Annotated in this window: 51 protein-coding genes (1 of these 51 running past the window's edge); 9 read left to right on the top strand and 42 right to left on the bottom strand. The window is 41.3% G+C overall.

The window, feature by feature from the left end; translation table 11 throughout:
- The 3 genes from J2T13_RS19115 to bcp all read right to left on the bottom strand — a co-directional run.
- On the bottom strand, window positions 1–927 hold the beginning of the coding sequence (locus J2T13_RS19115; protein ID WP_429373959.1) for a DUF1430 domain-containing protein. Its footprint begins 1053 nt before the window's first position; 927 of the gene's 1980 nt are visible here — the first part of the coding sequence; its start codon is at window positions 925–927; its stop codon lies off the left edge, out of view.
- 122 nt (window positions 928–1049) lie between these two features.
- Complete coding sequence (locus J2T13_RS19110; protein WP_429373958.1) at window positions 1050–1343, bottom strand: hypothetical protein; 294 nt, start codon at window positions 1341–1343, stop codon at window positions 1050–1052.
- A 464-nt stretch (window positions 1344–1807) separates the two neighbouring features.
- Window positions 1808–2284: a thioredoxin-dependent thiol peroxidase gene (gene bcp, locus J2T13_RS19105; protein ID WP_429373957.1), complete on the bottom strand. Its 477-nt coding sequence runs from the start codon at window positions 2282–2284 to the stop codon at window positions 1808–1810.
- Between the two features lie 140 nt (window positions 2285–2424).
- On the opposite strand from bcp, the gene J2T13_RS19100 reads away from it, so the two are divergent.
- Window positions 2425–3426 carry an LCP family protein gene (locus tag J2T13_RS19100; protein WP_429373956.1) on the top strand — a complete coding sequence of 334 codons (1002 nt, stop codon included), beginning with the start codon at window positions 2425–2427 and terminating at the stop codon, window positions 3424–3426.
- Between the two features lie 103 nt (window positions 3427–3529).
- Window positions 3530–4843 carry a glutamate-1-semialdehyde 2,1-aminomutase gene (locus J2T13_RS19095; protein WP_429373955.1) on the top strand — a complete coding sequence of 438 codons (1314 nt, stop codon included), beginning with the start codon at window positions 3530–3532 and terminating at the stop codon, window positions 4841–4843.
- 142 nt (window positions 4844–4985) lie between these two features.
- On the opposite strand, the gene J2T13_RS19090 is transcribed toward J2T13_RS19095, so the two are convergent.
- From J2T13_RS19090 to J2T13_RS18990, 21 genes are all read right to left on the bottom strand, one after another.
- Window positions 4986–5378, bottom strand: a complete 393-nt coding sequence (locus tag J2T13_RS19090) for a sensory rhodopsin transducer (RefSeq protein WP_429373954.1) — start codon at window positions 5376–5378, stop codon at window positions 4986–4988.
- A 17-nt stretch (window positions 5379–5395) separates the two neighbouring features.
- Window positions 5396–6430 (bottom strand): glycoside hydrolase family 88/105 protein, encoded by a 1035-nt coding sequence (locus tag J2T13_RS19085; RefSeq protein ID WP_429373977.1) that lies wholly within the window; start codon window positions 6428–6430, stop codon window positions 5396–5398.
- A gap of 39 nt (window positions 6431–6469) precedes the next feature.
- Window positions 6470–7618, bottom strand: coding sequence for a rhamnogalacturonan acetylesterase (locus J2T13_RS19080; RefSeq protein ID WP_429373953.1), 1149 nt, complete (start codon window positions 7616–7618; stop codon window positions 6470–6472).
- Window positions 7619–7639: 21 nt separating this feature from the next.
- Window positions 7640–8470, bottom strand: coding sequence for a carbohydrate ABC transporter permease (locus tag J2T13_RS19075; protein WP_429373952.1), 831 nt, complete (start codon window positions 8468–8470; stop codon window positions 7640–7642).
- 1 nt (window position 8471) lies between these two features.
- Window positions 8472–9374: a carbohydrate ABC transporter permease gene (locus tag J2T13_RS19070; protein WP_429373951.1), complete on the bottom strand. Its 903-nt coding sequence runs from the start codon at window positions 9372–9374 to the stop codon at window positions 8472–8474.
- A 435-nt stretch (window positions 9375–9809) separates the two neighbouring features.
- Window positions 9810–11105, bottom strand: a complete 1296-nt coding sequence (locus tag J2T13_RS19065) for an ABC transporter substrate-binding protein (RefSeq protein ID WP_429373976.1) — start codon at window positions 11103–11105, stop codon at window positions 9810–9812.
- A gap of 184 nt (window positions 11106–11289) precedes the next feature.
- The gene (locus J2T13_RS19060; RefSeq protein ID WP_429373950.1) at window positions 11290–12849 is read right to left on the bottom strand and encodes a response regulator transcription factor; all 1560 of its coding nucleotides are present in this window, start codon (window positions 12847–12849) and stop codon (window positions 11290–11292) included.
- Complete coding sequence (locus J2T13_RS19055) at window positions 12842–14578, bottom strand: sensor histidine kinase (protein ID WP_429373975.1); 1737 nt, start codon at window positions 14576–14578, stop codon at window positions 12842–12844. Before J2T13_RS19055 ends, J2T13_RS19060 begins: the two co-directional genes overlap by 8 nt.
- 174 nt (window positions 14579–14752) lie before the next feature.
- The gene (locus J2T13_RS19050) at window positions 14753–16009 is read right to left on the bottom strand and encodes a stalk domain-containing protein (protein ID WP_429373949.1); all 1257 of its coding nucleotides are present in this window, start codon (window positions 16007–16009) and stop codon (window positions 14753–14755) included.
- Window positions 16010–16108: 99 nt separating this feature from the next.
- Entirely contained in the window at window positions 16109–17701 is a 1593-nt protein-coding gene (locus J2T13_RS19045; RefSeq protein ID WP_429373948.1) for a response regulator, read from the bottom strand.
- A 23-nt stretch (window positions 17702–17724) separates the two neighbouring features.
- A complete protein-coding gene (locus J2T13_RS19040; protein ID WP_429373947.1) occupies window positions 17725–19077 on the bottom strand; it encodes an ABC transporter substrate-binding protein in 1353 nt (450 codons plus the stop codon).
- 45 nt (window positions 19078–19122) lie between these two features.
- Window positions 19123–20853, bottom strand: a complete 1731-nt coding sequence (locus J2T13_RS19035) for a sensor histidine kinase (protein ID WP_429373946.1) — start codon at window positions 20851–20853, stop codon at window positions 19123–19125.
- Between the two features lie 88 nt (window positions 20854–20941).
- Entirely contained in the window at window positions 20942–21802 is an 861-nt protein-coding gene (locus J2T13_RS19030; protein WP_429373945.1) for a carbohydrate ABC transporter permease, read from the bottom strand.
- Window positions 21799–22749: a carbohydrate ABC transporter permease gene (locus tag J2T13_RS19025; protein ID WP_429373944.1), complete on the bottom strand. Its 951-nt coding sequence runs from the start codon at window positions 22747–22749 to the stop codon at window positions 21799–21801. Before J2T13_RS19025 ends, J2T13_RS19030 begins: the two co-directional genes overlap by 4 nt.
- 104 nt (window positions 22750–22853) lie before the next feature.
- On the bottom strand, window positions 22854–24200 hold the full coding sequence (locus tag J2T13_RS19020; protein ID WP_429373943.1) for an ABC transporter substrate-binding protein: 1347 nt from the start codon (window positions 24198–24200) through the stop codon (window positions 22854–22856).
- 226 nt (window positions 24201–24426) lie between these two features.
- Window positions 24427–24687, bottom strand: a complete 261-nt coding sequence (locus J2T13_RS19015; protein WP_429373942.1) for a hypothetical protein — start codon at window positions 24685–24687, stop codon at window positions 24427–24429.
- Window positions 24688–24722: 35 nt separating this feature from the next.
- Complete coding sequence (locus tag J2T13_RS19010; protein WP_429373974.1) at window positions 24723–25592, bottom strand: inositol monophosphatase family protein; 870 nt, start codon at window positions 25590–25592, stop codon at window positions 24723–24725.
- Window positions 25593–25834: 242 nt separating this feature from the next.
- Window positions 25835–26836, bottom strand: coding sequence for a UV DNA damage repair endonuclease UvsE (gene uvsE, locus J2T13_RS19005; RefSeq protein WP_429373941.1), 1002 nt, complete (start codon window positions 26834–26836; stop codon window positions 25835–25837).
- The gene (locus J2T13_RS19000) at window positions 26833–27153 is read right to left on the bottom strand and encodes a hypothetical protein (protein WP_429373940.1); all 321 of its coding nucleotides are present in this window, start codon (window positions 27151–27153) and stop codon (window positions 26833–26835) included. The genes uvsE and J2T13_RS19000 overlap by 4 nt, the downstream gene beginning before the upstream one ends.
- An 81-nt stretch (window positions 27154–27234) precedes the next feature.
- Window positions 27235–28329, bottom strand: a complete 1095-nt coding sequence (locus tag J2T13_RS18995) for a D-alanine--D-alanine ligase (protein WP_429373939.1) — start codon at window positions 28327–28329, stop codon at window positions 27235–27237.
- A gap of 54 nt (window positions 28330–28383) precedes the next feature.
- Complete coding sequence (locus J2T13_RS18990; RefSeq protein ID WP_429373938.1) at window positions 28384–29382, bottom strand: amidase domain-containing protein; 999 nt, start codon at window positions 29380–29382, stop codon at window positions 28384–28386.
- A 292-nt stretch (window positions 29383–29674) separates the two neighbouring features.
- Between J2T13_RS18990 and acnA the strand changes: the two genes are divergently transcribed.
- Window positions 29675–32389 carry an aconitate hydratase AcnA gene (acnA, locus tag J2T13_RS18985; RefSeq protein ID WP_429373937.1) on the top strand — a complete coding sequence of 905 codons (2715 nt, stop codon included), beginning with the start codon at window positions 29675–29677 and terminating at the stop codon, window positions 32387–32389.
- 82 nt (window positions 32390–32471) lie between these two features.
- Here the strand turns inward: acnA and J2T13_RS18980 are convergent, their stop codons facing one another.
- Window positions 32472–32567, bottom strand: a complete 96-nt coding sequence (locus tag J2T13_RS18980; protein WP_429373973.1) for an IS3 family transposase — start codon at window positions 32565–32567, stop codon at window positions 32472–32474.
- A gap of 360 nt (window positions 32568–32927) precedes the next feature.
- A complete protein-coding gene (locus tag J2T13_RS18975) occupies window positions 32928–33422 on the bottom strand; it encodes a hypothetical protein (RefSeq protein ID WP_429373936.1) in 495 nt (164 codons plus the stop codon).
- Window positions 33423–34082: 660 nt separating this feature from the next.
- On the opposite strand from J2T13_RS18975, the gene J2T13_RS18970 reads away from it, so the two are divergent.
- The 3 genes from J2T13_RS18970 to J2T13_RS18960 are packed head-to-tail and all read left to right on the top strand — an operon-like array spanning window position 34083 to window position 37248.
- Complete coding sequence (locus J2T13_RS18970) at window positions 34083–34481, top strand: GntR family transcriptional regulator (RefSeq protein ID WP_429373935.1); 399 nt, start codon at window positions 34083–34085, stop codon at window positions 34479–34481.
- The gene (locus J2T13_RS18965; protein ID WP_429373934.1) at window positions 34482–35582 is read left to right on the top strand and encodes a DUF1648 domain-containing protein; all 1101 of its coding nucleotides are present in this window, start codon (window positions 34482–34484) and stop codon (window positions 35580–35582) included.
- A gap of 40 nt (window positions 35583–35622) precedes the next feature.
- Entirely contained in the window at window positions 35623–37248 is a 1626-nt protein-coding gene (locus tag J2T13_RS18960; protein ID WP_429373933.1) for an alpha/beta fold hydrolase, read from the top strand.
- A 290-nt stretch (window positions 37249–37538) separates the two neighbouring features.
- Here the strand turns inward: J2T13_RS18960 and J2T13_RS18955 are convergent, their stop codons facing one another.
- Window positions 37539–38282 carry an IclR family transcriptional regulator gene (locus tag J2T13_RS18955; RefSeq protein WP_429373972.1) on the bottom strand — a complete coding sequence of 248 codons (744 nt, stop codon included), beginning with the start codon at window positions 38280–38282 and terminating at the stop codon, window positions 37539–37541.
- A 177-nt stretch (window positions 38283–38459) separates the two neighbouring features.
- Here J2T13_RS18955 and J2T13_RS18950 point away from each other — a divergent pair, with 177 nt between their 5' ends.
- Window positions 38460–39464: an alpha/beta hydrolase gene (locus J2T13_RS18950; protein WP_429373932.1), complete on the top strand. Its 1005-nt coding sequence runs from the start codon at window positions 38460–38462 to the stop codon at window positions 39462–39464.
- 127 nt (window positions 39465–39591) lie between these two features.
- The gene (locus J2T13_RS18945) at window positions 39592–40776 is read left to right on the top strand and encodes a Fe-Mn family superoxide dismutase (protein ID WP_429373931.1); all 1185 of its coding nucleotides are present in this window, start codon (window positions 39592–39594) and stop codon (window positions 40774–40776) included.
- Between the two features lie 76 nt (window positions 40777–40852).
- Here J2T13_RS18945 and folE read toward each other — a convergent pair whose 3' ends face one another.
- From folE to J2T13_RS18915, 6 genes are all read right to left on the bottom strand, one after another.
- Complete coding sequence (folE, locus tag J2T13_RS18940; RefSeq protein ID WP_429373930.1) at window positions 40853–41446, bottom strand: GTP cyclohydrolase I FolE; 594 nt, start codon at window positions 41444–41446, stop codon at window positions 40853–40855.
- Window positions 41447–41490: 44 nt separating this feature from the next.
- Window positions 41491–41727, bottom strand: a complete 237-nt coding sequence (locus J2T13_RS18935) for a YneF family protein (protein ID WP_429373929.1) — start codon at window positions 41725–41727, stop codon at window positions 41491–41493.
- 77 nt (window positions 41728–41804) lie between these two features.
- Window positions 41805–42836, bottom strand: a complete 1032-nt coding sequence (locus J2T13_RS18930; protein ID WP_429373928.1) for an HD-GYP domain-containing protein — start codon at window positions 42834–42836, stop codon at window positions 41805–41807.
- A 17-nt stretch (window positions 42837–42853) separates the two neighbouring features.
- Complete coding sequence (gene queG / locus J2T13_RS18925; protein WP_429373927.1) at window positions 42854–44593, bottom strand: tRNA epoxyqueuosine(34) reductase QueG; 1740 nt, start codon at window positions 44591–44593, stop codon at window positions 42854–42856.
- A 51-nt stretch (window positions 44594–44644) separates the two neighbouring features.
- A complete protein-coding gene (gene lepB, locus J2T13_RS18920) occupies window positions 44645–45193 on the bottom strand; it encodes a signal peptidase I (protein WP_429373926.1) in 549 nt (182 codons plus the stop codon).
- A gap of 162 nt (window positions 45194–45355) precedes the next feature.
- On the bottom strand, window positions 45356–45781 hold the full coding sequence (locus J2T13_RS18915) for a GNAT family N-acetyltransferase (RefSeq protein WP_429373925.1): 426 nt from the start codon (window positions 45779–45781) through the stop codon (window positions 45356–45358).
- A 418-nt stretch (window positions 45782–46199) separates the two neighbouring features.
- On the opposite strand from J2T13_RS18915, the gene J2T13_RS18910 reads away from it, so the two are divergent.
- On the top strand, window positions 46200–46811 hold the full coding sequence (locus J2T13_RS18910) for a superoxide dismutase (protein ID WP_429373924.1): 612 nt from the start codon (window positions 46200–46202) through the stop codon (window positions 46809–46811).
- Between the two features lie 83 nt (window positions 46812–46894).
- Here J2T13_RS18910 and mutY read toward each other — a convergent pair whose 3' ends face one another.
- The 9 genes from mutY to nadE all read right to left on the bottom strand — a co-directional run bounded on the left by mutY (window position 46895) and on the right by nadE (window position 57517).
- Complete coding sequence (gene mutY / locus J2T13_RS18905) at window positions 46895–48067, bottom strand: A/G-specific adenine glycosylase (RefSeq protein ID WP_429373923.1); 1173 nt, start codon at window positions 48065–48067, stop codon at window positions 46895–46897.
- Between the two features lie 16 nt (window positions 48068–48083).
- A complete protein-coding gene (gene acpS, locus J2T13_RS18900; protein WP_429373922.1) occupies window positions 48084–48482 on the bottom strand; it encodes a holo-ACP synthase in 399 nt (132 codons plus the stop codon).
- A gap of 196 nt (window positions 48483–48678) precedes the next feature.
- On the bottom strand, window positions 48679–50634 hold the full coding sequence (gene pulA, locus J2T13_RS18895; protein WP_429373921.1) for a type I pullulanase: 1956 nt from the start codon (window positions 50632–50634) through the stop codon (window positions 48679–48681).
- 15 nt (window positions 50635–50649) lie between these two features.
- Entirely contained in the window at window positions 50650–51477 is an 828-nt protein-coding gene (locus J2T13_RS18890; protein ID WP_429373920.1) for a carbohydrate ABC transporter permease, read from the bottom strand.
- A 12-nt stretch (window positions 51478–51489) separates the two neighbouring features.
- Window positions 51490–52359, bottom strand: a complete 870-nt coding sequence (locus J2T13_RS18885) for a carbohydrate ABC transporter permease (RefSeq protein ID WP_429373919.1) — start codon at window positions 52357–52359, stop codon at window positions 51490–51492.
- A gap of 61 nt (window positions 52360–52420) precedes the next feature.
- Window positions 52421–53689, bottom strand: coding sequence for an extracellular solute-binding protein (locus J2T13_RS18880; protein WP_429373918.1), 1269 nt, complete (start codon window positions 53687–53689; stop codon window positions 52421–52423).
- A gap of 13 nt (window positions 53690–53702) precedes the next feature.
- Window positions 53703–55433: a glycoside hydrolase family 13 protein gene (locus J2T13_RS18875; protein ID WP_429373917.1), complete on the bottom strand. Its 1731-nt coding sequence runs from the start codon at window positions 55431–55433 to the stop codon at window positions 53703–53705.
- Between the two features lie 30 nt (window positions 55434–55463).
- Entirely contained in the window at window positions 55464–56471 is a 1008-nt protein-coding gene (locus J2T13_RS18870; protein ID WP_429373916.1) for a LacI family DNA-binding transcriptional regulator, read from the bottom strand.
- Between the two features lie 236 nt (window positions 56472–56707).
- Window positions 56708–57517: an ammonia-dependent NAD(+) synthetase gene (gene nadE, locus J2T13_RS18865; protein ID WP_429373915.1), complete on the bottom strand. Its 810-nt coding sequence runs from the start codon at window positions 57515–57517 to the stop codon at window positions 56708–56710.
- Window positions 57518–57671: the final 154 nt, after the last annotated feature.

Raw genomic sequence — 57671 nt, 5'->3', positions numbered from 1 at the left:
CGATTCAAAAATAAGTACAAGGTTGCTAGAAATTACAAAAATCGTAACCATAACCGTAACCAATTTCAACCCATAGTTCATTGTTAATAGTTTTCTTGAATTGCTCTTCGCATTAGAGAATACCTCTCTCAAGTGATACGAACGCAGACTTATGTAGACTAACGCGTTCAGAATTATAAGCGATATAAATCCAATGACAGTCGAATGTATTTCTAGTGAAATAGATGTCAAGTTTTTCAGGAAAAGAAAGAGAACCGCCACTATCAAGACATATAATAAAGAGTCAATAATTATATTTTTCCATATTATTGCACCTATTCGTTCACCCATAGAAATACGGATTAAATTTTCTTTTTTTTGATAAATCACATCATAATAAGTCAAAAGTAAAGCAACACCAATCATCAGCAGCCAAATGGCGATGATCGTATTTCTGACGTCATTATCTGTATATCCTTCTTGCGGAAAGTTTCCTGCATACTTATTGATTAAATCGGTTTTAAACAGTTCAGCTTGCTGGCTGTTACCGATGACATAAAAATCATGTATGTCTTTCAATCCTTGGATCGTTTCTAGCTTATGAAAACTAAACTGAATGTCTCCTAAAAACAAGCTTTTATACTTTTTTGAGTAAATAGATAATTCTTTGTTAATGTGTTCCTCAACACCCTTAGAACCGTATAGTTTAATGTCTGTCAGGTTATCTTTTGAAGTTCTTGTAAAAGCAAACACGTCAACCTCATGTTTTTCAGCAGCTTCAAGTGTATCGTTAATCATAATCTGTTCGTTCTGACCATACTGTAGATATAGAGAAGTGTATCGATAAGGGGTATTGAAGTTTTCCAAACGGAAAATTTGACTTTCCCCTATAATCAATACACCAATAAAAAAGACAAAAAAACAAATGGTATATTTTATTGTTTTCATCTTGCAACCTCCGTTTGTATTAGAGTTACCGTTCAACACCTGTTATGCTGAACGGTAACAACTAAACTAGAGAATTTATTCTTTCATCCTCGTAAAAATAAGGAACTTATTACTCTTCTAAATTAGTAATTAAAATCATAGTACACAAAGTTACCGGCATGCCTTACATCAATTTCAGCCCAATTCCCAGCAATATCGCTATCTACAAAGGGAATAGTACCAGAAGCATTTGTAAGCTTAACTTGATGTGCTTTTGAATCATGATAACCATGTATAAAGTCTTCGTCGATGGCCCATTTGTTAAATCCGTAATTTACTTCCCATGTATGAAAACCAGTTCCACCGCTATCATATAAAGTCCATGAATTAGCAAATCCTTGTCCGCTAACTGCTATAAGCAGAAGCAGAAGCAGCAAGAGAAAATTGACCTAATGCAAGTGCACTTGAAAGCAACAATTTTTTCATTGATTCATTCTCCTTTTATATTACATTATTAGTAGTTAAACTAATGATAGCTGGCCAGCTTATCAATATCTCAACTATTAAACTATATTATAAAAAAAGTATAAATGGTATATTTATCTAAAAAATTAAAAAATATGTAATTCAGATTAGTTACTTAACTTTCGTAGCTCAAATCTAAAAAACATAATATAGAATATCTTTTAGTCAATTTATCCTCGATATGGCAAGACCCATCATGCCATTTGTCCAACTTTTCTATTTCCTAATCAAAGTGAATGAACTATTTAGATAATTCTAGGTAAGTCTAGAATCTATCAATTGGCACACCCGTGGAAGAGATAAGTAGACCCTCCCCAATGATAGTCTCGCAATTAAAAACCCAGTCAACATGTTGCTGGGTTTACTCTAATGGCATTTACTCCATTGAATTATTCTCCATATAACGTAAAACATCAGGTATATGGTTAGCTACTTTAACCTTGCGCCATTCTTTTACAAGTACTCCCTCTTCATTAATGAGAAACGTAGATCTTACAATACCCAGATATTCTCTTCCATACATTTTCTTAAGCTGCCAGACCCCATATAATTCACTTACGCCATGATCAGTATCTGATAAAAGGAGAAACGGAAGCTGATTACGCTCGATAAATTTATCGTGTGACTTCAATTCATCCGGGCTAATTCCAAGAATAACAGCACCTAGCTTTTCCATATCGGAATTAGCATCTCGGAAGCTACAAGCTTCTTGTGTACAGCCTGGTGTCATATTCTTCGGGTAGAAATACAGAACCACTTTACGACCCTTATACTGACTTAAGGATACCTCCTCACCATTCGACGCCTTAAGTGTGAATTCTGGAGCCCTGTTCCCTATTTGCAATGATTCCATGTTACCATTCTCCTTTATATGTCATTATTCTACTTAATAAATTGATTGTATCTGCAAAAAAAATTATAATATAATGAATCCTAATTCATCAAAGTCTAAAATGTACCTATTTCCCATAGTTGTGAAAGGAAGAAGCTTGAATGACGAGAAAGACGAAAAGAACCGTATGGTGGGTTGTGGCTGTAATCATGCTTGCAGTTGTTGGTTATGTCGTATATTATTTCACATCCATTTATAATGGTCTAGAAGGATTGAACAAAGAAGGTAAAGAATCTCCCTTTAGTCATATACAACAGGTCGAGGCAGCGACTTCAGAACCTCCCAAATGGGAAGGAATGGAACTCGTTAGCATTCTGATCATGGGTGTAGATGGACGTGGGCTTACTGAAGGTGAGATTCCTAGATCTGACAGCATGATGGTCGCTACCCTTGACCCTATCGAGAAGAAAATCCATCTTTTTTCTATCCTAAGAGACGCGTACGTTGATATTCCTGAACACAGCAAGGATCGCATCAACACAGCCATTACTCATGGTCCTAACACAGCCATGAAAGCCATTAGCGATCTTCTGGGAATTCCGGTGCAATACTATGTCTACACAGACTTTCAAGGGTTTATTAAATTAGTTGATTCCGTTGGTGGCGTTGATTTCTTTGTTGAGAAAGATATGAAATATTCAAGCAAGGCGGATAAGCACGAATATGATATTGATCTCAAAAAAGGTATGCAGCATTTAGATGGTGATAAGGCTCTACAATATGTGAGGTTCCGACATGATGCCTTATCTGACTATACCCGTACAGAGAGGCAAAGAGAATTCTTTAAAACCGTAGCTGATAAGATGCAGTCTACAACTTCGATCATGAAACTTCCAGCCATACTGGAAGAGGTTAGTCCATTCGTAGATACCAATCTATCCATCAATGATATGTGGAAACTAGCTAATATTGGATATCAGAGTTCCATTGAGGGCAGTGAGCAAATTCCTCCGATGAGTCTTCTTGCAGAAGAGAATGTTGGTGGTGCATCTGTAATCACTGTGAAAAACCTTGAGGATCTAAAAAGCTATGTTCAGACTGTACTAGAAAACACTGAAACAGAGCCAACTGTAGATGGAGCAGCAGTAGAAACAACACAATAAAATCTGGCGTAATTGTTACCTCGCCTGCAAAGAGTGGAAGCAACCTTAACAACAAGGTTGGCTTCCACTCTCTCGCGAAACGATGAAAGGAAGTTCTAACCCCATGAAAAAACGTACTCAATCTGAACATCTCTATCAAGAAGCCTTGCAACATATTGTCGGTGGCGTTAACAGCCCTTCTCGCTCATTTAAAGCGGTAGGTGGCGGGGCGCCCGTATTTATGAAGCGAGCTAAAGGCGCTCATTTCTGGGATGTCGATGATAACAAATATATTGATTATCTAGCGGCATATGGTCCCATCATTACCGGACATGCCCATCCTCATATTACAGCAGCGATAACCAAAGCGGCTGAGAATGGTACGCTTTATGGCGTTCCTACGGAGTGGGAAATTCAGTTAGCACTTATGTTGAAAGAGGCTATTCCTTCCATGGATAAGGTCCGGTTCGTCAATTCCGGCACCGAAGCCGTCATGACAACGATTCGAGTAGCTAGAGCATACACGAAACGCAACAAAATCATTAAATTTGCCGGTTGCTACCACGGTCATTCAGACTTAGTTCTTGTAGCTGCTGGATCGGGTCCTTCAACACTAGGTATCCCAGATAGTGCCGGGGTTCCAGCAAGCATTGCTCAAGAAGTCATTACAGTACCTTTTAACGATTTAGATGGACTTAAAGCAGCGCTAGAGCGTTGGGGAGATGATGTCGCCGCTGTCATGGTGGAACCCATTGTAGGCAACTTCGGAATGGTAATGCCTCACGATGGATTTCTAGAGGGTCTATGCAAGATGACTCATGATAATGGCTCCCTCGTCATCTATGATGAAGTAATCACAGCTTTCCGCTTCCACTATGGCTCCACTCAAACGTTTGCTGGTTTACACAATCATGATGCTATCGTTCCCGACCTTACAGCTCTAGGTAAAATCATTGGAGGTGGGTTACCGATTGGTGCCTACGGCGGTAGAAAACATGTTATGGAACAGGTCGCTCCACTAGGCCCTGCTTATCAAGCCGGAACGATGGCGGGTAACCCTGCTTCCGTTCTTGCAGGTATTGCTTGTTTAGAAGTATTACAAGGCGAGGGTGTCTATGAAGAGATGAATCGTCTAGCTGTGAATCTTACCGAGGGTATACAAGCTTCTGCAGATCGTCACGATATTCCACTCACAATCAACCGAATTCGTGGCTCCTTCTCTACCCATTTCTGTGATCACCCGGTTACGAACTATGATGAAGCGCAAGACACAGATGGAGAAGTATTTGCGGCATTCTTCCGTCATATGCTCGATCGTGGCATTAATCTTGCTCCATCTAAATATGAGGCTTGGTTCCTCACAACAGCTCATACAGATGAAGACATCGACCGGACGCTAGAAGCTGCCGATGAGTCATTTCGTGAGATGACTCTTTAGTATTCATATTAAAGAGGTGCTCTCCAAATCTAATTCGATCTAGAGCGCACCTCCTTATCTTCATTCACCAATAAAAAGAACTCCGAGATCATCTTCTTGGAGTTCTTTTATCATTTCATTTTTATGATAAAATTTCATTCATTTATGATATAGGATGTGCCATAACACTCATCAGTGCTAACTCAGCTTGCGTTGAATCTAATCGGCTATACTGAACGATGACCGGAACACTACTCTCAACCATAATCGCGTAAGGAACCCCTTTGGGAATATATTGACCCTCCATGCGTAATAAGGCTGTCCGAATATGCTTCGTTCTCCGTCCTTCGACTGATTCAGAAATGTTCTCTAAAGGTTCACGATCTTCAAAGAAGATCGTAATGTTAAGTTCTGCTGTCTGAGTCCCACAGTTCAACACACAGATGCTTTCATGACTCTCTAGCTCACCTTGACTTACCAGAGGAATATAACCGTCAGGAATAACCCAATACGTATTTCCTTGTCCTCGGTGCTGAGAGCTACTTGATTCATTCATCTAGTTGCCTTCCTTTCTTATCCATACATATTTTCTTTGGTCCGTAACAACTCTGCAAGAAAGGCTAATGTTAATCCTTGACCCCAACCCTGAATACGGTTATATGGCACCTCACGGTAACCTTGAATATCGTTCATCACAGCTGTTCCTGCAGATACCTCGGTCACTGTTCCATCTTCCTTAATACGTGCCAATATCCCATCAATAGCCTTCTGCGTATACTTATTATACAAACGGCCTCGCATCAAAATAGCAGTAGCAATGCCTGCCGAGCCCGATACCTCTAGGTAGGAAGACTCGTCTTCTAATATAGTGTACCATAGTCCTTCAGGAGACTGTAAGCGAACCAATGCACTAAGTTGATCACGAAGTGAGCCATCAATCATCATATAGGATGGATGAGTAACTTCCACAAGCTTCAACGCCTTCGACATCGTAAGTGCAGCCCATGAATTTCCACGAGCCCAATACATACCCGACATATGATTCTGGTTCAGATGATCCCAGCCATGATAATATAGATTGCTATTCTGATCTTGAAGAACCTTCTCATGTCCGTGATACTGCTTCAATCCATCCTCAATATAATTCCTGTTACCTGTTAAATATCCAATTCTCAACAAGTAATAGCCTGCCATGAACATCGTATCTACCCAAGCTTGCTCAGGGAAAATATCATTGACAGAATTGACGGTGTGTTGAAAAACACCCTCGCCAAATCGCTCTGCTTTATGCGTTAGAAACTCGGCCATTTCGATAGCAATATCTAAATATTTCTGTTCCTGAGTTGCTTCATACAAGGTCAGCAATGAATGTCCAACCGATACCCCATTCACAGAGAGCTTAGGTAATCCATCTTCAATATTCTCATCCGCCCAAGTCTTAAGACGTTCTAAGTATTCAACCTTACCTGTAGCATGATAAGCCTCACAAATTCCGTAGAATGCCACACCACCAGGCCAATCCCAATGAAAGTCCATATTAAACGTACGATCCACCACACGGTCGATCACCTTCTTAATTTCCTCTTCATCGAATACTAATGCAGGCATCATAATCCGCCTCTTTTCTCCCTAATTCTATTACTATAGTTACCTCACATACATTCGGAGTGGTTGTAAATCCAGCTTAATAATACCTTCTATAACTAGCTCTGCTAAGCGTAATGCCCCACGTTCTTGGAAATGTGTATTATCCTCAACTCCTCCAGAATGATTCATATACTCACCAGGATAACTCCACATAAAATAGTCCTTACTTCCCTCTATCCCCGCTGCTTCATATAGAAGTTTACTCTCTGCTGCCAAGTCAATGAGAGGCACATCCTCTTCCATGGCCAATTCTTTCATCGCGATAATATAATCGCCATGTGTATCAGATAGTGTGCCATCTTCATTGAAGTAGCGCCTGTGTACCGGCGTCACCAGAACAGGCCGCGCCTGTTGGTCCCTTGCGGCGTCAATATAGAGCTTCAAATATTGTTTATAGGTTGTAAATGGCTCGGTTCCACGAGGAATATCACTTTTCTCGTCATTATGTCCGAATTGAATGAAGAGGAAATCCTCTGCCTTCATCTTCTCCAAGATCGACTCAAGCCGCCCCTCGTCTATGAAGCTCCGTGAACTCCGTCCAGACTCCGCATGATTATCTACAACCACATCATGCTTGAATAATTGTGGAAGCATTTGTCCCCAACCCGCATTAGGATATCCAATGGATGGCTGATCCGTCACCGTTGAGTCGCCAGCTAGAAAAATCGTAAGCGTCTCCTCGGCAGAAGAAACATTCAAGACATTAATTCGAGGAGCTGCCCCTGAAAATCTGAGCACAAGCTTTCCACCTCTTACAGGTACTGTGAACATCACTGTCCTGAACTGTCCTGCTATCGTTGGGATCGGGGGTAGGACTGCCTTACTCTCTCCTGCCTTCAAGACCGTTAACGTATCTGCGAGTAGATCGCCCATCTGCGCGATCACTCGGTACGTTCCATCAGGTACTTTGACCACAAAATTAACCCCTATTGGGATACAGAAACTATGAATTAGATGTTCCTCTGCATGATGAGTTTCTCCCACACTCAACTCTTGCTGTCTACGAGATCGGCCATTCACTTGGCCATTCCCTTCGAACCCATAACCTACTTCTTCATCATATCGTAGCTGTGGAGAGACCCCAATATAACCTTTCATAGGTTGACCAGGCCCAAAATCAAATGCCCACTCCCGATTTACACTATTCATAAAAGCCATACATCTCCTTTCCTACCCCTTCAAGCCGCTACTACTCATACCCTCAACAATTTGCTTCTGAAAGGCAAAGAATACAGCAATAACAGGGATCAGACTGACAATGGACATGGCGAACATCGCACCCCAGTTAGAAGCAGACTCACTATCAAGGAACATCTTAAGAGCCATAGAGACTGTATACTTTTCGGGTGAATTAAGATAGAGTACGGGACCCAGTAAATCCTCCCAGCGCCAATAGAAAGAGAAGATAGCAGCTGTAGCCAAAGAAGATTTAAGGAGTGGCATAATAATTTGTAAATACAACCGAAACTTACTAGCTCCATCAATCGCAGCAGCATCATCCAACTCACCGGGTATCGTTCGTATGAACTGTACCATCAAGAATATAAAGAATGGCATCCCGAAGAATGAAGGCACAACCAGCGGTAAAATGCTATTTACCCAACCCAGCTTAGTAAAGATAATGTATTGTGGAACGAGTACCACATCACTGGGAAGCATCAGGGTTACCATCATAAGTGCGAACCAGAACTTCTGCCCTACAAATCTCAGACGAGCAAAGCCGAATGCAACTAGGGACGATGAGATCACAGCTCCAACAGTTGCAATGGCAACAATGATAAAAGTATTCATCATATATCTGCTAAAGGGATATGAAGTTCCTTTCCAACCTACAGCGTAGTTACTCCAAATCCACGGATTAGGAAATAGCGTATCCGCTGTTGAGAATATCGTACGGCTTTCTTTGAATGAACTGAAGAGCATCCACAAAACAGGATAGAGCATAAGTATTGCAAGCGCAGCTACTAGAATATGATAGAGAGGCCATTTAATTCTTCTCATCTCAGCGGCCCCCTTCCGATTCATAGAATACCCATAACTTGGATGTAAGAAATACGATGCCTGTCATAATTCCGATTAGAATAAGCATGATCCAAGCCATGGCAGCCGCATAGCCCATATTATTAAACATAAATGCCTGACGGAATAAATAAAGGGAATACAGCATCGTTCCATCCATTGGACCGCCTTCTCCTTTGGAGATGATATAAGCAGGAACAAAGGTCATGAACGCACTGATTGTTTGCATAATTAAGTTGAAGAGTATAATTGGACTAAGTAATGGCAATGTAATGCTGAAGAACTTACGTATCGGTTTAGCTCCATCAACCCCAGCCGCTTCGTACATTTCCGGAGAAATATTCTTGAGACCCGCTAGGAAGATGAGCATAGAAGAACCGAACTGCCACACAGACAGTGAAATAAGCATCATAAGGGAGGCATTAGGATCTCCGAACCATGATACTGGAGAAATTCCAACCCATCCTAATAAACTATTAATAATTCCCTCATTACTAAAAATATTACGCCACATGATAGATACTGCGACGCTACCACCGATGATGGATGGTAGATAGTACATTGTACGATATGTACCGACCATGCGAGATTTCGTGTTTAGAATCATCGCTACGAACAGAGCAAAAATCAGTCGCAGGGGTACCCCCACCAATACATAAATAAAGGTAACCTTTACGGAATTCCAATACTTCGGATCATTTGTAAACATCTTTTCGAAATTGTCCAATCCTACCCACTTAGGAGAAGTAAACAGATTATAACTTGTAAAGGATAGATACAATGAAATAACCATGGGTATAAGTGTAAATGCTAGAAAACCAATAACAAATGGACTGATAAAGGCGTATCCCGTTATATTGGTTTTTAGACTTAAATTTCGCCGCATGATGACCAAGCCTCCTCTTCTGCTGTGCACACATCTAATACATATGCGGAAGTGAAATGGATCCCACAAGGGTCACATTTCACTTCCCAAGTCTAATAATCAATGTGCTAAAGCAGAGAATTACAATGTTTAAAAGGTTGTTCAAAAAGTCATCTTTTGATCACGAAGCATATCAAGAGGCCTAATCGACGCCGAAGATTGAATTCAGCCGCTCTTAGCGTATGCTTTCGAAGAATGTTTCCTTCGGAAACATTTTAGGTGCTCACGTAGGTACTGCAAGCGCATGCTTCCGAAGTCGTTTTCTACGAAAACGTGTAGCTCCGCTCCTCACTCCCTTGCTTCATCCAATTTTCTGAGGCGTTTCACAGAAACGCAACATCGTAAGCATACACTTTAGTGCTGAAAAGCCGACTTTTTGAACACGCACTTTGACTATTATTTATTGTTGGCAAGGATAGCGTTCGCTTCTGCTCTAAATTTAGGAGCTACTTCTTTAGCTGTTGCTTTGCCAAAGTTAATTTGTTCTGTATAGTCAGTTAACATTGCAATAATCTCAGGAGAACCCACTGGCGGCGGAGGACTCATTGGTGACGCATGTGGCTCCATGTCAGCTACGAAACTGAATACTTGTTTAGTTTGTTCACTAAGTTCAGGGGCTACAGCTTCTTTAATCTTGCTCGATATAGGTACCCCGCGGTCACCCTTTATCAATTTATTCGCTTCTACATCGTTAGTCCAATAGTCAATAAATTTAGCAGCTTCTTCTTGAACCTTGGAACTAGACGTTACAGCCCAATACATACTAGGTTGCATATACAGACCTTTATCCATATCTGGACCGGCCATTTGTGCAATTTCCATAGGACGGTTTACAACAGACTGCAAGCCTATGAATTGATTAGACCATTGCCAAATGCCGATTCCTTTCTCTTTCACGATATCTGACTCTTCCACTATTCCTTTAGACTGGTTCACGGTTGCTGGATCTGGTTCAGCTCCCGCTTTCACCAAACGAGCGTGACGATCAAATAGTTCTTCGAACAGGGCGTCATCCTCATATCCGAGCGCTGTGCCTTCTGCATTGTAGAGTGAGGCCCCTTTGGTGCGAAGGAAATAGTTGAAGAAGATATCTGGGGCAATGCCGTTATCAAAATACAACTTACTTGATGCAGCCTTCATTGCTAGCTCTTCATACTGATCCCAAGTCCAGTCTGCTGGAATCGCATCAATACCTGCCTTCTTCAGAAGCGCTGGATCGTAATGGAATCCAAGAACGTTAACACCTGTAGGAATACCGTACTGTACTCCAGCTACGACTCCTGTACTGAGCACGTTCTCGCTGACATCACCCACTTGAATTTGCTTGTTCAAGTAAGGAGCTAAATCTGCAAGCTGTCCGTTCTTGGCATACTGACTAATATAGGAGATATCCATCTGTACAATATCCGGTAATTTGTTCGCTGCAGCCTGAGGAGCGAGTTTCTTCCAGTAGTCATCAAATGAAGCATATTCAACATCGATTTTGACATTCGGATTTTTTTCCTTATACATATCAATCACTTTTTGGGTATACTCATGACGGGAATCAGATCCCCACCACGCAATCCGTAAAGTTACATTTTTAGTCCCCTCCGAATCTGTTGCTCCTGAGCTGCTCCCTTGTGTATTCTTATTGTTCTCTGCATTCCCACAAGCCGTTACGAACAGTAGCATCATTACCGTCATTAACATTGCTGCTTTTTTCTTCAAGTCTGATCGCCCCTTTTCATTTGTGATCATGAACATTTTTTGTTTGTTAACGCTTTCATGTTTGTAAATTCATTTTCCCAAATTCGGCCATGGAATTGAATACACAAATCAGAGCTATTGGTTAAAAAAACAGAGTTTTACAACCAACTGAAAATAAGTGAGTCATTTATTCACTTGTCTTCTTAAATTCCGTAGGAGTCATTCCCTTCCACTTCTTGAATACCTGACTGAAATATTGTGAATTACCCCCAAATCCAAATAAATCTGCGAGTTCAAATACTCTTACATCACCGCTACAGCGAATATATTCACAAGCCCGATCAATACGATACTGATTCACATAATAATTGAAATTACTACCTGTCACTTTTTTGAAAACTTTGCCTAGGTAGTCCGGATTCATATATAAAATTTGATTAGCCACACCATTTAACGATAAGTCTTCATGACTGTAATTAGTCTCGATTATAGCGATCATTTTATCTACAATGGAGGACTGACGGTTAATATTATTACTGTAATAGCCGGCAGTCAATTGACTCGCTGCTTTAAATACATATGATCTCAACCCCGCAAGTGTATTAATCTCAGCTAATTGTGCCATGCCCTTCGTAAACGCATTAGTCTCCGCTGAAGAACAGATGCGAATCATTGCAGCATAGAGCTGTAGCACATACGAACGCGTTACACCTATATCTAAACGAAGCTCATCTAAATATCCAAATAATCGATCTAATTCGTAGGATACTTCCTGTTCATTTCCTGATTTAATAAGTAGACAGAACTTTTCCTCATCTAGTATGTAATTTAGATCCATTCCCACCTCTGTATCAGGCAGTGCTAAATCATGCATCATGATCAAGCTTCCTTCACCGACATAGAAGCGATGATTCATACATTGCAGCATTTCCCTATACAACTTCCGCGAATATATCATGAGGTCGGCCTCGCTGAGTGCAATAGTGACATCTAGTTTATAGAACTTATAGAATGTTCTCTTAACAGCTTCAATACCTTGAATAAGTTGCTCCACATCTTCAGGATTGGGTAGCAGAATCAAGAGTTGGCCTTCAATAGTAGTACTTAGTAATACTCCTTCAAGGATGTCCTCGGCAATATTCTTTAAAGCAAACATTTGCTCATATTCATGCGAATTTCCAACTCTAAAAAGAATCATCCGAACGGACTGACTATTTAATTCAAGATTAAATAACTCCTGATAATACTCCAAATCAGTATTGCCATAGGTCTTATTCGTAATGAATTCTTTCAAAAATTGCTCTTTTACATGAGGTAGCACTTTTTTGAGTCCCTGCTTCATTTGATCAACAAATTCATCCCGTTCATTCTGCTCTTCTCGCTCTTTAAGTAGCTCAGCGATCGCTGCTAGAATCTGCCCCTCATTACATGGCTTAAGTAAATAATGCTTCACCCCATGCTGCATAGCACGTCTAGCATATTCAAAATCCTTATATCCAGACAGCATAATAAATCGTACATTCGGAAAATTTATAGCCGTTTTCTCCACAAGTCCTAAACCATCAAGCCCTGGCATGGAAATATCACTGATGACAATATCAGGCTGACTCAGAGTAATTTTGTTATAGGCTTCGATTCCATTCCTGGCAGTATCGACAAGTTGCAAATCACAGCTACTCCAGTCCACCACCTGGGAAATCCCTTCAAGAATCATACGTTCATCATCTACCAGCATTATTTTATACATCGATATCTTCTCCTTTAACAAAAGGAATATGGACTTGAATAGAAGTTTTTGTGTTGGGTTCACTTTCAATATGAATCCCCCATTCATTACCGAAGGTAAGCTTGATTCGTTCCTCAATATTAGAGAGTCCTATACCTTGTCCACGAGTCTTCACTTTTCCGCCGAATAGTTGAGTAAGGAATTCCGAGTCCATTCCGGCTCCGTCATCTTGAACCGAAATAAGTATGCCTCCATCCTTTTCGCTTACAATAATTCGAATTCGACAAGGCTCGATCCTAGGCTCCAACGCATAATGAATAGCATTCTCAACTAGCGGTTGTAAAGTTAGCTTAGGAATAAGTGCATTCTCAAGGGAAGTCGGCATATCAACGCTGAAATCTAATCGCTCCTCAAAACGTGTCCTCTGAATGGTTACGTAACTCCACACAATATCCATTTCTCGTTTAAGTGGAATCAGTTGCTCACTGAAGCTTATTGAACTACGAAGCAGAAATCCGAGTGATTCTACCATTGTGGATATTTGATCTTGTTTATTCGTCTTGGCTAACCAATTAATCGATTCAAGAGTGTTATATAGAAAATGCGGATTGATCTGCGCCTGAAGAGCCTTTAGCTCCGTTTCTCGGATCAAAAGCTGCTTTGTATAGTTCTCGTTAATTAATTCACGTATGCGTTGAATCATCATTTTGAACGTTCGGTGAAGCAACCCTACCTCTGATTTTACAGATAATGGAACCGCACCTAACGCCAATTCTTCTAAGTTGTCGAGATCACCTTTTTCCATATCTCTCATCTTTTTGATAAGCCTCTCAATGGGCCTAGTAATACTACGTGAAAGCTTCGTTCCGCATAGAATCGCAACTACAAAAATAAATATAAAGATAATCATGACTATACTTTTAATAAACGTAATACGTTCAAACATGCGATCAAACGGAGTAATATGAAAATAAGTCCAATCTGTATTCGAAGAACGGTATTTAGCTGTAAAATATCTACCATGCTCATAAGACTCAATGCTGTAGGGTTCTGTACTATTCATTTCTGTTAAAACCTCGTTACCTGTTAGAAGTGGCTTCTCTGGATACAATATATCCTTTCCATCTGAGATAATGAGTTGGTCACCATTACCCGCATCTTGTACTTGATCATCTACAATGCGATCGATGCGTACGCGAAAGGCAAGCGTACCCAGGTTCTCCAGCGTGAAGGTAGAATCCGTAAATGACCTAATCTGTCGAACCCCAAGTAAGGAAAACCCTCTTCCTCCCAGCATCCAACCATTAGAACCATTATATTGTTCACCTAGTGAAATGAGTTCATTCTGTAACGATTCTGGAATTCCCTCGCGATTGCCCGCCACCATGACGTTTTTATCATTGTCGATAACCATCATAGAATACACGTACTTCTCTGAACCCGCAAAAGCAATAATACGATTCGTGATTTTCTTCTTCAGTACTAGCTTTTCATAGCCAGAGCTCTCATTCTTAAGTTGAGTTAAATATTTCTGAATCTGTTCATCCGATACAACCTTGAATGAAAGTTCATCCATCTCCTTGAGCTGATTCTCAATACCAACAGAGGACATCGTTAGAACTTGTGATGATTTCTCATAGATTTGTTCGTCATATATATTGAACATACTTTGAAGAACGGTAATATAAATTGCAAAGCTCACGAGCAGAAGTAATGAGATAAGACCAATCATTTTATTGTGAATACCCATGTCCGTGAAAGCGCTCTTATATTTCCGTATCAAAATAATACCATCCCTTTCAAAGTAGCGTTCTGTTAATCCTTGGTTTACTTTACACTGTTCCACTTTATTTTACATCATTAATAACAAAAAACCGCCCCTTTCGGAGCGGCTATCCTAAAATAGGCTTGATGTACTATGAGGCTATGGGTTAATGAATGCTGTTCTTAAATGTGAGCTATACTGTACATCGCATCCTAAGCCGATGGCTAGAGCAGCTAAGGGTACGTAGGTTTTACTCTCTTTACCTACCTTATCTAAGAAAGCTGGTGTATCCACAGCGATCGACTGTCCATTCACCTTAATATTGGCTGAACCGATCTTGATCACAACCGTTCGCTCACCATACGTAATCGTAGCACTTGAAGTCTTATTATCCCATGTAGAAGTCGCTCCAATGGCATCCACAATATCCTTAATGGCTACGTAATTCTGATTATTTCTCAGAATAGGATGATACGGAGTGTTTAATTCCTTGCCCTTCACTACAATCGTCATGGGTGCATCTGTATTAATCGACGATGGTTTCACAAATTCACCCCAGATTGTTACGGCAAATACTTCGGCCATAGCACTGTATCCCAACTGATTGGGGTGAATATCTCTTTTTACAAGAATATGGGTCATCGTACTTTCCCCACCAACAAATTCTTTCGCCACATGTGCTACCTTAACATTCGTTCCTTGTGCTTGGTATGTAGCCGCAATCTGATCCACTACGCTCGAGAACGCTGTAGAGGCCTCTATTAGCTTAGGATAGACCACACGATCCGCAATCTCCGGTAGCGGTTGATACTGATCTGCGACAACTATAAGTGCATCTGGATTCAATACATGAAGATCGTCTAACACGGCTGTTATGTTAGAAGTGTAAGCGGCAAACAATTTTTCTATGCTCACAGCAAGCTCCGTAGTACTCATTGTACCTGCATTCTTCAGAATCTCCGACATGTCATTACCGCCTATGGTAATGGTAATCAGATCTGCCAACTCTAGATCCTTCTTGAGTTCCCCAGAAGTAGCTGCAATTTGTTCAGCTCTTGGGTCAACAAGTGCGGGTTGAATTGCTTCTGCCGTAATCGACTGGCCCGATTTCGACGCTTCAACGAAATGTTCCAAACCTGCACCTTTCAAGCCAGCAATACCGTAGTTCTTCGTAATTGTCCGACCATGGAATAATCCTTGTTCTTGAAGTCGATCTACGAAACCATATGGAGCTTTCTTTGCATCCTCCAAACCTGGTTCGAACCCAACGGTTAGAGAATCACCTAAAGCCACAATACGATAGGTTGTAGGAACCGAGACGGCTTCAGCGGAACTCCTTGGGCTCCATAACATACTAGTCAGTAGTACAACTGCTGTAGCTCCAGTAACCCATTTTTTCCAATAATGTTGTTGCATTTCAACACTCCTTCTTCTTCAGCAGTAAAATGGGTCTCTGCTAATATCCTCTCATTAGTTTAGCATCAAATGTCACACTATGGATCATTTTTCCAAATTTTATCCTGTTTCCTCACGAAATTCAGAAGGTGTTTTACCTGTCGCCTTTTTGAATACCTGAGTGAAATATTTTGGGTCCTGATATCCGACAAGAGGTGCAACTTGATATACCTTTACGCTCGTATTTTTCAGAATATATTTGGCCTTATCCATCCTGCACTGTGTTAAGTATTCTAGAAATGTATACCCTGAAACCTGCTTAAACAATGTGCAGAAATGACTCACGCTTAGATCTACCAGCTCTGATAGTTCCTCAATGCTTAAGTCTTTATGGTAGTTATTCAGAATATATTTCTGTGCCTTCCGTACTACAGTCTGAACGTCTTCCTTGGTATGACTCTTTCCCGTCTCCTTCATGCGATTCTCAAAAGTATCCTTAACCACTTGGATCATCTCATTCAATGTTGCTAAGTCATGAATTTTTTGAATTAATCCTCCTAATGACCATTCCACTAACAAATTTGAGGATTCAAACTGTCTGTATAAGACAACCGTCATTTCGACGATAAGTCTCTCGGCGGCCTCCTTCGTCAATGCACGATCTTCTATATAGGTCTTGGTCTCGTCGAATATCGAAAGCATACGATTTAAGTCCAGTGTCCGAATACATTCAATGATCGCAGTTTCAAGATGTTTCGGGTATTTAACTTCTTGTGTTACTGCTATCTGCATCGCGGGCTCCGAGTCAATAAACACATCCTCTTGCACGGAATAAAAGCGTTGATATAATGCTCTAGTCGCACTTTGATAAACTTCACTTAATTGATCTATTCCCCTCGTACAAGTACTGATCCCGACAGAGCAGGTTAGTTTAGAATATTTCTTGATTTGATAAATGATATCATGACCCAAGTCTGCTTTCCTGCCCTTCAGTGAGCTCGGGAATAATAAGATCCATTCTCCACTATGGAACGGGAATATCGTTAAGCCTTCATTATGTATAGACCACTCTTCTAGAATATTACGGATAGCGAACAACCATAATCTCTTCTCTTCCATCGTCCATCGTTCATTCAATACCAAATACTGATCTAATTGAACAACAGCCATGAAGTAATCCTGATCCAACTCACTACTCTCCATCCACTGCATATGAGGAAGCGTTCTTTGGTTACCTTCGATAAGCTCTGAGAACATGCGCTCACGCGCTAACAGAGACAGTACTTGAACAGAATGGAGCAGTTTATCATTCTCAATCTGAGTATTCAGCTTCTTCGACGCCCGAATCAACATCTCGGTCAATTCTTCATGGTCAATCGGTTTAAGTAGATAATCGAAAGCTCCCTGCCTTAACGCTTCTCTAGCATATTCAAATTCACCATATCCACTAATTACGATAAAAATGAGATTGGAGTGATCGGATAACACTTCTTTCATTAAAGATATTCCATCCATACCCGGCATCCGAATATCACTTATAATCATGTGAGGGGAGGTTTCACGAATGAGGTGAAGTGCTCCTTCACCATTTCTTGCTTCCCCTACAATTTCAAGATTGAGCTCATCCCACGGAATCGCGGCCTTTAAGCTACGTAATATTAAGGGCTCATCATCAACTAAAATCACTTTATATTTATTTACTGAACTATCCACTGGTTAACTAGACCTCCCCATAGCTATCTAACGGTGGAGCTTCGTCTCAAATCCCAATATTGAACAGAAGCAGACTGAAGTTGCTCCAATGCTTGCTTAGATGTTATTTGCTGATTCAGCATCTCCTCTATAACTTTCAAGAAGGATTTCTTGACTTCGGGTGACAGTATATTATCATACGGTACAAAGCTTTGCGTGCTTTTCTCCATTAACTCAATGATTTGTGTAAAAACAGGCCCTGTCTGTTCTGAATCAAACTGAATCAGCATCGATGGAATCCGTAGGGCTTCATATACGATCCGAGTCTGCACCTCTTTCGTATATAGAGCCTCCATTAATTCAAAAGCCGCTACTTTTTTGACATCGGATAAATCAGAGGATAACCCAATGCCGATCGTATATCCACCAGCTACAGAGGGGATCCCACCTGTAAATAACGTAGGGAACGGTGTCACCTTGACCTTGTTCTCGAAATCTACAGGAGCTTCTTCATTATGGAATAACGTAATATCCCAATTCCCATTCAAGTACATTGCAGCTTTACCATTAGTGAAGAGTCCAATAGCTTTTTCAGTAGAAAGAGCATTTGGAACAGGACCGAACGCACCTAATTTTGCCCATTTCTCAAAAATCTGAAATGCTTTCAAATAATCTTTATTCTGAAAGCTACTACCTTTTTTACCTTGTACGAGATCATTGATTAATTCAGGATCAGCATAACGATCCATAAGATAATGAGCAAAAACCCCTGCTGGCCATCGATCTTCATTCCCGAGAGCAAATGGAATATATCCATGTTGTATCAATATATCTACAGCCTCATCTAAATCAAAAATGGACTCTGGTAGCGGTATATTCAACTCATTGAAAATGCTGGTATTGATATATAGAGGTTCTGCATTCCCCTCAATAGGCAATCCATACACATGTTTATTAAATGTCCACAAATGAAGATCTCTGAACTGATCCTTTAATTGTGGACTGTTCACAAAATCGGTTAAGTCCATGAGTCGATTGGACCTAACATAAGGCTCAATCTCAGCTCCACCAAACAATACAAACATATCGGGTGGGGTACCTGTAACCATTTCATTCTTCAGCATTTGTTCTCGGTGAATGGTCTGATCCATTCCATCAAAATTAATTTTGACATTCGGATGAGATTCCTGATACGTATGAATGACATCTTCAATAATTTTAAGCATCGGTCGATCATGTTCTTTGGTCCAAAAATGACGAAATGTCAGTGTAACTTTCTCTGTCGAATCTTCTTCAATCGGATTATCAGGGTTACCCTGAGAGATGACCACGACTGTCACAATCAACAGAACAACATATATTACAATCCAGCTCCAGTTCTTAAGCCGCCGCCTCATATGATGACTCCTCCTATTTTCTCATGTCTAATCTCGTGTACAAGATTAAGGCAATATTTTGGGCAAACGTATTCGAATCGTTGACCCGAAGCCTTGAGAAGAACAGATCAGAATACCATAGTGGCTACCGAACCTGATACGCAATCGTTCATGTACATTTTTAAGACCCACACCGCTATTACGGTATTTCTTCTGACCACTTGAATCGCTACTCCATAAATTAAGAAGTGTCGCTTGATCGAATCCTAGACCATTGTCAGTCACATCAATTAAGATGTCATCTCCATCTTCCAGAGCTTGAATACTTATATATCCTTTGTCCTCCATAGGTTCTATGGCATGGTACAAAGCGTTCTCAACAATCGGCTGTACGATTAGCTTCTGAGTCATATAATATTTCAGCCTATCGGGGATATCCATATGATATTCGAATCTATCTTCAAACCTATATTTTTGTATGTTTAAGTAGTGCTTCACATGCTCAAATTCCATATTCATCGTAATCAATTCATGATTATCATTAATACTGATTCGCAACAATTTACCCAACGATATAACCATCTTACTGATATCCTTATTGCCTTGCAATACAGCCATGGAATTAATAGATTCCAGTGAATTATAGATGAAATGAGGATTAATCTGTGCCACTAATGCCTGTAGCTCCGCCTCCTTCTTACGCGCTTGTTCCGTTTCTACCTGAGCAATAAGTTCATTAATCTGCGTACTCATCCGATTGAAGCCATCAATGAGTAAATCCGTCTCATCATCTGTCTGTTTATGAGAATGAATAGGAATGAATATGCCCTGCTCAACTCGTTTCATACCATTAACCGCACTAATAATACTACGCACTAACCGACGAATAAAAAACTGATCGAACAAAAATGCCGAGAGTAATGCAAATAATCCAAGCGCAATCGCAATATTACGAATGGAAACAGATTCTGCCCTGATTAGATTAATGGGTGTAATAGCCACTAGATACCAATCTGTATTATATGAGGGTAAGAACGTGATAAGTGATTTCTCATTCTGATAGTTATCGATATAGTAATCCTTCTCTTTGGTATAACCTTTAGTTAAAAAGGGGAACTGTGCTTGTTCTCCGATATGATCACCTGACTTGTTAAATACGATATTCCCCTGCTTATTCACTAGAAGAATATCGCCACTCTTAAGTGTCGCTGCTTCCCAAAAAACCTGATCCAATACATCAGGCTTCACATAAATGACTACATAACCAATGTCTTCTAAAGAATAGTAATCCTTAATAACTCTTGCTTGAATCATCATCGGATCTCCATCATTAGATGAGCCATTCTCTCCAGGTCCAGACCACACGGGTCGCCCTTCTGCTTGAAGCATGGGCTTATACCACACTTGCTGTTGTAATTCATCAAACGATAGATCAGCATTGTAATTATGAATTAAATCGTTCTTGGAATATAGACTAAATGAAGTAATCATCGGATGATTAATGAGGATATTATTAATTTCTTGCTTCCTGTCATAGGTCATGACGGAATTCGGCTGCTTCAGTGATTGCTGAATAACCGATGTAGATGGAGTAATAGCAGAGTTCGAAAGAGAAGTAATTTCATTCAATGCGAATTTAAGTTTACGGTCGGTTTCCAACAAGGATATCCAATAGAAGTCACTAGATTTCTTCTCCATAGAGCTAGAGAAGTTAAAATACGATATGCCCCCCATAATAATCACAGGAATAAACACAAGAAGAATAATAGCTAGTAAAATTTTACGTCGGAGCTTCATGAACCCACATCCCCCAGTTGTCTCTTATCCGTCTATTATTCTTCATTGTGTTGTAAATTCCTTGCTAGACTGTAGAAAAAATTTATTATTAGCTTTTTATCGCACCAGAAGTTAGGCCTGCAATGAAATAACGGCTAAAGAATAGGAAGACAATCAGTAGCGGTAGAGTAGCCGTAAAGGTTGCTGACATGATCATTCCATAATCTAGACCATCGCGGTTCGTAAATAGCTGCTGCAATGCAATTTGAATCGTATAATGCTCTTTGTTCTTCAAGATAACCAATGGCCAGAAAAAGTCATTCCATACATTCATAAAGTTCAGAATGGCTAGTGTTGCCATTGCAGGTGTAATGACCGGTATAGCGATATTCCAGAATATCCGAAAATGCCCACCACCATCGATTCGTCCTGCTTCAATTAACTCCGTATGTACAGAAGTGGAAATGTATTGTCTCATCCAGAATATACCGAATGCATTGACCATCGACGGAATGATAAGCGCTTTGTAAGAATCGATCCAGTGTAGCTTAGCCATGATAATGTAAGTCGGTAGTACACTTAGTTGCGTAGGAACAAACAATGTCCCAATGACAAAAACAAACAGAATCTTTTTAAAAGGGAATTCGTACTTCGCAAATGCGTATCCAGCAAGTGTACAAAAGAATACCACAGAAATGGTAACCATAGATGAAACAAAAAGAGAATTCCCTAGCGCTCTAAAAAAGTCAGCCTTCTCAAGCACCCGCTGAAAGTTATTAACAAATTGATCGCCTATCGTTAGTAACGGTGGAATGTGGAATACCGCTCCTCGATCATTAGTAGCAATGACAAACATCCAATAGAATGGGAATATGGATACAAGAGCTCCGACGATGAGGAACACATAGTATAGTATTTTACTAAATATTCCTGGATTACCTAGATTGCCTTTAACATTTAATGAGCTCATGCTTCACCTCCTGTATCTCCGCCCATGCGGCTGGTTAATAGCATATTAAGTAAGGAGAATACAATCGTAATCAAGAGTAGCAAAACAGCTGTTGCCGCTGCAGTACCAAAGAAACCGTTACGGAATGCTTCACTATATAAATAGGTAACCATCGTGACACCTTCCTCACGAGTAGAGCCTGATCCTGATTGTCCAAGAAATACATACGGCTCAGTAAACAATTGAAGTGATCCAATCGTTGATAACAAGGTTACGAATACGATAAACGGTTTGAGTAGCGGCAGTGTAATATATGTCAACTGCTGTCCTCTACTCGCTCCATCGATCTTAGCAGCTTCGTATAAGTCCGTTGGAATACTATGAAGACCAGATAAGAAAATAATGGCATTATAACCCATCCAACGCCACATAACCATCGTGGAAATCGCAATTTTTACTCCCCACCATCCAGAGTTAAACGCCACGTTCTCCAAACCTAGTCCATTGAGAAGCCAATTAATCATTCCATTGTTACCGAACATGGTACTGAACACGAGGGTAACCGCAACGATCGAAGTAATATTGGGCATGAAATAAAGAATACGGAATGACTTCTTAAACTTGGTAAGCGATGAATTCAGAATGATTGCCACAAAGAGTGCAGCAATTAACTGAGGAACCGTCCCCATGACACCCATAATGAGCGTATTCGTGAAAGAGATCCAAAACGTAGGATCACTGATGATTAGATCATAGTTCTTGAATCCAACATATTTCATCGGACCCAGTGCATCCCACTTAAAGAAAGATAGATAGATCGTAAATATAATCGGATAAAGTCCAAATATTGAAAATAGGATAAAGAACGGTGATATAAACGTATAGGCCGTAATACGGCTTCTTCGTTGTTCTGTCAGAAAAGGTCTCTTGACGCTGACAGGTGGAATAACACTGACTGGCTCTGCCATGATGCACCTCCAAGGAATAATTTATAAATCCCAAATTCGCAAGAAGTGTTCTCCCTGCGAATTTGGATATTCTATAATTAGGATTAGGCTAGTTATTACTGTGTTTAGCTACGTTCTGCCAATGTTTTTGCTTTTTTAACTGCTGCATCCCACTCTTTTGCTGGGTCTGCTTTTTTCTCCAAGACATTCTTAAGAGCATCTTTGAAGAACGTATCTGTTTGGTCATGTAATGGACCATAATAAACGGGTTTAACGCGTTCTGCTGCTTTACCATATTCAACTGCTGTTGCTTGACCTCCGAAGAATTCATCTTGGAATCCTGTAAATGCTGCATCTTGATACAGTGCAGGAATCGAAGGCATCAAACCACTTGCTTTGAATGACTCAAGTTGGCTATCTTGATTATCTAACCATGCGATAAACTCGTAAGCTTCTTTCGGATGTTTACCTTCTTTAGGTAAAGTTAAGAAAGATCCGCCCCAGTTACCAGCACCCTCTGGAAGTTGAGTGATTTTCCATTTACCTGTTGAATCTGGAGCGTTACTCTTAATGTTCCCTGCCATCCAAGCAGGTCCTAATACAACGCCAAATCCTCCATCGTTCATCGCTTGACCCCATTCAGGAGACCATAGCAACGTGTTGCCAATCCATCCTTCTTGAATACCTTTTACTGTAAAATCATAAGCTTTCTTAACTTGTGGATTAGTGTCTCCGATAAAGGCACCATCATCTTTATTGAAGTAGATTTGATCTGCAGATTGGTCACGAACACCGTTATATACAAGATCCGTTAAGTCTGCAAAAGGTTTTCCAGTCTTTTCTTTAAACGCTTTAGCTACAGTAGCGAATTTGTCCCAAGTATCGATTGCTGCTCCGAACCCTTCAGGATCAACGGGTAGACCTGCTGTTTCAGCAAGATCTGTACGGTAGTAAACAACTGTAGGACCAATATCTGTAGGGAGACCAATTTGGAAACTTCCATCAACGGAAGAAGCTTGTTTCCATTTCCAGTCTAAGTAATTAGCTTGAATATCTTTAGCACCTAGTTCGTTAAGGTTATAAAATTTATCCTGAGCATTAATGAAACGCTCCATGAAACCGATTTCAAGCATGAAGATGTCAGGCGCGCCTGAATCTGCAGATAAAGATGTTGTCAAATTGTTGTGATGAGCTGTCTGATCGGACGTATTCTGGAACTTAATCGTCACGTTCGGATGCTCCTTCGTGTATTCTTTACCTAAAGCCTCGTAGTTTGTTGTTCCAAGTGACCAGAATGAAAGCTCAACCTTCTCAGCTGGTTCAGTTGTATCCGCTGGTGCTGGTTCTGTAGAATCAGTTGGTGTAGGAGCAGTAGCATTGTTCTTTGGCGTGTTGTTACCTCCACATGCAGCCAAAGAAGCGACTAACATAATAGCAAGTAATAGAACCGTCCAATGTTTGACTCTTTTCATTTTTTATACCCCTCTCGAAAATGTTTCTTATTACAATATTCACTCTACAGGATTTATCCAATATTTATGAGGAGGCAATATTGCGATTTTAGGTTGAAATTATTACGATAAACGCAAAAAAATCGCCCCTTTAGGTAAAATGGAAGTCCGAGCAACCATTTTATAAAGAGCGATTTCCCTGTATATTAGTATCTTTTATTAGAGAGGTGTATAACTTTCTTATCTGTTACTTATCATTCAACTCTCCACTAGAGGAGTTCTGCTGTGCTCTTTCCATATAGCCATCATATCGATCATCTAGTTCACATGCTATGCTGCGATATTTAAGAGTCTCCTCCACAATCGGGTCTATTGTCGTCTGAATACGAACTTCATATTTAGGTGAGTTCTGCTTACGTTCTTTCTCTTCACGCTTGAACTGCTCCTGAACTTCACCTTCGATTAGCAATTCACTAATGACTCTCTCCAATTCATCATGATCCTGCATGGACATTAACACTCCTTCATCAAAGTGTAAGTATCTTAATGTGAATCATAGCCTGTTGCATCTGCTATCTGCAATGCATTGACGAGTTGCGAATGAATGGCACCGTTAGAAGCAACGATGTGGCGAACGCTTAGCTCATACGGTCTACCTGTTGTATCGCTAACCGTCCCTCCCGATTCCGTAACAAGCAGTGCACCCGCAGCCAAATCCCAAGCATTCAGTCCAATCTCCCAGAAACCCGTCAATCTTCCAGCAGCTACATAAGCCATATGCAAGGCTGCCGATCCCCCTGACCGGATGTTGCGAACTTGTGGTGCAAGATGTTGTAATCCTGCCATATTGATTGGGAGTGCGAATGTCTGATCCGCAGGAAATCCAGTTGCAATAAGACTTGTTTCAAGTGTAACCTCCCCAGATACAACGGTTGGTTTACCATGGACGTAAGCACCTTTCCCCTTCTCAGCTACGAACAATTCGTCTCTAGATGGATCATAGATGACACCAACGATAATCTCTCCTTTGTGTGCAAGAGCAATAGAGATAGAATAGAATGGGAAGCCATGGACATAATTAGTCGTTCCATCCACAGGATCAACAATCCACACATATTCTTCTTTTAACGTTTCTTCTAACGCTTGCGCAGATGCCTTGGGTCCTGGCTCTACCCCTTCTTCGCCAAGAATAGCATGGTCCGGAAAATGAGTTAGAATGAGCTTTCGAATCATCTGCTCCGCACCTTTATCCACTTCCGTCACCAAATCCTGAGCAGAATATTTGGTGTTCAGTTCTTTTACTGTACCCAATCTACTTTTGATCCATTCTCCAGCTTTTGCTGCTGCATTAATCGCGACAGCCGTATAGCTCTTACTTGATACGACGTAAGGAACTTTATTCTTATCATCCAAAGTATTCACTCTACTTTCTATATTTAAAAATCTAGTAAAATCTTATGTTACAAGTATACGCCACAGCTATGCCAAAGTTTCGCCCGAATTGTTTCTCTAGCGGCTATTCTATCGAATCATGGTTAAATAAAAAGCTCGTCCCCCGCCGCGCCTTTGCCTCGGCTTGGATCAAGAACGAACTTATACTTCATGTTCGATAACATATTTAGCTGTCGATTTCTCTACCCTTAAGTTTACACGAGTTATGGAGAAATAGCGACACTCGCCCCATCCAGAATTCGAACCCCTTCAGCAGCATATTGCCCCATATCCTTCATGAGTTCAAACAGTGCAGAGTCTTTCCCCTTAGCTTCAATCATAACATCCACAGCTGGGGTGTAACTTGCAATTCTTCTTAAGAAATCAAGCAGAGGTCCACTCTCTACGTTCACCGCATGACTCCGCAGATCTGTCACACTCCTTGGACTAGATACATGAAGCTTAGGCACAAGAGGGTTGTCCAACTCCGTATCTGCTTGGGCTAAGTCCCCTTCCCAAGTCTTAACGATATCAGGCCAGAGTTCCCAAGGCTTCTCCCCTTCATTATTCACCCACTGATGATGAATATCCATGACCATCGGCAGCCCTACCTTACGGGCGACTTCGAGCGTCTCAGATGCATTGAAAGTCTTATCATCATTCTCTAACGTTATCCGTTTCTGTATATCAGGACTCAGTCCAAGAAAACGCTCCTCGAAACGAGCGGCAGCCGAAGGCTTGTCCCCATAGGCTCCACCAATATGAATATTGTTCTTCGCCGTAGCTTTCAATCCCATCGCTTTAAGCATCTTAACATGATGCTCAAGATCGCGAATAGAATTCACAAGTACCTCTGAACGAGGTGTACTAAGGACCGTAAAATGATCAGGATGAAAAGATACCCGCATGCCATGTCCTCTCACATATTCCCCTACTTCGGCGAACGACTCCTGCAACGCAAGAAATGGATTCCATTCGATAAGATCTCCATGAGTAGCCAATGGAATCAACTTTGATGAGAAGCGATATACTTGAATATCATGTGCCAGATTATGCTTTAGAAGCCTGAGCGTATTGTGCAAATTTTCTTGCGCAATACGTTCTAGCTTCCGAATCGCTGCCTCCCGGTCACCTAATTTATTGAAACTGGTCATCGTCATCGTACGAGAAGGTGATGCATTCTTTACCACCATAGACATAGCTACGTACCCGAACCGGACAATCATACCTGTTGTTCACCAAAAAACATTTCAAAAGCAAGCCTACTCTGAACCCGTGACTCTTCCTCGTTCAGCTTACGAACGAACTCCATCTCAACTTCAGTTACTTCCTCGCCCTGAAAGTTAATCTCAGCTATACATCCTACAATACGGACGATCGCAACCGCTACATTATCGGGTGTATAGGCAATGACCTTTTGTCCAGTAGGAAACACTCGGAATCCTTGCTTAACCATTTTACCGCGACCGTATTCGAATAGTTCATATAACTCCTGGTCATTCTTGAACTTACATACAGAGTTGAATTCTGTTTGAAATCCCATACCAGACTCCTCTTTTCTATTCAGAACAGGGCGTTCTACTTACAGTACCTGTTCAATGATGATTTTTTGAACAACAACCTTTTATAGATCATTACTATAGTTCAATGCTCGCTTGCTATCATATCGTTCCTGCCCTAACTCGATCATACGATCTAGTAGAGCCGCATAACTGAGTCCAGTTTCCCGCCACAATAGAGGATACATACTGAAAGGAGTAAATCCTGGCATCGTGTTAACCTCATTTATAAAAATAGCAAGGTCTGATTTGCGAATAAAGAAATCAATCCTACTAATTCCGTTACCCTCAATCGCCTGAAAAGCAACGATAGCGGCTTCACGAATTCGATCTGCCAATTCAGAATCTAGTGGCGCTGGAATCAACATTTGTGATTGCCCATCGGTATATTTAGCGGCATAGTCATAATACTCACTTGAGGATACAATCTCGCCAGGAATAGACGCCATAGGTTCATCATTACCTAATACGCTAACTTCTACTTCTCTAGCATCGACAAATTGTTCAATTATAACCTTAATATCATAACGGAATGCAAATTCAACGGCACGTGTTAGCTCCTCGCGGTCTCTGGCTTTGGATACCCCAACACTAGAACCTAGATTAGCTGGTTTCACGAAACACGGATATCCTAGAATATCCTCAATACTATTAATAAGATCATGACTTTCCTTCGCCCATTGCGTTCTTGTGAAGTATTGGTAACCAACCTGTGGCAAACCTGCCTCTGCAAATAGTTTCTTCATGGTCACCTTATCCATACCCGCAGCGGAAGGTAATACTCCAGCACCTATATAAGGCATATTAGCCATCTCAAACAATCCTTGAATTGTGCCATCTTCACCGAAGGTTCCATGTAACAGTGGGAACATAATATCCACCTCAATAGCACCTTCACTATGATATAAGCGACTAAACAACGAGTTCAATGCTTCCTGAGTTCCTGTCAGATGGCTAGTAAGCTTCAGTTCTTCAATTCGCGCAAATGGAGCACTTATTTTATCACCTTTTTTCCATTCTCCTTGTTTCGTTATATAGAAGGGAACAATTTCGTATTTATTGAAATCAAAGGCATTCATTACAGCAAAAGCAGTCTGAAGGGAGACCTCGTGTTCTCCTGATTTACCACCATATACAAGACCTACAGTCAATTTATTCATTACTTAACCTCTTTCCTTAATTACAGGTTCACCCTGTTCATTCCACATTTTGTTCTAGAAGACGTCAGGAATATGCAAAAGCTGATATTTTGTGCTCTTATTCCATGCATAGGAATCTTTGTAATCCCAATATCGATGCTTACTACTGACGGTATTAGCATTGACAAGTGGCATGCCCCCTGCATCAAATGCCGTAACAATCGTACTATGCTGGTAGGAACCATCTCCATCCCAATCATAAATAATAACGTCACCTAGGCTTAGTTGCTCTGGACGCTCGACCACATCCGCTCTCAATCCCCATGTATTGGAGGTTAGCAGACGTTCCAAACTGTTCGATACAGCCCAGCTATAACTCCACCACTCTTTACCGTTAACATACCCTTTATACCACCAGCCTAAAGCTCTTTTACCAGTATAGTGGATTGGAGCCCCCCCTGCAAAGAGGCATTGCGAGATATAATTCGTACAATTCACTGCAAAAGATGTGAATTCAGGATTATTAGAATCCCACCAGCGATCCGCATAGGCTACCGCTTCTTCACGATGATACTTCGTAGGACGACGTGCTGCACCTCCACCTAATACATTAGAATTTAAGAAAGGTTCTGGTTCTCCTGAATACGCTTCTCCATCCTTATGAGTTATCTTAGATAAGATAGAATGTCGTTCTGTTATTAGCTGCTCTATACTTGCAACCACCCATGCATCTCCATCACGGATCATCGTTATTCGTTGATGTTGAATAGAATTTTCCCGGTGGATAGCGCCCCCCTTGGTATACAGAAGCTGTCCATGTAACTGAACATCAGCTACCACCTCTTGCTCAGAATACTGAATCATACGCAGTATTTTGGCGCGTGTCTCACTTCGTAACGGCTTGACTCCGCGTTGTTCATATCCCTCAGTAATTCTTTTAATCATTTTCGATCTATCCATTAGATAGTTCATATCCGTTACGATCTGCTCCTCCATCTCAGAGCGATAATCGATATAACATTGATTATGCTGATTCACATACGTATAAAGGGTTTGTTTCCATTCCTTCTCCATGATTTCTTGGCTCCCCTCATCTTCATTTCATTTAACACCCATATCTACATCAATATATGAAAGCAAACCTTCCACTATCCATCATTCCTCTTAATAATTGGAACATATGAAGTTTCTTCTGGTGCGCTATAATTAGAGTACGAGTAAGGACAAAAACTTCTTTACTCCCTTCTATGTAAACGGTATACTTAAATCAAACAATGAAATTATGAAATTACGTTTCACCTAATGAAACCATGAATGAAAACTTAAAAGGGTTACTGAAGACCACAACCACCAAGGAGGAACACGTATGTCAGGAAAGGATCATTTCTCAATCGCTCAAAACCTAGAGGTTGGAAGCAAAAATTATCGTTATTACAGCCTACAAGCTCTAGAAAAACAAGGCCTAGGGAGCATCTCTACCCTTCCCTTCTCCATTAAAGTACTTCTTGAAGCTGCTGTTCGTCAGTTCGACGGCCGGGCCATTACGGAAGAACATGTTCGTCAATTAGCAGATTGGAATGCCGGGAGTGACGCAAACAAAGAAATTCCCTTTATTCCAGCGCGTATTGTTCTACAAGATTTCACGGGTGTACCTGTCGTGGTCGATCTTGCAGCTATGCGTGATACTGTGAAAAAGGCTGGGGGAGACCCTAAGCAGATTAACCCACTAGTTCCTGTTGATTTAGTTATCGACCACTCTGTCATGGTGGATGCATTCGGTACAGCAGATGCACTAGATTACAATATGAATGTTGAATTTGAGCGCAATGAAGAACGCTACCGCTTCCTTCGCTGGGCACAAACAGCATTTAATAATTTCCGTGCTGTTCCTCCCGCAACTGGAATCGTTCACCAAGTTAATCTAGAGTATCTAGCCTCTGTAGCCGCAACAAAGACTATTGATGGCGAAACGGTTGTTTATCCTGACTCTCTTGTAGGAACAGACTCCCATACGACGATGATTAATGGACTTGGAGTTGTAGGCTGGGGTGTTGGCGGTATTGAGGCAGAAGCAGGGATGTTAGGACAGCCTCTGTATTTCGTTATGCCAGAAGTTGTAGGCTTTAAATTAACAGGAAGTCTGAACGAAGGCGCTACAGCGACTGACCTTGCGCTCACCGTGACGCAGATTCTACGCAAAAAGGGTGTTGTAGGTAAATTCGTAGAATTCTACGGCCCTGGATTGCTGAATATTAGTCTAGCAGACCGTGCAACGGTAGCTAACATGGCTCCAGAATATGGTGCTACTATCGGTTACTTCCCGGTAGACGCTGAGACTCTATCTTACCTACGTAATACAGGCCGTTCTGAAGAACAGGTAAATCTAGTGGAAGCTTATTATAAAGCTCAGAACATGTTCCGTACGTTAGATACCGTTGACCCTGAGTTCACAGACGTGATTGAATTGGATCTAGCTTCTATTGTACCAAGCTTAGCAGGACCTAAACGTCCACAAGACCGCATTGAGCTAACTCAAATGAAGGATTCCTTTAACGACATTATTCGTACTCCAGTTGATAAAGGCGGATACGGACTTAGTGATAGCAAAATAGCGGAAACAGTGAACATTCAACACAAAGATGGTTCAATCAGTAAACTCGGAACGGGTGCCGTTGTTATTGCAGCTATAACCAGCTGTACAAACACTTCAAATCCAAGCGTAATGTTAGGTGCTGGACTACTAGCTAAGAAAGCTGTAGAACGTGGACTTACAAAGCCTGGTTATGTAAAAAGTAGTTTAACTCCAGGATCGCTTGTTGTGACAGAATACCTGAAGAAAGCGGGTCTACTTGAATCGTTAGAAGCCCTTGGTTTCTTTCTTGCTGGCTACGGCTGTGCCACTTGTATCGGTAACTCAGGACCACTTCCTGATGAAGTAAGTCAAGCGATCACAGATAATGACCTAACCGTTGCAGCAGTATTGTCTGGTAATCGTAACTTTGAAGGTCGCGTCCACGCCCAGGTTAAAGCCAACTACCTAGCTTCTCCACCATTGGTTGTGGCTTATGCATTGGCAGGTACCGTGAACATCGACTTACAGAATGATCCGATTGGTTATGATCCGAACAATCAACCCGTCTATCTTAAAGATATTTGGCCTACTACAGCTGAGATCAAAGAAGCTGTCGCCCTTTGTGTTACGCCTGATATGTTCCGTCAGAAGTATGAGAATGTATTTACGGCTAACGAAAGATGGAATTCCATTCCAGTACCAGAAGGCGAACTGTATGAATGGGATGACAAATCAACTTACATTCAGAACCCACCATTCTTTGAGAATCTATCAACTGAACTTACAGATATTCAAGATATCCGATCTGCACGCGTGTTAGCTTTACTAAGTGATTCCGTAACAACAGATCATATCTCCCCAGCAGGTAATATCTCTCCATCTAGCCCTGCAGGTCTTTATTTGAAAGAGCATAATGTGCGCCGTGAAGATTTCAACTCCTATGGTTCTCGTCGGGGTAATCATGAAGTTATGATGCGCGGAACGTTCGCCAACATTCGTATTCGTAATCAGGTCGCTCCAGGTACTGAAGGTGGCGTAACAACGAATCTATTGAATGATGAAGTCATGTCTATCTACGATGCTTCTATGGATTATCAGGACAAAGGTCAGAGCCTGATCGTTATTGCGGGTAAAGAGTATGGAACGGGTAGTTCCCGTGACTGGGCAGCTAAAGGTACTTTCTTACTTGGAGTTAAGGCTGTTATTGCGGAAAGTTATGAACGAATTCACCGTAGTAACCTTGTCGGCATGGGTGTGCTTCCGCTCCAATTCCAAGAGGGTCATGGTTGGGAGAGTCTAGGAATTAATGGTCGTGAAACTTTCGACATTCTCGGAATCAGCAACGACATTAAACCAGGACAGGAATTAACAGTAACAGCTACTCGTGAAGACGGTACAACATTCGATTTCACAGTAATCGCTCGCTTGGATAGTATGGTTGATGTGGATTACTATCACAACGGTGGTATTCTACAAACGGTACTTAGAGAAATGATTAAGAACCAATAAGTAGTAAGTAGTAAGTAGTAAATAGAAATGCCCACGGCTACTTTAATGTGTAGCGTGGACACTTAAAAGAAAAGACCCTAGATTAAGCTATTAAGAGATGATCCCTGTATTCGTCAGGGGTCATCTTTTTTAATATCCATTGATAACAATCAGTGTTGTAATATTCGATATAATCAATAACTCTCCTGTCTCTCTAGCGCTTCGAGCTTTTTCAAGAAATCATTCTCCGCTCACGGCTGCCAACTTAAATGAGGGCTGGTATGTTATTAATCGCTCTGAACCATGCAAAACATTTGCATTCTCTTCTATCTGAAGGATCTGGCTTTTACTAAACCTAATTTCTCCAGTAGACCAACTTTTACCGATGGGACATCTCCTACCTTTCTTGTATACCGATCATTAACGAAAAAAGACACGAAAGATGGGCACTTTTTTCAACGTGTCCATCTTTCGGGTCACAGTTCACATGACAAGGTGTGGGCTATTTGACGCGTACGTTTACACAGAAAGGCCCTTACTCTTTACTTTAAACTAACAGCTAGCTTAATGAAAAAATGGAGGGAGTTACTTTAAGCCAATCATTCATCCCTACCTTTTTCAAAATCAATTCATTTCGTGTTGGATCGTAGACATCTAAATCAGTTTTTTGTTTCTCATCAATCTTCTTAAGATATTCATTTTTATTTTTATCAGTAACACATATGTAGTAAACGCTCTCGGTAGTAGTATTAACACTGTATTGGAACTGAATCAAATATATCTTTTCAATATTTTTAATACGTGGTAAAGCTTCTGGAGTACCGGATTTTGTCCATTCTTCTGCTGAATTAAGCTTGAGTGGATCACTTTCTGCAATGATCAGTTCTGGTTGAACTTTATGGGAATCGCTCCGATAAAGAGAAATGTTAATAAGACTCAGATCTCCTGAAGGATTATTACTCTCTACGTTCACTTTTGCACCTTCCGAACATGCTGTAACTAACAATAGAAAAATCAGATATAAAATAATTTTTCCACCTCTAATTTTAATCACCCCTAAAATAATTTTATAAAGAATAATTTACCATTAAAATATATAATTAGTATATTTGCAATATCCCCTTAAAGAAGCCACTCAGCGGAGTGAGTTAACTGGAAGGGGATATTTTTCAAAGAAAAAATAAATAGGTATTTAAGCAGGTCTAATGTATGCCGCGGGCATTTTTTTGATGAGTCACAGAAACAGTTTCAAGGTCCTAAAAAATCATCTATATCGAATGATTTCGTACGACTTTTTTCCTGAATATGATGAAAAACGTTTGAAAATGATTAGAGGGGGTAATTGGAATAAATTAAACATACTAGACCTTAGGAGGAACAATCCGCATGTTAATTATAAACCATATGATGCCATTTCATCCTCAGTACCCACGTCCCCAAACCGTCATTACACCTAGAAAAGATGACTCTAATGACAACCAGATAAGCTTTCAGGAAATCCTAAATCATAAACTAGATAAAATATCTTAAAGATCATACATAAATAACACTACCTAATTCCATTTCACATAACCTATTCTAGAGTGCTTCTGTTCGTCCAGATGCACTCTTTTTGCTTTGTCTACATGATTATAAATTATTTACTCTTTACTACACTTGTTGTATCTGTTATATTAGATATATAACAGATATCTAATTGTATGGAGGTGCACCCTTGATTATTCAACTTGATATGCAGTCTGATATCCCAATCTATTCGCAACTTATGAATCAAATCATCGAAGGAATCGCCAGCGGTGCTTTACAGCCCGGAGAACCGCTTCCCTCGGTGCGAAGTCTAGCCTCTGACATTGGCGTTAACCTCCACACTGTCAACAAAGCCTATACCTTACTCAAACAAGATGGGTTCATCCAGATCCACCGGCAAAAGGGTGTTGTCATCCAGCCAGAGGAAATGCCTGGGGTCACACCCGAATATGTGCTTAAACAACACTCACAACTAAAACCGATTATCGCAGAAGCCCTTTGCCGCGGCCTGACCCAACAACAATTATCGGATATCATGAAACAAATCCATGCAGAAATAACCCACCCAGGAAAGGAGAATGTATAAATGTATTGGCTTTCTATCCTCATGCTACTTCTAATGTTCATTACCCTCTCCATAACCCTTGTTAGTATGCCTTATCTTACACGTGAAAGTGATAGCTTCGGTGTCTCTGTTACTGAAGAGGTTTACTACAGCGATGCATTAAGAACTATGCGCAGGAAATATGTATGGATCAGTAGTACAATTTACTCTATACTGCTTCTCACCTGCCTCGTTACTATCTCCGTGACAACGAATGCCACTCAGCAAGGTATCATGATCACTGTTTATGTCGTATGTCTAGTTATCTGTTCTACTATCATCAATATTATATTTCATCTCCAAATGAAGAAATATAAATCATCTTGCCCCTCCATGCCGCTACATAAAACAATAATAGCAATAGACACAGGATTTCGACGTCAAAAACTAGTGTTTTCCAACAAATGGTACCTCATCCATTTTGCCCTTATTACAGCTAACATCATATTTGTTCTTCTTAATTACAACCAGTTTCCAGCTCAACTTCCCATGCAATTTGACTTCACGGGTCAGGTGACTCGAAGCGCCCTTAAATCCTATAGAACAGTTCTGGGCCTCAATATGACGCAAATAGTCATGACGCTATTGTTCATGTTCACGAACTGGTCGATCCTAAAAAGTAAACAGAAAATCAATGTTAACGATCCGCAGAAATCGATTCAACAAAACACCATTTTCCGTCGTATATGGTCACTTTTCATGATAATCATCGGATTACTCATCGTTCTATTATTTTCTTTCATCCAGCTCAATATGATGTTTACGTTTAACGTAGAGATTTTATCCATCGTAACCATTTTAGTTATATCTATAATTCTCATAGGCACTCTACTGATCTCATTCAAAATCGGGCAGGGGGGTCGTCGTATTGGCGGAGTAATCCCCCCTTCTAGTACCGAACCCACTCATGATGATACCTATTGGAAACTAGGCGGGATCTATTTCAATCCATCCGATCCTTCGATCTTCATAGAGAAGCGTATGGGTATAGGTTGGACTATGAATTTAGCCAGACCCATGAGTTGGTTTGTATTACTGGGTATTATAGCTGTCGGTATTGGGATTTCCCGCTTTGTCAGCTAACATTCCATATATTTATTCATCTATAAGGAGGAGATTCATTATGAGAAGGAAATCAATAGCCCTGCAGACTGCTGTGACGGTTACCCTTGCGCTAAGTCTGGTTATCCCCCTGAATGGGGCTGCCGCTGCCGCGAAATCCGATAACAAAGAAAACGAACTCACTTCCGTACGTCTTGCAGCAAGTACCTATGGGGCCAAAGTATCCTGGAATCAGGCATCTCGTACTGTAACCATTACCAAAGGTTCCATCACGGTAGTATTCAAAGTGGGAGAGACACAGGCCTTAGTCAACGGACAGACAACTCCGATTGGAGATAAGGTGAGCATTGTTGGTAATCAGGCTTTTGTTCCAATGGATTTCATTACACAGATTTTCAAGGATGAAGAAGACATTCCTACAAGCTCTTTGAAAACCGTAGACTTATTTCTTACACAATTGAAATCGGGCCAGGGTAGTAAAGTTACAGCGTATATGAGCCCAGCACTCAAAGAAGCACTACCCACTCAGGTGCTAAACATTCTCTGGAGTAATTATGAGCAAGTCTATGGTAAGTTCGTATCTCAATCGCTTCAGACAGAAGATGACAATGCGGTACATCATAATATCACCTATGACATTCAGACAGATAAAATTCCATTTTCTATTACACTACGTCTAAACCCTCAAGGTCAGGTTGATGATTTATATATGGCACCCACCTATCCATCTACATATAAGAAGCCAGACTATGATCATCCTTCAACTTATATAGAAGAGGAAGTTACTGTTGGTGACGGTGAGTTCGCATTACCTGGAACCCTAACAAAGCCCATAGGAAACGGCCCTTTCCCAGTAGTCGTACTTGTTCATGGCTCAGGAACAAATAATCGTGACACATCGATTGGTGGCGCTAAGCCATTCCGAGATCTCGCAGTAGGATTAGCCTCCAAGGACATCGCAGTACTACGTTATGACAAAGTAACCTACGAGCATACTTTCAAAATATCCAGCGACCCCAAACTAACGTTAAATCGTGAAACTGTCGATGATGCGCTTAACGCTGTCACCCTTCTCAAAAACATGAAGGATATTGACCCTACTCGAATATATGTAGCTGGTCATAGTCAGGGCGGCTTTGCCATGCCCCTAATCGTTAAAGCATCCAAAGATAAAGCAATCGCTGGTACAATCCTATTATCTGCTCCTAGCTCAAAGTTTATAGATGTACTCGTAGAACAGCTAGAAGAGATTGTAAGCCGATTTAAAGAACTCGGACAGGATACATCTATATATGAAGCCCAATCGGCTCAGGTGATATCTCTAGCTAAAATTGTGAATGATCCTCAGTACTCCGTCGATCATTTACCAGATAACTTTCCGATGCAGCCCGCTTATTGGTGGTTTGAGCAAAGAGATTACAAGCCAAGCGATCTAGCGAAGACACAAACGGGACCCATGCTAGTGCTGCAAGGTGAAAACGACTATCAGGTCCCTATAAGACAATATAATGATTGGAAAAAAGAATTGAAGGATCGCTCAGATGTAGCGTATAAATCCTATCCTCATGTAAATCACCTGCTTAGTGAATATGCAGGTGTATCTGTAGGAGCCGAATATATGCAACCTTCGAACGTAGCGCCAGCCATCATCGATGATATCGCTGATTGGATTAAGAACATGAAATAATAATCAAACACACGAAGTAGCAAAGGCTCCTCCCACCCGAACAAATGGATGACAACATTCATGCATTTACCTCAAGGAGAATGGAGGATAAATTCTTCATTCTAGTTATATGATTATAGTCACTTGCTCAAAAATCCGTATCCCCTAAGAACGAGGGAATACGGATTTTTCATGTCATGAATTTCAATGCAATCCTTCATTCTAATTAGGACATTTCCATCGGTCATTCAAATTAAACGCACAACCTGTTCATGATAACTATTCTCAATAACAAATAAATAAAAAGTAATTTATGGAATCATGAGGCCCATCTCGCGTGCTGTCTCGATTAAGACAGGTGCATATTGCGCTAGCGTCTCGTGTGAGAGTCTGCTCACAGGTCCTGACAGTGACAACGCAGCTGTCATTACACCTTGGCTGTTAACAATAGGGACTGCAATGGCTGCAGCTCCGGGTTCTCTCTCCTCAAAGCTTGTCGCATACCCTTTCTCCTGTATTTTCCTTAACATTTCCATGTATTGATCACTATCGTTAATCGCTGGCCATTCAGGATCATTCAGGATCTCTTCCTGCTGTTTAGACGATGCAAATGCCACTAGCACCTTACTAGATGCACCTACAAATAACGGAAGCCTAGCTCCGACTTGAGCCACTCTTCTGATTGCTTGTTTACTCTGTACAGCTTGAATTCTTAGACGCTCCTTACCTTCTAACAAATAAAGACTTACGGTCTCACCCAGACGGTCACGTAACCTTTCCATCTCAGGTAGAAGCAGGATCGCAGGATCATCACTCCGAGACATATGCACAGACAGCTCCCATACTTTCATACCCAGTCGATACTTTTCTGTTGCAACATCACGAGTAACAAAACCCTTTTCCTCAAGTGTTGCAAGTAAACGATGAACCGTACTTTTATGGAGACCAATTTGTCCTGCAATTTCTGTTAAGCCTAAATCAACATTCTTAGTGAAACACAACAATATATCTAATGCACGTTCTACTGCACGTACCGTTAATTTGCCTTCTTCCAAATGGAATCGCCCCTCTAATTGTTTCACCAAGTGAAACATGGTTACATAAATTATATGAAATATTATAGATAAAGTCTACACATTACAATTACCTTACAATTGTCCACATTACATTGACTTTAATAGAACCGGAGGATACGATAAATAGTATGATTTAAGGAGGGGGACTAAAGGCCTATGAATATTACAGTCAAAAATGATGCTACATCTGCGCCCACCATCCTTACACCTGTCTCACCACGGTTTATCCGTTTGAAGCATGTTGTGATCGCCCTATTACTATCTATCGTATTTTTTCTATTATTTTGTTTCATTGCTCTACATGCCTATATTGCTTGGGTATTATCCAATCCAACCGTTGCACCCATTTATTCTAATCCTGAGTTAGCTAAATCTATGGCATATGAGAATATTACGTTCCCTGCACTCGACGAGAGCCGCATGATGCATGGATGGTATATCCCAGCCAATGGTTCCAATAAAACGATTGTGTTCAGTCATGGTTATGGTGCAAATCGTGAGGAAACTTGGGTTCCTATGTATGATCTAGCTCATTACGCACATCGCTTGAATTACAATATCATCATGTTTGACTATGGATTCGCGGCTGAATACAACAAAGATGTTGCCACTGGTGGCAAGATTGAATCGCAGCAGTTACTTGGAGCTATCAAACTAGCCAAAGATAAGGGTGCAGAGTCCATTATCGTATGGGGATTTTCCATGGGAGCGGGTACCGCCTTACAGGCAGGACTACAAACGCAAGATGTTGATGCCATGATTCTTGATAGTACCTTTCTACTTGAGCCAGATACACTGTACCATAACATTAAGAACCAAATTGATCTGCCGCGGCATCCTTCTTTGGAAATATTAGAGTTGTTGTTTCCTGCACTCAATGGTACGGGCCTTAGTCAGATCCCTTACAGAGAAGTGAAAAGTAAAGATTATCCCTTTCCCACTTTCTTCATACATGGTACAGAAGACGAGAAAGCTCCCTATCCCATTGCGAAAAAACTCGCTGCCAACCAGACTAATCCATTATCAGACGTATGGATTGTACAGGACAGCCATCATGAGCTGATATTTCGGGAGCATTCCCGTGAATACTTAAGACGAGTCTCTTCTTTTCTAGGTAACGTCAAGACAAGTCTCGCTAAGCAACATGAGCAGCAAGAATAATATAAACTTATCTTCAACAATAAGCCTGGAGCCTTTAGAGCTCCAGGCTTATTGTTGATCATTTCACATATGGCACCCCTCACTGGAATAGAATGTCTTAATGACAACACACAGGAGGTCGCCCTTTATGCTGTACGTGTATGGTTCTATGCTACCTGTTCGAATTCTGGAAGAAATTAGGTTCTGGAAAACACAAGAGATGGAACACACCCAAGTTATTCAAGCCATTGTACCGGATTTAGAGAAGTCGTATGTAGACCTATTAAATGAATGGGCTGTTGTATTTCAGCAAACCGAAGTAGCAGCGCAGAAATTACTGGATCAAGCTCTTGATCCTAGCAGTTCTTCATCTCACCAAGTTATTGCAGACACTGAGCAGCTTCTAATCATTTCCGCACATCAATCACGAGAATTCATAAGGCAATTGTATTTGATGATGGAACAGAGTAATGCCATACGCCAGGTAGAACTCGCTCCGATCGTTCTGCTCCACATTATACGCGAGTCAGAATATTTCCTAGCAGTTCTAGAGACACTATGCCACCCTGGAGAGCTTCAGAAGCATATGCAATCACCAGAAGGGTTAATACACTCTTCTTTTATGTCTCATATTATTCCAGGGGAAGAGAAGCTAGCTCATATCCATGCAGCACCAGAGACCCCATTGGCAACCGTTAAATACCAACCTGTTCCTATTGGTGGCCATACCCTTCCTCCACTTCCCTATGCTTACAATGCACTAGAACCCTATATTGATGAAGCTACCATGAAAATCCACCATGATAAGCACCATCAATCTTATGTTGATGGATTAAATAAAGCTGAGCAAAAGCTGGCAGAAGCTCGAAAGAACGGAAATTTCGACCTTATTAAACATTGGGCAAGGGAGCTAGCCTTCCATGGTGCAGGTCATGCCCTGCACACCGTCTTCTGGGAGATCATGAATCCTAAAGGCGGCGGATTACCCCAAGGAGAGTTAGCCGAACAAATTAAAAAAGACTTCGGAAACTTTGATAAATTCAAGAAGCAATTTTCCGAAGCAGCAGATAAAGTAGAAGGCGGAGGCTGGAGTATTCTTGTCTGGAATCCTCGTAGCCAACATTTAGAAATTCTACAAGCAGAGAAACATCAGAACTTAACACAATGGGAAGCTATCCCCTTGTTAACACTCGATGTATGGGAGCATGCCTATTATCTCAAGCATCAGAACCAGCGTAATAAATACATTGAGGATTGGTGGAACGTCGTCTACTGGCCTGCCGTGGAGAATCGTTATTTACATGCTCGGCAGCTACGCTGGCAACCTTTTTAGATCATACCGACCCACCTTAGCCACCTAATGAGGAAAACAAAAAGAGAGTCTCCCCACTCGGGTGACTCTCTTCAAGTTAAACTTTTATAAGCGATAGAAACTCCGCTCTAGATGCAGGATCTTCTCGAAATAGACCTCTTACGGCTGAAGTCACTGTCTTACTTCCAGACTTCTTAACACCGCGAGAACACATACATAAGTGCTCTCCTTCTACAACAACCATCACACCATGAGGTTGTAACACCTCAACCATGATATCTGCAATTTGGGAGGTAATACGTTCCTGAACCTGTAGACGACGTGTGATAGCATCAACTAGACGAGCAAACTTGCTTAGTCCAGCTATTTTGCCACTAGGGATATATCCGATATGAACCTTACCGAAGAAAGGAGCCATATGATGCTCACATTGACTATAGTAGACAATGTCCTTCACAATGACAAGCTCCTCATGGTTCTCATCGAATGTTACACCGAGTACATCACGAGGATCCACTTCATATCCTGCAAAAATCTCCTCATACATACGTGTGACACGCGCTGGTGTCTCTAGTAGACCCTCCCGCTTTGCATCTTCACCTATCAGATTCAAGATTTGTTCAATATGATACTCAATAGCATCACGGTTATCACTAACCTTAGTATTTACATAATCTTTAACTCCAGCCACATTACATCCTCCTTCGACAAAACCTAATCCCTAAGATAAATAGTTTATTTACCTTTACGATTTTGGCCTTTATTAGGAACAGGCGGCTGATTCTTCATCATTTGTTGCGCGCGCTGCATTTGTTTACCATTTAGATTATAGCCCATTTGTTTAGCCATCTTTTGAAGCATTTGAGGATCATTCTGCATCTTCTCCATTTGCTTACGCAAATAAAATACTCCTATAAAAAATCCCCCAACCAGTCCTACAATTAACGTAATAATTGGAATTACAACTTGCATATTTCCCCCACCTTAATATTCACAATAGTTATACGAACATATCATAGCATTTCCATAGGCGGCTAGCAAATCATAAACTAGGCCAGTACAGACTCAATAAATACGGTAGTTTCTTGTGCTAAGTCTAATTCCTTAATGTTGAGATCCTCGCCACTACCGCGTACTATACGTACTACGGGTCGACCAGGTAAACCTCTGTGTTGGCGAACAATAACACCTGTCTCTTTCGTTGATAAACGTACAGCTATACCATTAGGATAAATAGACACCATTCTATTAAACTGAATAAGAACATTTCGGTCAAGTTGCAATTCAGACATAGCCATCATTTTCTCACAAGCTTCATGTGGAAGAAGACTAGGTTCTCCGTCTATCCGACTAATTAAATGATCGTACATATTAGCTACGGCCACAATTCGTGCGTATAAATGAATCTCCTCACCCATAAGCCCCCGTGGGAGACCGGTTCCATCATTTCGTTCATGATGCTGTAATGCAATATGTGCGATCCGTAGATTGAAATCTCGTCTACTTTTGATCTTCTCATATCCAAGCCATGTATGGTGAACTTTAATACCTGAAGCCATTTCGTCCTCTACACGTATGCTACTTTTTCCTATATCATGCAGAAGTGCACCCGTCGCGAGTTCTTTTGCTTGAATATAATTAAGACCTAAGTTAATTCCCATAACGGTAGATAATAGGCAAACATTCATCGCGTGTAAATATTGTGCGTTATCGCTGGTACGGATATCCGTTAATTGTACGAGTAGTTCCTTATTACTGGTTACATCTTTCATGAGCTTGTCTATGCTAGCTCCAATCTGATGTGTATTCCAATCCTTACCTGACCGAACAGCCTCAAATGTATCACTAATCCCATGAATTAGACTCTGTTTGGTTGCATCATCTAATAGATCATCAGTCTCTATGTCATCAAACAACGGGTCCTGAATATATAACATCGTTACACCAATCCGGTTAAGCGTATTGACCATATATACCGTTAGTTGAACCCCCGCCGATAACAACACGGTACCATTTCCAGAATACACAGACTTCCCAAGAAACTGTCCTGCCTCAACATTCTCAATGTTTACATACTTCAATGAAAGTTCCCCCCAGCCTACTTACATATTCCATCTCTAGCAGATCTCTCAGGCAGTGAGCCTTCCAATGATAGTAATTGGCGCTTTGTTTCCAAGCCCCCACCGAAACCGACGAGCGAACCATCCGCCCCAATGACGCGGTGACAGGGAACTACAATCGGTACTGGATTCTTGTAATTCGCTCCTCCGACAGCTCTTACCGCCTTCGGACGCTCAATCATTATCGCCAATTGCTTGTAGGATAGAGTCTCCCCATAAGGAATATCGGCAAGTTTGCCCCATACTTGTAGCTGAAAATGAGTTCCTCTCATATCTAAAGGTAAAGTAAACGTCTTTCGCTCCCCTGCAAAATATTGTTGCACCTGTTCTTTCACCAGTGCTAACTTCTCTACATTGTGTACAAACGGAGCACTACCTGCCCATGTACGAGACCATTGTTGTATAACAGCCTCTTTCACATGAAAAGGTCCAAATTCAATGAGACACAATCCTTTGTCTGACGTACATACCGTTAATGTACCTATAGGGGTAGTTACCTCATCATAATAAATGGTCTCCGAGAGACTTGGCTCCTCAATCATTTGCGGTTGCAATTTTTCTTTAGCTTGCAACAGCTTCTCTTGTACTTGGTTGTCCTGTTCGGTGGCTATGCCTTTATCTAAGATGTTCAATGATTCTTCGCCTCCTATACGTCCCAGAGCCCAAGCTGCAGTCCCGCGCATCTCAGGCCTAGGGTCTTGTAATAATATTTCTCCCAGCCTTGGTACGGCTGTTAAGTCTTTGAAATTTCCAAGCGCAATAATAGCATTGCGTTGCATTGGCTTCTTCCCTCTCCACGCTGCCGCTGTCTCACCGAATTTTTCTTTAAATTCTCTGTTGGTAAGATCAAGGATCGGTAGTAGCAGAGGCTTCGCAAGTTCGGGATCAGGTAAGAGCACCTTATGATGATCCCAATTTTTCCCTCTATTCTTAGGACAGACAATCTGGCATGTATCACAGCCGTATAACCGATTTCCAATCTTAGTCATCGCCTCATCCTCGAGGAGACCTTTCGTTTGTGTAAGGAAAGATACACAGCGCTGAGCATTTAATTGCCCCGGTCCGACGAGTGCTCCTGTAGGGCAAGCATCTATACACTTCGTACATTCTCCGCAGTCCTCTGTTACAGGCGTATCTGGTGGAAAGGGAATATTTGTCACCATATCACCGAGATATATCCATGACCCCCACTTTGGAGAAATAATCATACAATTCTTCGCACTGAAACCTATGCCTGCTCTTTCTGCCACAGCCCTATCGACCAATGCGCCGGTATCCACCATGCTGTCTAAAACAGCCTCTGGCACCCTTTCCCGAATGAAGGCTTCTAACTTAGCCATCGCTTCACGTAGCACATAATGATAATCTCGTCCCCATGCGGAACGAGCTAGAATTCCACGATTAGCTCCAGGCTCAGACTTAGGAGGATTGACCATCTTCGATGGATAGGCTACCGCGATCGCAATAAGCGAAGCTGGCTGCGATGAAGGAAGTGCAGGGGTTACCCTTTTATCCAGATCCGGCTCCTCAAAGCCTGATTCATGTCCTTTCACTCGGTGCTCCTCCAGAATAGATTTCAATGACACAAAGGGATCAGCGGTTGCAAAACCAATATCATCGATACCAAAACTAGGTGCTGCTAATTGGATGTCACGCTTCAATTGCTCCCACACCGACGGCGAGGGGGAATATAGCGGCTGTGTCTGTTCTGTAGTCATCCCTTCTGCCTCCTTTATAGTCGTAGTACCAACCATCAGATATCGTCAACCTTAAAGCCCTCTAATCTTATTCAGAGGCCACAGAATGAATTCTGCTCTTCCTACAATACTACTAGCCTTAACTGTGCCGAATACTCGACTATCTTTACTTTCACCTAAATGCCTGTTATCACCCATGACAAAATACTGATCCTCTTCAAGCTCTATTATATCAAAATCTGCATCTTGAATTTCGATATCGATATAATTTTCCTGCTGTAGTTGGCTGTTAACATATAACGCATGGTCTTTCACTTCAACTGTATCTCCAGGAACACCAATAACTCTTTTCACGAGAAATTCCTTCTTGCTCTCATCTTCACTAGGATCTCGTAACACAATAACATCACCATGCTTAGGCGTTGTAAAATCAAATACAATTTTATTGACAAATAATCTTTCATTCTCAACTAATGTAGGCTGCATAGATTGTCCTCTAACCATCGATAGATTAAATACAAACACGTTTAACAGCATCATAATAACAAAGACGATCACCATGGTCTTAATCCAATCCCAAAGTTCTGCCTTCCAACTTGGCTTTACATGATCTACATTCATAATACACCTCTTTTATACTGATTTTCCCCAATATATATCATTCAATGAATCAGGTACTATAAATAGAAAAGCATATCCTCTCCGTTTTTGCAACGGTTGACAGATATGCTCCATAAATAGTAATAAATTAGTCTTAATCTCTATAAGTACCCTTTCAGCACTCTAATGCTGTGCAACAATACTAAGCTTCTGAAAGGCTTCCATTATTTTGTTAGCTCCGTATCCCATAGCTTCAAAGAAAGGCATCACAGCTTGATTCTGTTCATCTCCAGCAATCATAATATGACTTACCTTACGTTGTTGAAAACGTTGCTCCATAGCGGATACTAAAGTCTTCCCAATACCTTGACGACGATAATCTGGATGAATTGCGATACGATAATAGTAAGCACGGTTATTCTCAATCGTACCAATTAATGCACCTACGATTTCACCATCTTCTTCTGCTACCATAATTAGATCGGAATCCCACGAGAGTTGCCTTGAGAACGGTTGTATCGTATTCTCGAAGCAATCTTCAGATAACGCAACCTGAAGAAGTTCTGTCACTAGATTACAATCACTTAACTGAAAGGAACGAACATGCATGTATTAAATCTCCTTTTTCGTTTAGCTTTATTCGATCTTTACATAAAAAAGGAATTTCTATATAAATCCGAATATAATAATAAAGACAAAAAAGCGTGAAATTCCTGCTTGCTAGTCCATTAAACCACATATTGCATCAAAAAACACTTGTTTTCTACTGTAAGCGCTTTATATCAAACGCTTACATTTAATAGCTTGATATTTTTACATTTTTTATATAATTACTGGGTATGATATTGCTTATTTTAGGTTAACATAAATTAGATTAAAACCAGAAATCGATAACAATCTGATAACAAACCGACTTTACAAACATAAATGTTGATTTAATCGGTTAAATACGGTTTAATAATAGAAGTAGTCACTTTTCTACATATTTAAGAGTAACCAAATAACAATTTGCAGGAGGTAATTTACCATGGCATTTCAACTACCATCACTACCTTATTCAAACGACGCTCTTGAACCACACATCGACGCACAAACGATGGAAATTCACCACGATCGTCACCACAATACCTATGTAACAAACCTTAACGCGGCTCTTGAAAAAGCCCCTGAATTACAAAACAAAAGCATCGAGGAACTTCTAACAGGTCTAGGAAGTGTACCTGAAGAAATCCGTACAGCCGTTCGCAATAATGGTGGCGGACACGCTAACCATAGCCTATTCTGGGATACAATTGGACCTAACGGCGGAGGTAACCCAACAGGTGAACTTGCACAAGCTATTGATAGTGAGCTTGGTGGCCTTGATAAATTCAAAGAAGATTTCGCTAAAGCAGCTACTACTCGCTTCGGAAGCGGCTGGGCATGGCTTGTTGTTGGCAAAGACGGTAAACTCGCTGTAACAAGCACACCGAACCAAGATAACCCACTAAGTGAGGGCTTAACTCCTATTCTTGGACTTGATGTATGGGAGCATGCTTACTACTTGAAATATCAAAACAAACGTCCTGATTATATTTCTGCTTTCTGGAACGTAGTTAACTGGGATGAAGTCGCTAAACGTTATAGTGCTGCTAAGTAAACAGCATTAATTAATAACGTCATAGCTAATCAAAAACCGCATTTCATAGTGGGATTGATTCCACTTGAAATGCGGTTTTTCTTTTACACGGTATGATTTCGTTGTTCTTCATAGTAGGTATTTATAATTTTTAGGAATACGTTAGGAAATGCGTACAGTTCCATATCCTGTTCACTAATCCATCGATATTCTGCATAAGCCTCTTCTCTATTTGTAGCTTCGCCTTCAAGCTCGTAACCCACAGTTTGCTCAGCTACATAAGGCACATCGTCCTCTTGACACCGATAAACCTGAAGGCTCCAACGGATATGACTAAAAATATGTTCTGCGTCCATAAAGTGCTGTACAGGCTTTGCAACTATTCCCTCAGCCTCCAAAGTCCCCTTCAGCAATTCTTGAGCACGAGTATCAAGTAATCTAGTGCCTCGCGTTGCAGGCGATATGAAGTGTGGAAGTTCCCACATCTTAGCTAGTAGACCACTGTCTGCCCGTTGGCGAATAAGTATTCGCCCTGCATGAATACCTAGTCCTTCAATGAGTCCAACAATTCTTTGTTCAGGACGCGGTGGCTTACTCTTCGTTTTAATAGGAAGTTGTGCTTCTTTGCCCTCTATTCGTCCCTCGCAATGCTCCATGACAGGACATGTTAAGCAATGGGGAGACTTAGGTGTGCAGACTAGTGCTCCAAGTTCCATGAGTGCTTGGTTAAAATGCGTAGCTTGTCCCTCCGGAATTAACTCCACGACTAGCTTCTCCATTGCTACACGTGTACTTCCCTTCATGATGTCCTCTTCTATTAGGAAGTACCTAGATAGAACTCTCATAACATTACCGTCTACGGCTGGCTCAGGCCTGTTAAAAGCTATGCTAAGGATCGCTCCTGCTGTATAGGGTCCCACACCCTTAAGTGCAAACACCGCTTCCTTGTCATTAGGTACCTGCCCCCCATGTAAATCCTTCACTTGCTTAGCAGCATACTGCAAATTTCGAGCACGAGAGTAATAACCTAACCCCTCCCACATCTTTAGCACATCCTGCTCTGGAGCATCTGCCAAATCTTCAATTGTCGGAAATTTCTCAATAAATCGATTGAAATATGGAATGACTGTATCAACACGTGTCTGCTGCAGCATAATCTCTGATACCCAAATATAATAAGGATTACGATGACGTCTCCAAGGCAAATCCCGTTGATTCTTAAAATACCATTCCAGCAAATGTTCACTGAAATAGCTTTGTTGTTGCTCATTCGGCATATGACTTCTCCTTCTCTTACGTTAGTTTCTCTACGATGGCATATGTTGAAGCCATCTCCCGCTGATGGGAAATACTTAGATGTATAGCATAATCTACAATTTGACCTGAAAGAGCTAACCTTTCCCAAGCTTGTTCACTTAAATGAACGCATGGTTTCCCACATGCATCTGGTAGTATTTCTATATCATGGAATCCTATGATTGCACCTATGCCACAGCCAAATGCTTTGGTAATCGCTTCTTTGGCAGCAAATCGTCCGGCAACAAATTCAGCCCTATTCGCACCTCTATTTTTGGCTAGCTCACATTCCTTTGTCGTTAGTACTTTTATCATAAAGGCTTCAGCCAGTTTACCACTCAGCAACCGTTCAATTCGCTTGATCTCCAGAATATCATGTCCGATTCCGTAAATCATTCTTGTTCACGCCTTCCATTGTTAGTATCCATCCCTTTATTGTAACAGTCGTCCGTTACTGATGCGAGGACTATATGAGGAGTATGTACGATGAAATACTTATATTTTCTATTGTAGTAAGTTGTACGAGGTGTCTTGAACGCCAATAATCCAGCGGATCTCCGCTGGATTATTCGTACAAATATTATTCTCTAACTTAATAGATGGCCAATATTACCATACCGACACCCTGCACCACAAGCTTTCCATGATCCATTGATCGGACATGCTCTTTACCAAAATGAACCTTCCAATCTCCAATAGATGGAAGTACTAATGACACAATATCGCGGTTCGCATTATACAGAACATACATATGTTGCAGTTCGTCGCCCCCTGCATGATTACGCAGTGTATACGCCACGGACTGTTCCGGTGCCTCTTCAAACACTAAATGTTCGCGAATTTGCTGAGCTTGTTGCATCCGGAATGCAGGATGAGACTTGCGAAGCTCGATGAGTCTTGTCATATACTCTACATCTTCCTGATGATCTGCGCAGCGACTCCAATCCAAACAATTGATGGACTCTGAAGACTTGTAGCTGTTGTCTATTCCATTCTTCGTCCGCATAAACTCCTGTCCTGCGTGCAAAAAGGGAATGCCTTGGCTGGTTAATACCATCGCTGAGGCCAAACGATGCATGCTACCGCGCAATTTCTCGGAAGCATCTGTTGCCGAGATTGCGATTTTATCCCATAGGGTGTGGTTGTCATGACATTCGACATAATTAACCGTTTGTATCGGCTCAGTAGCAAATTGACTTAATTCAGCGGTATATTGAATCCCTCCGACAATCCCGCGTTTGATCTTATTTTCGAAGTCTACTTCCCCACTAATAAAACCTTTTTCTTGAAAAAGAAAGATATCACCCTTGATCGCATCCCTATATCCATCATTAAATAGTCCAATATGTGGGATACCTCCAGCATTGCGCTGATTGGCCCGCTGGGCTTCAGGTAGCACCGTATCCATATTCCAGCCCTCAGCAATGACGATGATCGAGGGGTCCAGTAAAGTCAAACGGCGTGAAATTTCATTCATAGTATCCATATCGATCAGCCCCATCAGATCAAAGCGAAAACCGTCAATATGATACTCTTGTGCCCAATACAAGACAGAATCAACAATGAATTTAGAGGCCATACTCCGCTCCGAAGCGAACTCATTACCGCAAAAAGATCCATTGGCGAATGTCCCGTTTGCTTGGTGGCGTAAATAATAGCCTGGTACGAGCTTGGTGAAATTCACCAAATATCCATCATAGACATGGTTGTAGACAACATCCATAATTACTCTTAATCCGCGATCATGCAACGCTTGTACACTCTGTTTCAGCTCGGTAATACGTATCGAAGGATGATAAGGATCTGTCGCATAAGATCCTTCAGGAACGTTAAAGTTCTTGGGATCATATCCCCAATTATAATGAGGTAAGTCCAGCTTCGTCTCATCCACACTTTCTGTGGCATAATCATAAATGGGTAGCAATTGAACATGCGTGACTCCTAGATTAGAGATATAATCCAGCCCTGTGGAAATCCCCTCTGGACCGTAGGTGCCAGATTCGGACAGTCCAAGGAACTTTCCGGCATGTTTTATCCCGCTATTAGGGTTAATCGATAGATCTCGCAGATGTAATTCATAAATAATAGCATCAGTAGGCCCTATAAATGGCGGTCTGTTATCCTTCCAATGCTCTGGATCCGTACGTTGCATATCCAGAACAACACCTCTGTCCCCATTGATACCAACCGCTTTAGCATAGGGATCAACAGCTTCACTCCAATCCTTCCCAACCTTGACCCGAAAGGTATAGTAACGATTCTCGCAATTATCCAGGGACATATAAATCCAGGTTCCTTGTACATCGCGGGTCATCGTTTCTATGCTTAACGCCGTTCCGTCCCATGAATCGTAGAACACGACATATGCTTCGGAAGCGGTAGGAGCCCATAAGCGAAAAATGGTTTTATCCGGCGTATAAACTGCACCTAAATCGTTGCCTCCATAGTAGAATACCTCATCAAACTCCTTGTCAAATACTGAAATTCCATCAGTCATCTTCAAATCGCCGTAGTCAAACGCGATATCCTGCTCTACCTGTACTGACAATTTGATCCCTCCAATCTATCCCTTGATAGCACCGGCAGTTATTCCGGCAATAAAGTACCGCTGCAATAGTAAGAACAAAACGATAATGGGCACGATAGCAATTAAAGAACCGGCGAATACTATTCCCCACTGTGTTGTATACTGACCCTGAAAATTGGCAAGAGCAATTGGCAATGTCCGCTTCATTGGATCATTAATTATAGTAAGTGCCCATGGGAACTCCTCCCATACTACAAGTGCATTAAAGATTATTGCCGGCACAAAAGCAGGCTTAGACAAGGGTAATATAATTGCATAAAACAATGTCCAGGCGTTACCACCCTCCATCTCTACAGATTCATCGATATCCGTTGATATCGAATCAAAGAAGCCCTTGAGTAGCATAGTTGTAAAGGGGATACTACCCGCAGCGTATACCACAATCAATCCCCAAAACGAATCATACATACCTAGTTGACGAATTAACAGAAACTGTGGAATGATCAAAGTCAGACTCGGAATGGTTAAACCACCCATCAGAATGGCAAAGCTTACTCCTCTTCCTTTGAAATGAAATCTTGAGTATGCAAAGGCCAGCATGGACGAGAATATAAAAATTAGGGCAAAGCTGGCTAACGTGACTAATGCACTGTTGAACAGGTACCGGGCAAAGTTCTGACTAACCCATGCTTCGATAAAATTGTCCCAGGTGATTTCCGACGGTAGCAGTCGGGGCGGAAATTCAAACAACAAGGTCATCGGCTTTAAGGCAGTTAAGAACATATAAATGAGTGGATATACTGAAATAAGACCACCTATAGTGAGTAATGAATATAACAATATCGGTTTCCATAGCGTACGCATCGAATCGCCCCCTTAATTCTGTCTGTTCAGGCGAAATTGCACAGCTGTTAAGCAAGCGATAATGATAGCGAACAAATAGGATAGCGCAGAGGCATATCCGAGATCGTACTCGGTGAAGGCCTTTTGATACATCCATGTAAGCATCACTTCCGTCTGGTGCAGTGGTCCGCCATTCGTAATGAGAAAAATTGATGTGAATACATTAAACGCTCCAATGATCAGCATCATTTGTATAAATATAGTCGTGCTTCGAATGGAGGGTAATGTTATAAATCTAATTTTATCCCACGTGCCAGCGCCATCTAATGAAGCCGCTTCGTAAAGATCCTTGGGCACTCCTTGTAATGCAGCCAGATAAATGACCATTACCCAACCGACACCCTTCCAAATCCCCAAAGATCCAATGACCAACAAAGCCTTATTTGGCTCACTCAGCCAGCTAATCGGTCCCTTGGTTAGATGAAGTACATCTGTGATTATATAATTCAAAAAACCCTGATCCATGAAAACAAACTTGAAAATCAGCGAAGCAACAACCCATGAAGTAATAACAGGTAAGAAATAAAGAACACGAAACAATTTTATTCCGAAGCCATTCTGATGTAGCGCATAGGCAACTAAGAACCCCAAGAACATCTGTCCGGGTACGGAGATCACTCCGTAAATGATAATATTCCTCAGAGATATCCAGAATGTAGAATCATAAAGAACATGTTTATAATTACTAAACCCAGTATATACAGGATTTCCCAAGTCAGTCAATCTGAAGTCATAAAAGCTGTAAATAAAATTTCGGATTAATGGATAGAGGATGAACAATGCAAAAAACATAAAACCGGGTATAAAGAATAAGTATCCGGCTGCCCCTTCCTTCTTTCTCATATGATATAACTCCTTAGTGAAGGAAGCGTCTTCATCCTATGAAGACGCCCTCCCGTTATAATTACCTCTTCAACAATTTGTTAATTTGCTCTACTGACGCATCAAGCTCTGTCTTAATATCTTTGTCTGTCATAAAAATACGAGACATCGTATCGCTAAGTACATTATCAATTTGTGGCCATTCATTGATCGGAGGGCGAGCCTTAGCCGTTTTCAGTTGTTCTATAAATGGTACATAATAATCGATCGCTTTAATCTCTTCGTTCTGCATTGCGCCAAGATTAACAGGTATTTGACCGATCTTCCCCATCTCAACTTGAGCTGCCTCAGATACCATAAATTTAACGAACTTCCATGACTCTTCTTTATTTTTTTCACTAAGTATCCCTAAGTCTTCTCCTCCAAGTACCTGAATGGAGCCTGCCGAACCGGCTGGAAAGGGAGCCATATTGGACTGGTAATCAGGGAATTGCGAATTGAATTGCGCAACTGACCAAGGTCCCTCGGCCATCATGGCATAGCTCCCTTGCGCGTGACCTTCCGTTACAGACAAGTCCCCAGGCTTGAAGCCAGAGATTCCTCCAGAAGCGTACGCTTCTCTCAATTTTGAGATAATATCAACCGTAGAAGGCGCATTCAAATACCCGTCTGCGCTACTATAGTCTGGTGATAGAATATCCCCACCATTACTCCAAATCCATGGAAGTATGTTCCATCCTTGTAGCGCGGGCTCACCGTACCCCCAAACCTTCTCATTTTGTGATTTCACCGCTTTGATGGTATCGAAGAATCCATCCATTGTTGCCGGTGGCTTATCAATTCCGCTCTGTTGAAGCATCTCTTTATTCCAGAATAATACCTTTGTATTTGTATTTAAGGGAAGACCGTAATAATGCTCTCCCACTTTAGCAGTAGATAGCGGACCCTCCAACATACCCTGCGCTATCGTATCAAAATCATCAAACTGCTCATCCAGCGATACCAGTAGTCCTTGCTCTTTCAGTTCCGGCACCCAGATAATATCCAAACGCGCAACATCAGGTAGTTCTCCGCCGTTGCCGTTAATTTGAAGTTTCCTATGCAACTCATCCCAAGGAATAGCTACAGCTTTTACTTTAATGCCTGGATTCTGTTTCTCAAATTCAGGAATAAGCTTCTCCGTCAAGGTTTTCTCCTCCGGAGAGGCTGTACTGTAATGATGCCAGAACGTTATCTTCACTTCAGCCGGTTCTTGAGAATTTCCGTTCCCTGCATTTCCAGTCCCACAGGCAGATAAGATAAAGAGAAGTATGACCATAGCAGGTATTAATCGAGTCCATTTTGTATTCATCTTTTCAAGCTCCTTATTTCATAGTTTGAAATACATGAAATTGGCGGGGATGAATCCTATCGGATCTTCCGTTGGCCGCATCAGAATTGTAGATACAATGGCTTTCTTTCATATTTAATTGCTCAAGAATAGGCTGAACCTCTAATACTGCTGAAGAGAAATTGATCAGTAGGTACATATCTTGAAATTCATTATGTCGATGGATTAGGTAACATCCTAAATCTTCCATATACTGCAATTCTAAGCCCCCGTCTTGAAGGGATGAATCTGATTTTTTCCTGTCGATCCAGAATTTAAACTGTTGGAACAGCGGGTTATCGAGGGAGATACTCTCCCAAGGCATACTTGCACGACAACCTGGATCATTCTCTCCAGTCATCCCTATTTCATCACCATAATAAACGGTAGGATTACCAGGTAGCATGAATTGGAAAGCTAACAGCAGTGATAAATCCTGCTCGTTCTCCTTACACCTCGTTAGGATCCGCTCAGTATCATGGCTACCGAGTAAATTGAACATCTGATGCAATTCGGCCGATGAATACCGATGGACAAAGTGAACGAGGCGGGCATGAAACTGCCCAAGCGTTATGGAACGGTCCAGAATATAATCGAATAGAACTGACCGAAGCTCGTAGTTCATTACGCTATCGACCGCCCCGGACAACATTAACCTCTTGGCATCGTCCCATATTTCTGCAATAATAATAGCGTTAGGATTTAATCTCTTGACACTGGTTTTCAGCTCCCGCAAGAAGCTGATTTCCACCTCATCTGCAACATCGATTCTCCAGCCGTCAATACCGCTTTCTTTCTGCCAAAAAGAAACGATATCGAAGATATACTGTTGAACACTGGGATTCGATGTCCGCAGCTTGGGCATCCACTGGTAATAGCCCACTGAATCATAATCCTCTTCGCTCCGTTTAACCGGAAATTGATTAATATAGAACCATTCCTTATACTCTGAATTTTCTCCCTTAACAATGACGTCCTGGAAATATGGGTGGTAATATCCACAGTGATTGATGACCAAGTCAAGAATGACCTTTATATCCCGTTCATGACATTGGCGGACAAGACTGTTAAAATCCTCTAACGATCCAAACTGTTCATCAATTTTAAAATAATCGGTCGTATCGTATTTATGGTTTGAAGTGGCTCTGAATATTGGATTTAGATACAACGCGTTAATTCCCAGACCACTTAAGTGGTCCAATCGGTCAATAATACCTTGGATATCCCCTCCCATATAGTTATCGCGCGTTGGAGTTGTTCCCCATGGTACTGTGTTGTCGGGATTTAATTTCTCATTCCCATTGCTGAATCGTTCTGGAAACACCTGATACCACACCCTGTTCCCAATCCACTCAGGGGAATTTATTGCATCCCTGTCACCCGCATAGGAGAATGCGAATCCGCCTTTTGTCTCATCTGTTCGCTTCATACCATCGGAGTGAAGCCAAATTTGTTCGTTCTCACTTTCAAATTCAAATTTGTATTGTAGGTAACGGATACGAGATTCCATTCCAGTCAATACCACTCGGTAGTACTTGTAATCTTCTGACTCTGCCCAGAGGGTCATCGGTTGGGCCATAACCCCATATTGTTCAAGCTTGTATTTATTCCAATACAGTAGCCTAACCTTACTGGTATGGCTCGGGAGTCTAAGTCGGATCTCCATCTGCTGGAGTGAGATCAGCACAGCATCAACTGCCGGTTCATGATAAAAGCTAGTAATCATTGTAGTCATTCCTCTTAGTCAGTATGGTCTTCATGTATTGCCGATTCGCGTCTGAATGGAGATCGAAGGATTCACTCCTTCTTCTTTATTCATTAACCTGAACAGCATTTGGGCTGCTTGCTTACCCATCATCTCCAGATCAATCTCCACAAAGTGAATCGGGTATTTCATATAACGGGAGATCGGGAAGTTGTCAAACGTGGCTAAGGCCATCTCAGACAATACGGGATTTCCATGATCCCAATCCAGAACTTGGAACAGTTGCTCATGGGTACAGCAGATCAAAGCATCGGGATGCTGCAAATCGCCTTTCAAGTTGGCATCAACTTCCTGATTAAGCGTTCTCAAAACATCAGGATTATCAATAACTTTAACCTTCATTCCTTTCCTATTCATAGCTTGTGTGTAGCCTTCCAGACGGTCCACAATGAACTTATCTCTCTCTACGGCGCCTTTACCCGCATAAATCACAATATGTCGGCAGCCTATATCGATTAAATGTTCTGTTAATATCCGACCAGCCTGAATGTTATCAATATCAACCCATGGCACCCCTCCTTCATTCTGTAACAAATTTTCCCCAGAAACTACATAGGGCATTTTATGTTTAAGGAGCAAATTATAATTTTGCTCATTTAACAACGTATTTGGAATGATCAGTCCATCCACACGGTGCTCGCCTACAACACGTTCAAAGGTGGATTTGTTGTTCTTCTTCTGCTGATGATCACTCATCATCAGAAACAGGTGGTCTTGTTCGTATACAATTTCCTCGATCCCTTGCAGAACTTTATAGAAAAAGGGATTGGCATATGCTTGTTTATCAGTGTAATCAAAACAAAAACCTACAGTAAATGTCTTGTTAAACGCTAAACCGCGCGCTATCGAATTCGGCACATAGTTATGCTGCTTCATGATTTTCTCAATCTTTAGTCTTGTCTTCTCGGAAATACTGCTATTTCCGTTAATAACCCGTGAAACCGTGGCCTTATTTACCCCGGCCAAATCTGCAATTTGTTGAATCGTTAGTTTCTCCATCTTTCAATCTCCTTTTCAACGCAACCGGTTGCATAACTATTATATGAAACTTTTACCAACAATGCAACAGAGAAATCTGACTATTTATTTGGAATGAATCGATTAAAAAACAAAAAGCAACCCCTTCTCTGACGAGAAAGGAGCCGCTTTTTGTTTTTTAATCAAATTTTCATATCTCAGATTACCCATCCCCTAAAAACCGAGGCCTTTGGAGGAGTCTCAACCCCATTTTATCTTTAAATTCCAGGAATCGCGTTGCGTTTATGCGCAGTTTTGCGATAGAAACTCTCAAGACGCTCTTTAGCAACTGGAGTAATTTCTTTACCTTCTAAATAATCACTATTCTCATCGTAAGTAATTCCTAATTCATCTTCATCTGTCTGACCTGCCCACAGACCCGCAGAAGGTGCCTTGTCTATAATAGACTGCGGGACGCCTATGTAAGCGGCAATCTGACGTACTTGTCTTTTGTTCAAAGAACTCATTGGCGTCACGTCTACTGCTCCATCTCCCCATTTCGTATAGAAACCTGTGATGGCTTCCGAGGCATGGTCTGTACCCACTACAATCAGATTCAATTCAAAAGATAGCGCATATTGCATAACCATCCGTGTTCTTGCCATCACATTCCCTTTACCCTTATAGCTCATATGGCGATGTATACCTAGACCTTTGAAGCCTTGCTCAACTTCCAATGCCACTTCATTCACGGCATCTTCAATATTCGTCTCTACCACCTGCTTAAGGTCAAAGGCTTTGGCAACGGCATAACTATGGTCAATATCTGCTTGTGATCCATAAGGTTGGAAAACACCTAAAGTCATATAATCCTTACCCGTTTCTTGGGACAATTCATCTGTTGCCCGCTTACACAATCCAGCTACAACGGCACTGTCGAGACCCCCACTAATAGCGATTAACAGACCCGTTGCACCCGCATTTTTTACATATTCCTTCAGAAAGGCGACTCTGTTGTTTACTTCAGATTCCACATGAATAGATGGTTTAACACCTAAAGCAGCAATAATTTCTTCTTGTAAACTCATTTACTAAGCTACCCCTTTTCCTTTGAATTAATATAAAAGTTTGTGATCAAAAGATGACCTTTTATACGAAAATAGCTCTTTACACTAACGTAGCAGTTATGGGGTCCTTTAAGGTGCCTTTTACTAAAAATGGCGCAAAAAAACCCACCACCCC

It is taken from the genome of Paenibacillus sp. DS2015 (assembly GCF_050433705.1).
Classification (GTDB): Bacteria; Bacillota; Bacilli; order Paenibacillales; family Paenibacillaceae; genus Paenibacillus_AQ.
This window is presented reverse-complemented; position numbering and strand designations above follow the sequence as displayed.

Excerpts from the sequence above, each read along its gene's own strand:
- mutY (WP_429373923.1), bottom strand. The coding sequence starts at position 48,067 with ATGCCGAATGAGCAACAACAAAGCTATTTCAGTGAACATTTGCTGGAA.
- J2T13_RS19000 (WP_429373940.1), bottom strand. The coding sequence starts at position 27,153 with ATGGGATTTCAAACAGAATTCAACTCTGTATGTAAGTTCAAGAATGAC.
- J2T13_RS19060 (WP_429373950.1), bottom strand. The coding sequence starts at position 12,849 with ATGTATAAAATAATGCTGGTAGATGATGAACGTATGATTCTTGAAGGG.
- J2T13_RS19070 (WP_429373951.1), bottom strand. The coding sequence starts at position 9,374 with ATGCGGCGAAATTTAAGTCTAAAAACCAATATAACGGGATACGCCTTT.
- J2T13_RS19065 (WP_429373976.1), bottom strand. The coding sequence starts at position 11,105 with ATGTTAATGACGGTAATGATGCTACTGTTCGTAACGGCTTGTGGGAAT.
- J2T13_RS18990 (WP_429373938.1), bottom strand. The coding sequence starts at position 29,382 with ATGGAGAAGGAATGGAAACAAACCCTTTATACGTATGTGAATCAGCAT.
- J2T13_RS19080 (WP_429373953.1), bottom strand. The coding sequence starts at position 7,618 with ATGAATAGTGTAAATCGGGAGTGGGCATTTGATTTTGGGCCTGGTCAA.
- J2T13_RS19085 (WP_429373977.1), bottom strand. The coding sequence starts at position 6,430 with ATGCCTGCATTAGTATTCGATGAAGAGGAAATTAAGAAGGTGATCGAC.
- lepB (WP_429373926.1), bottom strand. The coding sequence starts at position 45,193 with ATGAATGTAGATCATGTAAAGCCAAGTTGGAAGGCAGAACTTTGGGAT.
- uvsE (WP_429373941.1), bottom strand. The coding sequence starts at position 26,836 with ATGATTGTCCGGTTCGGGTACGTAGCTATGTCTATGGTGGTAAAGAAT.
- acnA (WP_429373937.1), top strand. The coding sequence starts at position 29,675 with ATGTCAGGAAAGGATCATTTCTCAATCGCTCAAAACCTAGAGGTTGGA.
- J2T13_RS18945 (WP_429373931.1), top strand. The coding sequence starts at position 39,592 with ATGCTGTACGTGTATGGTTCTATGCTACCTGTTCGAATTCTGGAAGAA.
- nadE (WP_429373915.1), bottom strand. The coding sequence starts at position 57,517 with ATGAGTTTACAAGAAGAAATTATTGCTGCTTTAGGTGTTAAACCATCT.
- J2T13_RS19100 (WP_429373956.1), top strand. The coding sequence starts at position 2,425 with ATGACGAGAAAGACGAAAAGAACCGTATGGTGGGTTGTGGCTGTAATC.
- J2T13_RS18995 (WP_429373939.1), bottom strand. The coding sequence starts at position 28,329 with ATGAATAAATTGACTGTAGGTCTTGTATATGGTGGTAAATCAGGAGAA.
- bcp (WP_429373957.1), bottom strand. The coding sequence starts at position 2,284 with ATGGAATCATTGCAAATAGGGAACAGGGCTCCAGAATTCACACTTAAG.
- queG (WP_429373927.1), bottom strand. The coding sequence starts at position 44,593 with ATGACTACAGAACAGACACAGCCGCTATATTCCCCCTCGCCGTCGGTG.
- J2T13_RS18935 (WP_429373929.1), bottom strand. The coding sequence starts at position 41,727 with ATGCAAGTTGTAATTCCAATTATTACGTTAATTGTAGGACTGGTTGGG.
- J2T13_RS18915 (WP_429373925.1), bottom strand. The coding sequence starts at position 45,781 with ATGCATGTTCGTTCCTTTCAGTTAAGTGATTGTAATCTAGTGACAGAA.
- J2T13_RS19075 (WP_429373952.1), bottom strand. The coding sequence starts at position 8,470 with ATGAGAAGAATTAAATGGCCTCTCTATCATATTCTAGTAGCTGCGCTT.
- J2T13_RS19055 (WP_429373975.1), bottom strand. The coding sequence starts at position 14,578 with ATGGGTATTCACAATAAAATGATTGGTCTTATCTCATTACTTCTGCTC.
- J2T13_RS19095 (WP_429373955.1), top strand. The coding sequence starts at position 3,530 with ATGAAAAAACGTACTCAATCTGAACATCTCTATCAAGAAGCCTTGCAA.
- J2T13_RS19020 (WP_429373943.1), bottom strand. The coding sequence starts at position 24,200 with ATGAAAAGAGTCAAACATTGGACGGTTCTATTACTTGCTATTATGTTA.
- J2T13_RS18890 (WP_429373920.1), bottom strand. The coding sequence starts at position 51,477 with ATGCGTACGCTATGGAAACCGATATTGTTATATTCATTACTCACTATA.
- J2T13_RS19040 (WP_429373947.1), bottom strand. The coding sequence starts at position 19,077 with ATGAGGCGGCGGCTTAAGAACTGGAGCTGGATTGTAATATATGTTGTT.
- J2T13_RS19035 (WP_429373946.1), bottom strand. The coding sequence starts at position 20,853 with ATGAAGCTCCGACGTAAAATTTTACTAGCTATTATTCTTCTTGTGTTT.
- J2T13_RS18960 (WP_429373933.1), top strand. The coding sequence starts at position 35,623 with ATGAGAAGGAAATCAATAGCCCTGCAGACTGCTGTGACGGTTACCCTT.
- J2T13_RS18875 (WP_429373917.1), bottom strand. The coding sequence starts at position 55,433 with ATGATTACTAGCTTTTATCATGAACCGGCAGTTGATGCTGTGCTGATC.
- J2T13_RS19030 (WP_429373945.1), bottom strand. The coding sequence starts at position 21,802 with ATGAGCTCATTAAATGTTAAAGGCAATCTAGGTAATCCAGGAATATTT.
- J2T13_RS19015 (WP_429373942.1), bottom strand. The coding sequence starts at position 24,687 with ATGCAGGATCATGATGAATTGGAGAGAGTCATTAGTGAATTGCTAATC.
- J2T13_RS18870 (WP_429373916.1), bottom strand. The coding sequence starts at position 56,471 with ATGGAGAAACTAACGATTCAACAAATTGCAGATTTGGCCGGGGTAAAT.
- J2T13_RS19025 (WP_429373944.1), bottom strand. The coding sequence starts at position 22,749 with ATGGCAGAGCCAGTCAGTGTTATTCCACCTGTCAGCGTCAAGAGACCT.
- J2T13_RS18880 (WP_429373918.1), bottom strand. The coding sequence starts at position 53,689 with ATGAATACAAAATGGACTCGATTAATACCTGCTATGGTCATACTTCTC.
- acpS (WP_429373922.1), bottom strand. The coding sequence starts at position 48,482 with ATGATTTACGGAATCGGACATGATATTCTGGAGATCAAGCGAATTGAA.
- J2T13_RS18965 (WP_429373934.1), top strand. The coding sequence starts at position 34,482 with ATGTATTGGCTTTCTATCCTCATGCTACTTCTAATGTTCATTACCCTC.
- J2T13_RS19050 (WP_429373949.1), bottom strand. The coding sequence starts at position 16,009 with ATGCAACAACATTATTGGAAAAAATGGGTTACTGGAGCTACAGCAGTT.
- J2T13_RS18950 (WP_429373932.1), top strand. The coding sequence starts at position 38,460 with ATGAATATTACAGTCAAAAATGATGCTACATCTGCGCCCACCATCCTT.
- J2T13_RS18885 (WP_429373919.1), bottom strand. The coding sequence starts at position 52,359 with ATGAGAAAGAAGGAAGGGGCAGCCGGATACTTATTCTTTATACCCGGT.
- J2T13_RS18910 (WP_429373924.1), top strand. The coding sequence starts at position 46,200 with ATGGCATTTCAACTACCATCACTACCTTATTCAAACGACGCTCTTGAA.
- J2T13_RS19090 (WP_429373954.1), bottom strand. The coding sequence starts at position 5,378 with ATGAATGAATCAAGTAGCTCTCAGCACCGAGGACAAGGAAATACGTAT.